The organism is Actinomyces sp. oral taxon 448 str. F0400, from assembly GCF_000220835.1.
GTDB lineage: Bacteria > Actinomycetota > Actinomycetes > Actinomycetales > Actinomycetaceae > Actinomyces.
Genome location: NZ_GL985606.1, coordinates 1501614 through 1558770, shown reverse-complemented (window position 1 = coordinate 1558770; position 57157 = coordinate 1501614). Strand labels below are relative to the sequence as shown.

Below are 57157 nucleotides of genomic sequence, written 5' to 3'. Positions count from 1 at the left end.
CTACCCGCATCGTAGGCGCATCACGGGCCGCGGCACGTCACCGACACCTTCCCGGCGCGCCCCGCAACGCCCGCTGCGGCCGGCCCGCCGGTTCACAAGCCGATCAGAAGCCGACGGCCTCGCCCATGCGCACGTCACGGGCGGCCGCGAGCTTGGCCTGCATGCCGTAGATCTCGATGAAGCCGCGCGAGGAGGATTGATCGAAGGTATCGCCCGTCTCGTAGGTCGCCAGATTGAAGTCGTACAGGCCCGACTCGGCGCGCCGACCGTTGACCATGACCCGTCCGCCGTGCAGGACCATGCGGATCTCGCCCGACACGTACGTCTGGGTGTCCTCGATGAAGGCGTCCATGGAGCGCTTGAGCGGTGAGTACCACTGAGCCTCGTAGACCAGCTCGCTCCAGGCCTGCTCCATCCGCCTCTTATAGCGGCGCTGAAGCCGCTCCAGGGTCACCGACTCCAGGGCCCGATGAGCCTCGATGAGGGCGATGGCGCCGGGCGCCTCGTAGATCTCACGGGACTTGATGCCCACCAGCCGGTCCTCGACCATGTCGATGCGCCCCACGCCCTGGGCGCCGGCACGACGGTTGAGCTCCTGGATGGCCTCCAAGGGGGTGACCCTCTTCCCGTCGATCGCAACCGGGACGCCGTGCTCGAAAGCGATGACGACCTCATCGGGCAACGGCGGGTAAGTCGGGTCATCGGTGTAAACGTAGACGTCCTTGGTGGGGGCGTTCCACAGGTCCTCCAGGAATCCGGTCTCGATAGCGCGGCCCCACACGTTCTGGTCGATGGAGAAGGGGTTGTGCTTCGTGGTCTCGATGGGCAGGTTGTGCTGCTCGGCGTAGTCGATGGCGACGTCACGGGTCAGGGCCAGGTCGCGTACCGGGGAGATGCAGTCCATGTCGGGGGCCATGGAGGTGATGGCGACCTCGAAGCGGACCTGATCGTTGCCCTTGCCGGTGCATCCGTGGGCGACGGTCGTGGCGCCGAACTCGCGGGCGGCCCTGACCAGGTGTCTGGCGATGACGGGGCGGGACAGGGCCGACACGAGCGGGTACTCGCCCTCGTACAGAGCATTGGCCTTGAGAGCCGGCATGCAGTAGTTCTCGGCGAATTCATCACGCGCATCGGCCACATAGGCCTCCACGGCACCGCAGTCCAGGGCGCGCTGGCGGATGACCTCGAGGTCCTCCCCGCCCTGGCCGACGTCGACGGCGACTGTGACGACCTCCCGGCCGGTCTGCTCGCCGATCCACCCGATGGCCACGGATGTGTCAAGACCTCCGGAGTAGGCGAGGACGACACGGTCCTTGTGCTCGCTCATATGCTCTCTTTCTTCTGGGTGGTACCGCCGGGGCGGCGTCGGGGATGTCGAGGATGAGGAAACCGGGCCACGCGGGTGGCACCGGGCGGGGACGGATCCGGCGCGGGCTCAACGCGGGTCCGATGATGCCGGCTCACGGCCGGGCGCCGGGGTCGGCTAGGGACAGCAAGTGCGCAACCAGCCGGCTGGCGACGTCCTCGGACCGGGTGACGACCAGGACGGTGTCGTCGCCCGCGATGCAGCCCAGCACGCCGGGGAGCACGGCGTCGTCAACGACACTGGCCAGCAACTGGGCGGCGCCCGCCGGCGTGCGCAGAATCACCTGGTTGTCCGCCCATTCGGCGGTCACCAGCAAGTCGGTGCACCAACGAGTCAGGCGGGGGACTGCGTGCCCGGCCGGGGGCCCGCCCTCGGCGGTTTCCGCGTCCGGGGCCCCGGGGTGGAGCTGACCGGGGGCGCCGGCCTCCGGGACCACGTAGAGCTGGATCCCCCCGGGGCCGCGCACCTTCGTGGCCCGCAGCTCGACGAGGTCGCGCGAGAGCGTCGCCTGGGTCGTGGAGACCCCGCGATCGGCCAGGGCGCGGCGCAGCTCAGCCTGAGAGCGGATGCGCTCCCTACCCAGGATCTGGGCGATCAGGCCGTGACGGGCGGTCTTGGTCGCGGGCGCCGTACCCGCCGACCGGCTCGCAGCCTCCGGCGCGGAGGACCGAGGCCGAGTCATGACGCCCCCGTCCGGCCCCTGGTGGAGAGGAGGTCGGCCAGTGCCGCGGTGAAGGCGTCGGCGTCGGCGTCGGATAGGACGAAGGGCGGTGCCAGCCGCAGGGTGTCAGGTCGAGGGGCGTTGACGATGAACCCTCGCCGCCCCAGCTCGTCAGCCACCTCACCGGCCGGCCCGACGGCGTCGGCCAGGCCGACGCCGCGAAGCAGGCCGCGACCGCGCACCTGGGTCACGGCGTCCACAGCCTCCAGACGCTCGGCCCACCGCTCACCCAGCGACGTGACCCGCGCCAGAAGATCCTCACGACGAATGGTGTCGATCACGGCCAGGGCGGCGGCTGCGGCGACGGGATTGCCGCCGAAGGTGGTGCCGTGCTGGCCCGGCTCGAGAAGCTCGGCCGCCCGGCCGGTGGCGACCGTCGCCCCGATGGGCATGCCACCGCCGAGCCCCTTGGCCAAGGTGACGACGTCGGGGGTCACGCCCGGGGCGAGCAGGTGGTGCGCCATCCAGGCCCCGGTACGCCCCATGCCGGTCTGAACCTCGTCGACGACGAGCAGCGCGCCGACAGCCGACGTGAGCTCACGAGCGGTCTCCAGGTAGCCGGAGGGCAGTTCACGCACGCCCGCCTCGCCCTGGATCGGCTCGACGAACAGCGCCGCGACATCGGGCCCCAGAGCGGAACGCAATGCATCGACATCCCCGGCGGGAACGAACTCGACGCCTCCGGGCAGAGGCTCGAAGGGCCGGCGGTAGGCGGCCTTGTACGTCAACGCCAGGGCCCCCATCGTACGGCCGTGGAAGGCGTCGACCAGGGCCAGCACCCGCGGTCTGGCGGAACCGCCGTGGCGGCGGACGATCTTGAAGGCGGCCTCATTGGCCTCGGTACCGGAATTGGCGAGGAAGGCCTTGGACCGCCCCGGACGCGCCCCGGGGAAGACCAGCTCGACGACCTGCTCGGCCAGACGGACCTGAGCCGGCGAGGTGAAAACGTTCGAGACGTGGCCCAGTGTCGCGATCTGCTCGCTGACCGCCGCCACGATCGCGGGATGAGCGTGCCCCAGACAATTGACGGCGATTCCCGCGAGCAGGTCGATGTACTCGCGACCGTCGGCGTCCCATAGGTGAGCGCCCTCGCCGCGCACGAGGACGCGCGCCGGGGTGCCGAACGTGTTCATGACGGTATCTGCATAGCGCTCGCGCCACTGCTCGTTAGTGGCGGCGGCATCCCGGCTCCGGCCGGGACGACCGGAGTGATCGAACTGGTCGGTCATAGGGTCGGGCCTCCTTTCGTGCGCGACTGTCCGGTGTGCTCGGGATGGACGACGGTGCCCACGCCGTCATCGGTGACGATCTCCAGCAGTATCGAGTGGGGTCTGCAGCCGTCGACGATGTGCGCCTGCCCCACGCCCCCCCGCACCGCTCGAAGACAGGCCTCCATCTTGGGGATCATGCCGGAGTCGAGGTCGGGCAAGAGCGCCTCCAACGCGTCCACACCGATGCGCGAGACCAGCGAGCTCTTGTCGGGCCAGCTGGAGTAGAGGCCCTCGACGTCGGTGAGCATGATGAGCTTCTGGGCCCGCACGGCGACGGCGATGGCGGCGGCGGCCGTATCGGCATTGACGTTCAGGACGGTGGTCGCGTCCGACACGACGGGCGCGACCGACGAGATGACGGGAATGCGGCCCTGGTCGAGCAGTTCGACGATGCTACGCGGATCGACATCGACGACGTCGCCGACCAGCCCGACGTCGACTCTCTCCCCGTCGACGGTGGCCAGGCGCTGGCGGGCGCGCAGCATCCCCCCGTCCTCACCGGAGATCCCCACCGCCGCCGAGTCGGACTCGTTGAGGAGGGAGACGAGCTCGCGCTGGACCGAGCCGGTGAGCACCATGCGCACGACATCCATGACCTCCGGGGTGGTCACGCGCAACCCGCCCTTGAACTCCGAGGCGATACCCAGGCGCTCGAGCATCGAACTGATCTGAGGTCCGCCGCCGTGGAGGACGACCGGCCGCAGCCCCACCTGGTGGAGGAAGAGGATATCGGCCGCGAAGGCCCGCTTGAGGCTCTCGTCGACCATGGCGTTGCCGCCGTACTTGATGACGATGGTCGCGCCCTTGTAGGCGCGCAACCACGGCATCGCCTCCAGGAGGACGGATGCCTTCTGGTCGGGGGTCGGACCGGCGGGCGGAACCGCGCCGCCGGCGACGCCGTCCTGAGCGGATGCGGTGATGGAGGCAGTCATGTCGTGTAGTCCGCGTTGATGGTGACGTAGCCGTGGGTCAGGTCGTTGGTCCACACGGTGGCGCGAGCGCCGCCGGCGGACAGGTCGATGTCGATACGGGTCTCGCGGGGACTCATGTCCACCAGGGCCCGGTCCTCCCCGAGTTCGCCGTGGCGGAAGAGCGTGACGCCATTGATGGTCACATCGACCTCATCGGGGTCGAACGGGCACGCGTCCTCGCTCACGGTGCCCAGCTGCGACAGCACCCTGCCCCAGTTGGGGTCCCCGCCCGCGACGGCGCATTTGAGAAGGTTGGAGGCGGACACCGTGCGGGCGGCGGTCTCCGCGGCGGCCTCGGTGATGGCACCGGTCACTGTGATGGCGATGTCGTGGGTGGCGCCCTCCGCGTCGGCCACGAGACGGCGACCGAGCCGGGAGAGGATCTCGGCGACGGCCGCATCGAAGTCCCCGGGCGCCGGGGCGAGGCCCGAGGACCCCGAGGCCAGGAGCAGGACGGTGTCGTTGGTCGACATGCACCCGTCCGAGTTGATGCGGCCCACGGTGCGGGCCGCGGCCGCCGACAGGGCGCGGGCGGCGGCGTCCGCCTCGACGACGGCATCGGTGGTGATGACGCACAGCATGGTGGCCAGGCCGGGGGCGAGCATTCCGACGCCCTTGATCATCCCGCCGACCGTCCAGGAGTCGCCGGCGGTGGTAGTGACAGTGATCGCGTCCTCCTTGGGGACGGTGTCGGTGGTCATGATCGCCGTCGCAGCGTCGTGACCGGCCCGCCGACTCGCGCTCAGGATGCGCACCGCCGAGGCGACTCCCTCCTCGAGCGCCGGCATGTCGATCGGGACACCGATGACGCCCGTGGAGCACACCAGAACATCCCCGACCGAGACACCGCAATCAGCCAGAAGGCCGGCGACGCGCTCGGCGGTGGCGGCCGCGTCCGCGGCACCCCGGGGACCGGTGCAGGCGTTGGCCGACCCGGAATTGAGGACGACGGCGCGGGCGGAGCCGGACCCGCCCCGCTCCCCGGCGATGACGCCGCGCGACCAGATGACGGGTGCGGACACGATCCGGTTGGTGGTGAACACACCGGCGGCCACGTCCAAAGGGCCGTCGTTGACGACCAGCGCCAGGTCTGGCCTGCCGGAGGCCTTGAGCCCGGCCCGCACTCCGGCGGCGCGGAACCCCTCGGCCGCGGTGACGCTCATGGGGCGACCCCCTCGACGGCGACTCCCGTGGTCTCGGGCAGACCGAGAGAGAGATTGAGGGACTGAACGGCGGCAGACGCCGTTCCCTTGCCGAGGTTGTCGATGGCGCACACCATGGTGGCCACGCCGGCGTCTCGGTCGTAGGCGACCTGCACTGCGGCCAGACCGGAGCCGACGACGGTCCCGGTGACCGGCCAGCTCCCCTCCCCCAGGAGATTGACGAGCCGCTCCCCTTCGCCGAGGGTGCCGTAGGTCGAGCGCCAGGCGCTGCGCAGGACCTCGTCGGGGTGCTCGGAGTCCAGGACGACGTCGGTGACCGGAGCGGTGACGGTGGCCAGGATTCCCCGGCTCATGGGAACCAGCACCGGGGTGAAGGACAGGCGCACGCATCCGGCGTCGGCCCCCGCACGGCAGAAGTTCTGGATGATTTCAGGGATGTGGCGGTGCGTGCCGCCGACGGCGTAGGGCCGGGCGCTGCCGAGCGCCTCGGATGCGGTCAGGTGCGGCTTGAGGGCCTTGCCGGCGCCGGAGTATCCGACTGCGAGCACGGCGGTCACCTGAGAGGTCTCGATCAACCCGGCGGCGACCCCCGGCTGAGCCGCGAGCGTGACGGCAGTGACGTTGCAGCCGGGGACGGCGATGCGGCGGGTGGACCTCAGCTTCCGTCGCTGGGCGGCCGCGACCGTCTCGTCCGCGTGGAGGAGCTCGGGCATGCCGTAGGTCCAGGCCCCCGCATAAGGCGTGCCGTAGTACCGCGCCCAGGCGTCGGCGTCGGTCAGGCGGTGATCGGCGCCGCAATCGATGACGACGGGCGCCCGGCGGCCCCACTCGCCCGCCTTCACGACCTCATCGATCGCGGCGCACAGGCTTCCCGAGGCGCCGTGGGGCAGAGCGAGAACGACGATGTCATGGCCGGCGAGGCGGGCCGCATCGGTGGGCTCCACGAGTCTGTCGGCGAGCGGGACCAGATGGGGGTGGTGCTCACCGAGCTCGTCCCCGGCGGAGGAGTTCGCCGTGACGGTACCGATCGTGATCTCCGGGTGAGCCGCGAGAAGGCGGAGGACCTCGCCGCCGGCGTACCCGGTCGCGCCGGCGACTGCTGCTGTCCACGTCATGCGAAAACCATACGCATCAATGTATATAAATACAAAATAGAACGGTCTTCTCGTTCCATCGCCTTCCTCACACCTCGCGCTCAAGGATGCACGGCACGGCGACGGACCCGCTCATGCGGGAGAGGCGCGCGGGCGCACGGCCAAGGACGGCGTCTGCGCCGAGCGGATCAGACCGGAGGAGTCATCGGACCGGAAAGTCACAGACCGTTGCACAGCGTCGCCGCGATCGAAGCGCCCCATTCGCGCACGGCGTCGAGGTCGCGGAAATCCCCCTCGGTAGCACCGCCCACACGGGCGATGCTGCGCTCCCGCAGGCTGAGCCTATCCGGCTCGAAGCGACCGGGGAAGGTCAGGTGATCCTCCGGCTCGATGGGCAGGAGGACAGGACCGATGCGGTTGAGATCGGACAGCCCGCCCTTCGGCAGGACGGACAGGCCCACCGAGAAGGCCCACACGGGACGATCCCGAAGAGCATCGCGGAAACGACGGGTGAAATCCACGGCCTCGTCGGTCCACTGCGTCATGTAGACAGCGCTGCCCAGGACGAAGGCGTCGTAGCCCTCGATATCCGTAACATCCTCGGGACGGGCCCGGACCACGTCAATCCCGGCGGCGCGCAACTGCTCGGCGATGACATCGGCCACCTCGTCGGTCGTGCCGTGACGGGAGGAGACGGTCAGAAGGATCTTCATAGGGGTAGTATCACAGCACGATCGCATCGGCGTCAGCGACATGTCCTCACAACCGCAGCGACGGTGATGATCAGCACACGCTCGACCGGCGTCCTCGCCCGGTGTCACGGGCCCGCAGCCCGCGGTCAGGCGCGCAGCTCGGCGCCCAGGCTCTTGGCGGCGCATTCGACCACGCGCCTGCGCACATCCTCCAGCTCCTGGGCCGTCAGAGTCCGATCGGGCGCCCGCAGACGCAGGGAGAAGGCGAGCGACTTGCGGCCCTCGCCCAGCTGGGGCCCGCGGAAGACGTCGAACAGCCGCACCTCCTCGGCCAGATCGCCCGCAGCCCGCCGGATGACCTCCTCGACCTGGGCGGCCGTCACCGCCTCATCGACGACGAGAGCAATGTCCTCCTTGCCCATGGGGAAGGTCGAGATCGCGCGCACCTGGAGCGCCCCCGCGGCTCGGGCGGCCTCCAGCAGCGGTTCCAGGTCGACCTCGGCGGCGCAGGCGCGCTCCGGCAGGTCGAACGCGCGCACGACACGCGGATGCAGCTCCCCCGCGTAGCCGACCACGGGCCCCGGCAGGATGGTCCCGCCCCTGCGCTCTCCGGGCAGGCGCACCTCGGCGGTGCGGCCGGGATGCCAGGGCGCCATAGGATCGGCGGGGGCCGCCACCTCGATGCTCACGCCCAGGGTGCGGGCGATGGTCCGCACCACCTCGACGGCGTCAGCCCAGGTCCACGGCCGGCCCGCGCCCAGAACCCCGGTGTGCTCGCGTTCCCCGGCCAGGATCGCGCCCACGTGGGTCGGCTGAGCGGGGATGCCCGCCTCGACAGCGGCGATCTCCTCCTCGGAGGGACGCGACTGGACTCCGGGGACCGGCGCGGGGAGGGTGCCCGCCGGGTGCGTGACGGAACCGACCTCGTAGACGGCGACATCGTCCAGACCGCGCGAGACGTTGCGGCGAGCGACCTCGACCAGCGAATCGAGCACGCTGGTGCGCAGGTACGGTGCGTCCCGCGTCAAAGGATTAGCCAACCGCACCGCCCGCCTGCGCGGGTCGTCGGCGGGCAGGCCGAGCGCGTCGTGCACGTCGCCGACGAAGGGGTAGGACAGCACCTGGGTGAGACCGGCCCCCGCCAGAGCCCGCACCACGTTGCGGCGGGCGCGTTGACGCGGCGTCAGCCCCGTCCCCGCCGGGGCGAGGGGCACGGCCGCGGGGATGTTGTCGTAGCCGTCGAGACGGGCGACCTCCTCGGCGGCGTGCGCCGCGCCGACGAGATCGGGACGCCACGTGGGCGGGGTGACGGCGAGCAGCTCGTGGCCCTCGCCATCGGTGCCGGCGGGCTCGACGGCGCAGCCGATCGTCTCCAGCAGCTCGGTGACCCGCCCGGTACCGTAGGCGACGCCGGTCAGACGCTGCGCGGAGTCAGCCCGGATGATGAGGGTGGGCGGGGTGACGGTCCTGTCGATGTCGGTGGCGGACGGATCGGCGACGCCGCCGCCGTACTCGATAAGCAGGTCGACGGCCCGCTGGGCGGCGACGGGAGCGAGCGCGGTGTCCACCCCGCGCTCGTTGCGCTTGGAGGACTCGGTGGGCAACTTGTGGCGTCGTGCGGAACGAGCGACGGACACGGAGTCGAAGTGGGCGGCCTCGATGAGGATGTCAGTGGTGCGCTCGTCGACCTCGGTGTCGGCGCCGCCGAAGATCCCGGCGAGCACGAGGGCGCGCGAGCCCTCGGCGTCGGGCGAGTCAGAGATGACGAGATCCTCGGCATCCAGGGCGCGGGTGACGTCGTCGAGGAACGTGAGAGTCTCGTTCTCGCGAGCCCTGCGCACGACGATCGGCTCGTGCAGCTTGTCTAAGTCGAAGGCGTGCAGCGGCTGGCCCAGGTCGAGCATGACGTAGTTGGTCACGTCCACGGCCAGGCTGATCGGCCGCATCCCGGCGGCGGTCAGGCGGTTCCTCATCCAAGGGGGCGTGGGGGCCGCAGGATCCAGACCGCGCACGACGCGGGCCACGTAGCGGTCGCATCCGGGGCGTCCGCGGACGGGGCTCGGGTCCCGCGGCACGACGACGTCGAAGCCGCCATCGCCAACGGGTGCCAGACCGTGGGGGTACAGATTCTCGTCGGCGGCGTCGGCCGGGTCGGTGAAGCATGCCCCGGTGGAGTGGGAGTACTCGCGGGCGACTCCGCGCATGGAGAAGCAGTAACCGCGGTCCGGGGTCACGTTGATCTCCAGAACCTCTTCGCCCAGACCGAGCAGCGCTATCGCGTCCGTGCCGGGGGCGGGCGGCTTCTCACCATCGCGGCCGTTGGCGGCCAGCCAGCGGTCGAGGACGATGATGCCGGACTCGGCGTCGGGGCCCTCGCCGATGCCCAACTCGCTCTGCGAGCAGATCATGCCGTCCGAAACATGCCCATAGGTCTTGCGCGCCGAGATTCGGAAGTCCCCCGGCAGAACCGCTCCGGGCAGGCTGACGACGACGCTGTCCCCGACACCGAAGTTGCGGGCTCCGCACACGATGCCGCGGCTGGGCAGATCGGAGGGCTCCGCGCCGGTGCCGGGGGCGTCGTTGTGGGCGGAGCCGACGTCGACGCGGCAGTAGGCGATGACCTTGCCATTGGTCTGCTTCCGCGCCTGGCAGGTGAGGACCCTGCCGACGACCAGCGGACCGGTGACGGCGGGGGGCACGATCCGCTCCTCCTCCAGGCCCACCTTGACCAGGTCGGCGGCGAGCCGGGCCGCAGTGGTGCCGGCGGGGAGGTCGACGTGCTCGCGGAGCCACTCGACGGGGACGTAGGGCATGTCAGATTCCCTTTCCGGTGGTGCCGAACTGCTGGGAGAAGCGGACGTCGCCCTCGACGATGTCGTGCATGTCGGCGATGCCGTGGCGCAGCATGAGAGTGCGCTCCAATCCCATGCCGAAGGCGAAACCGGTGTAGACCTCGGGATCGATGCCGCAGGCGGTGAGCACGTTGGGGTTGACCATGCCGCAGCCGCCCCACTCGATCCATCCCGGCCCGCCCTTCTTCTGCGGGAACCACAGGTCCATCTCGGCGCTGGGCTCGGTGAAGGGGAAGAAGGAGGGGCGCAGCCGGGTGCGGGCCTCGGACCCGAACATGGCGCGAGCGAAGTGGTCGAGGACGCCCTTGAGGTGGGCCATGGACAGGTCCGTATCGATGGCCAGGCCCTCGACCTGGTGGAAAACGGGGGTGTGCGTAGCGTCCAGCTCGTCGGAGCGGAAGACCTTGCCGGGGCAGGCGACGTAGATCGGAGGCCGGTCGGCGAGCATGACGCGGGCCTGCACCGGTGAGGTATGAGTGCGCAGCACGAGATTGGCCGTAGCCCCCGGTTCGCCCCCCACAGAAGCGCCGTCGACGTAGAAGGTGTCCTGCATCTGGCGGGCGGGGTGGTCGGCGTCGAAGTTGAGGGCGTCGAAGTTGAACCATTCGTGCTCGAGCTCGGGGCCCTCGGCGATGGCCCAGCCCATGGAGGTGAAGAAGTCGGAGACCTCGTCGACCAGGACGTCGAGGGGGTGACGGGCGCCGGGGATCGTGCGCGCAGTGGGGATGGTGACATCGACAGCCTCGGTGGCGAGCATCTGCGCCTCGGCCCGGGCCTCGAGGACATCCTGGCGCTCGGCCAGGGCCGCGTTCAGCCGGCCGCGGGCGGCGCCGAGCAGCTTGCCGGCGGCGGGTCTGTCGGCCCTGTCGAGCGACCCGATGCCGCGGCCTGCCCGGGCCAGAGCGGAGGCGTCGCCGGTGTAGGCCAGACGCACCTCCTTAAGAGCGGGCAGGTCTCGCGCGGCGGCGACGGCGGCGAGGCCCTCCTCGACGAGGGCGCTCACGCCCGCCTCATCCAGCGGCGACAACACGTCGGTGGCGTCAGTCATCTGGGACCTTCCGGTGGTCTGGGCTGCGGTCCGGGCGATCCGGGCTCGCGCCAACAGTAGCCCGCGCCGGGTGGAGGCCCGAAATCGCAGGCCGGACGACGGCTCACGCTGCGGACCATCATCCTCCCCGGGAGGGGCGCCCGTCGGGCAGCGGGCCAACCGTCGCGGAGGCGGGCGGACGAGGCGCTTGACGGTGACGCTGCGTCACCTGCTGGGATGAGAGCATGCGCATCACCGAGATCGCCGACCTGGCCGGCACCACGCCCCGAGCCGTGCGCCACTACCACCGCCTCGGCCTGCTCGAGACGCCCCCGACGATGCGCGGCCGCAGGGAGTACGGCGTCGAGCACCTGGCGCGCCTGCTACGCATCCGATGGCTGGCCGACGGCGGCCTCACCCTGCGTCAGGTGGCCCAGGTGCTCGCCTCCGACCCGCCGTCCCCCGCCGACACGACCGGCGCGAGCCCTCGCCGCGAGGCCATCCTGCGCGACCTGCGGGCCACGCGCGGCGCCATCGAGGCGCAGAGGCGCAGCCTGGCCGAGCAGGCGGTGCGAATCGACGAACTCATCACTCGAGTCGAGGCCGGGGAGGCGCTCATGCCGGTTCCGGCCGCCCTCAACCGCTTCTACGAGGCGCTCGAGACCCGTGTGCGGGCTCTGGGAGGGGATCTGCGAGCACTGCGCACGGAACGGCAGATGATGCAGATCCTGGGATCCCTCGGCCTGGTCCCGGCCAGCACGATCCCCTTCATCGAGGCCTTCGACGAATCGGAGCTCGATGCGAGCGCGCAGCAGATCACCGCCTTCGCGCACCTGACGCTCACCCGCGACGAGGAGGGCGTCCGGGCGGCGCACGCGCTGGCCGCGCGCACCTACGAGCTGTCCACCCGCCACAAGGACCTCGCCCTCGCAGTCCTCGACGACCTCCCGGACGGGGCCATGGGCCGGGCCCTGTGGCGCCTGGCCCACGTGCTGTCGACCACCGGCTACCCCCATCCCGCTCAGCAGGCCTTCGCCGCCCGGCTGCTGGAGTTGCTGCTGGCCGACCCCGACTTCGCCACCACGATCCGCCGCTCAGCGGGATCGGCGGGAGAGGACCCGGTGCTATGAGCACACGTGAAACAACTGAGACCACTGAGATCACTAAGACCGCTAAGACCGTCGATGACGTGGAGGCGGGCGCCGACGACGACGTGGGCATCGTCGGCGCCCGGACGCCCGGCGTGCCCCGCCCCGACGACGCTCCGATCCGCGTGCGCGGCCTGGTCAAGCGCTTCGGTCCCTCGGCGGCCCTGGACGGTCTGGACCTGGAGGTCGCCCCCGGGTGCGTCCACGGCTTCCTCGGTCCCAACGGAGCGGGCAAGTCGACGACGATCCGCATCCTGCTGGGCCTGTACCGCCCCGATGACGGGCACGTGCGCGTGCTGGGCCGGGACCCGGCCCGCGAGGCGCCGGCCATCAACCGTGAGATCTCCTACGTGCCCGGCGACGTGGCGCTGTGGCCGAACCTGACCGGCGGTCAGACGCTCGACGCCCTGGCGGGCCTGCGCGGGGTGCGCGAGAAGGCCCGCGAGGATGAGCTGATCGAGCGCTTCGACCTCGACACGTCCAAGAGGATCCGCACCTACTCCAAGGGGAATCGGCAGAAGGTGGCGCTCGTGGCGGCCCTGGCCGCCCCGACCCGCCTGCTCATCCTCGATGAGCCGACCAGCGGTCTCGACCCGCTCATGGAGCGCGTCTTCTCCGAGGAGGTCGCCCGGGCGGCGGACGCCGGGCGCACCATTCTGCTCTCCAGCCACATCCTGGCCGAGGTGCAGCGAGTGTGCAGCGCCGTGACGATCATCAAGAACGGGCGAGTCGTGGAGAACGGAGATCTGGAGACTCTGCGGCGCCTGTCCCGCACCCGTATCGAGGTGCGCGCGCACGCCGATCAGCTGGACGCCCTCGTGCGGGCTCTGACGGACGCGGGCGTCGGGGCGCGGCGGAACCGGGGCCGCCTGGAGGTGCAGGTGGCGGCCGACCGCGTGCCCCGAGTGCTGGCGGCGGTGGCCGAGCAGCGAGTGACGGACGTGACCTGCGAGGCAGCTAGTCTGGAGGATCTGTTCCTGCGTCACTACGAGGACGTCCGGTGAGCGCCGCGACGCGCGTCCACCGCCGTCCGACCTCGGCGGGCGCGGCCAAAGGATCCGGTTCGCGCGGCGGGGCGAGCGGGCTGGTCCCGGCGCTGCGCCTGACGGTCAGACGCTGCCGGTTCCAGGTGCTCGCCTGGGTCCTGCCGCTGTGGGGCCTGGTCATGGCGGTGCCGAGCTACGTCAGTGTCTACCCGACTATTCAGCTGCGCGGCGCGCTCGTCGAGGGAATGCGGAACAACCCTGGCACGCGGCTGCTCTACGGGAGGCTCCCCCTGCCCGGCACGATTGGTCAACTCGCACAGTGGGAGATCGGCTCCTACCTGCTCGTGTGCACGGGCCTGATGACCGTCCTCCTGACCTGCCGGCTTCTGCGCGCCGACGAGGACGACGGGCTCGTCGAAGCGGTGCGCGCCGCAGGGGTCGGACGGCGGGTACCCTTCGCGGCGCCGGTCGCCGTCGTGCTGACCGTGGTGACGCTGCTGGCCGCGGGGGTCGGCGGCATCCTCCACATACTGACCCTCACCGTCGCGGAGCTGACCGTCGGCGGGGCCTGGGCCGCGGCGGGGACCCTGGCCGCGACCGGCTGGGCCTTCACCGCCCTGACCGCGGCGGCCTGCCAGCTGGCCCGCGACGGCTCCGCGGCGCGCGCGCTGGCGCTGATGACGCTCGGGGTGTCCTTCGGCCTGCGGGTGGCGGCCGATGAGACGACGGCCTCATGGCTGCGGTGGCTCACCCCCCTGGGCTGGCGCGACATCATCCGGCCCTACAGCGAGAACCGCGCGTGGCCGCTGCTCGTGTGCACGGGCGTCTCGCTGGCGGTCCTGGCGGGCGCGACGGCCCTGGAGCGGCACCGGGAGTACCTGGGCGGATACCTGCCGGACCTCTCGGCCACTCGGCGGCGCTGGCGGGTGCGCTCTCACGCCGGCCTCCTGGCCCGACTGACCGTACGATCGACGGCGACCTGGACGGTGTCGATCGCGGCACTGTCGGCACTCTTCGGCACCATGTCGGGGACTATCACGGACCTGCTCGCTCCGGGGTCCCGGACGGCGGCCTACGTCGGCATGATGACCGCGGGCGACCCGGTGGTGCAGTTCATGTCCCTGCTGACGGTCTTCACCGTTCTCATGGTCTCAATCGCCGTGGTGCAGCGGGTGACCGGCCTGGTCGCCGACGAGCGCGCGGGTCTGACCGAGGTCGAGGCGGCCGCCGGAGTCTCCCGCACCCGTCTGCTCCTGACCCGGGCCTGCGCGGCGCTCATCGAGGGCGCGGGGCTGCTGGCGGTCTCCGGCGCGGTGCTGGCGGCGTTCACGGCCGCCCAGGTGACGCAGGATCGGGCTGTCGAACGCGCCCTCGTGTTCACCGTGACCCAACTGCCCGGGGTGGCCACCACCGTCGGGCTCGCCCTAGCGCTCGTGGGGGGTGCTCCGCGGCGGGTCCCCCTGGTGTGGGCGGTCGTGGCCTGGAGCGCATTCGCCCAGTTCCTCGGCGGGCTCGTCGAGCTGCCCGGCTGGGCGATCGACCTGAGCGTCATCGGGCACCACCTCGACGTGACCGGGCCGGCGAACTGGAAGCCGCTGGCCGTGCAGGCGGCGGTCGGGGCGGCGGGGGCGGTCATCGGCCTGGTCGCCCACCGGCGCCGCGACCTGGTGGCGTGGTGAGTCCCTGCCCGATGCGCGGGCCCGCACGCGTCGGGCCGCCGGCTCAGCGCAGGAGAGACGGCCCTCGCGTCCGGACCGACGGCCCTGAGGTCTTCCGCGTCTAGCGCGTGCGCGCCTCGATGCCGCGCGCCAGCGCCCCGAGCGCCCAGTTCATGACCGTGTACAAAAGCGCGATGATGACATAGGTCGGCAGGTAGACGTCCAGATGCACGGCCGCCCGCGCGTTGGCGATGAGGAGCTTGCCGGCGTACATGAGCTCGGCGTAGGACACGGCGTAGCCCAGGGAGGAGTCCTTGAGGATCGTCACCAGCTGCGTGATGAATGTGGGCAGCATAAGACGCAGCGCTTGCGGAGCGAGGACCAGACGCATGGTCTGACCGGGGCTCATGCCCAGGGCCATGGCGGCCTCCCCCTGCCCGCGGTCCAGGGCCAGGACACCGGAGCGGAAGACCTCCGCGGTGGTCGCCGACGTGCACATGACGATGGGGATGGCGAGCATCCAGAAGGACGGGAGCGTCGGCCCGAAGCGGGGGACGGCCAGGAGGAAGAAGTAGATGAGCAGAAGCATGGGCACAGCCCGCATCGCATCGACCCACGCACCGATCACGGCCCGCCCCAGCCGGCCGGCTTCCAGCCGCGCCCAGCCCAGGGCGACGCCCAGCGGGAAGGAGAGGGCCGCCGAAACCGCGGTGACGGCGAGGGTCTCGCCCAGGGCTCTCCCCAGGAAGCGGATGACCGACTGCCCCAGGAAGTAGCGCCACTTGGGATAGGCGAGTTGCCCCTCGTGGCCCAGCTTGAGCACCACCACGGCGAGCAGTGCGAGGACGGCGACGGTGGTGAGCCCTGAGATGAGGGCGATGCGTCGACGCCCTCTGGGCCCGGGGGTGTCGAAGAGGAGATCGGCATCGGTGGGCCCGCTCGCGCGGCGACGGCGGACCGGTGAGGAGGTGCTCATGGACGCGCCTCCGCTCCCCTGGTCAGGCGGCGCTCCAGGGCGCCGCCGATCCTGGTGGCCGCGAAGGCCAGAACGAGGTACGTCAGGCCCGACAGCAGGAAGGTGCCCACGGCCTCGGCGTACTGCAGGTTGAGCTGCTCGGTGACGTTAGTCAGCTCGGACACGCCGATGGCGGCGGCCAGAGCGGAGCCGATGAGACAGGAGATGAAGACATTGACCAGCGGCTGGATGGTGCGCGTCAACGCCTGGGGAAGCACGATCGCCCGGATGGTGAGTGCGAAGGGCATGCCCAGGGCGCGGGCCGCCTCGATCTGCCCCTCAGCGACCGAGTTGATGCCCGAGCGAACGATCTCGCACACGTAGCCGGAGCCTGCGAAGACGATCGCGCCCACGGCGGCCCAGAACAGGGAGATGGGCACGCCCGCCCGCGGTGCGACCAGACCCAGCAGGATCATCAGGCACAGGGTCGGGATGTTGCAGGCGAGCGTCACCCATACGGCGCCCAGCACCCGCAGGGGCGCAATGGGGCTGACCCGGCACACGGCGATGAGCGTGCCCACCGCCAGGGCCCCGACATAGGCGAGCAGGGCGATGACGAGTGTGGTCAGCAGACCGGACCCGATCATGCCGACGTTGTCGACGATGATCCACCAGGTCGTCTCGATGAGTCTCACGACCCCCTCCTCATGTCATGGGATGGATTGGGCGGGAACGGATGTGGCCGACGAATCGGCCCGACCGCCGCGCACTCCCGATCCGGCGCCCCGCCCCGATGCCAGGACCGGGCGGGGGTCAGTCGCTCGACGGCGCGGAGGCGCTCGGGGAGCCGGTCTCGGCCCCCGGCACGGAGCCGATCACGGGCGGCTGCGGACGCTCGCCCCCGATGGTGGTCCCGATCGTGGCGTCCCAGATCGCCGCCCACGTGCCATCGTCCTCAATGGTCTGGAGGAAGGTGTTGACGAAGGTCTGGGCGTCCGAGTCCTTGGGCAGGCCGATGCCGTACGACTCCTTCCCGAAGGAGTCGCCGACGACCTTGACGGCGTCATTGCCCTCGATCTCGCTGGTCAAAAGCGACTCGTCCACGACGTAGGCGTCGACCTGTCTGGTCTCCAGAGCGGACACGCACGTGCTGTGATCGGTCATCGGAACCTGCTCGGCCTCGGGGGCGGCGGTCTTCAAGGCGCTGATCGAGGTGGAATCGGACTGGACGGCGACCTTGACGCCCGCGAGGTCGCCTACGCCGGTGATCGTGTCATCGTCGGCGCGCACGAGGACGCCCTGCTCCGAGGAGTAGTAGGGTCCCGCGAAACCGATCTTCTCCGCGCGCTCGGGATTGATCGTGTAGGTGGCCACGACGGCCTGGACGCTTCCGTTCTCCAGCATGGTCTCGCGAGTGGCGGAGGAGACCTGGGTGATCTCCAGTAGGGAGCGGGCGTCGTCGCCGCCGATGATGTAGCGGGCGAGGGTCTGAGCGATCGCCGCGTCGAAGCCGGAGACCTGACCGGTGGCGGAGTCCTCCAGGGAGAAGACCTGGGAGGTCTTGGTCCCGCCGGTGGAGAGCACGCCGGCTTCCTTGACGGCGGACGCCCAGGCCGAAGCGGCCACGGCGTCCGCGGACGCCACCGGCCCGGAGTTGATGACCGTGGTGTAGTCGCTGCTGTGACCGCCGCCGTCGGTTCCCGAACCGCTCTGCGAGACGGACTGGCCGTCGGCGCCCGTATCGGAGCAGGCGGCGAGCACGGCCGACAGCGGGAGCGCGCTGGTCGCGCAGAGCAGGGTGCGGCGGGAGAGAGTCGCCATGATGGGGCTCCTTAGTCGTGTTTTAGTCGTGTTCTGTCGTGTTCCGTGATATTCGTGATGGCTGTCGGGCGGGCCCTGAGTCGGGTGAGGGGATTCGCGCGGGTGAGCGCGTGAGGCGCGGAGTGCGGGGTCTGAACGCCTCGGCCCGGCGGGTTCAGTGGCTGAGCACCTTGGCCAGGAAGTCACGGGCGCGCTCGGTGGCGGGGGCGGAGAAGAAGTCGGCCGGAGCGCCCGACTCCACGATCCGACCGGCGTCCATGAAGACGACCCGATCGGCCACAGAGCGGGCGAAACCCATCTCATGGGTGACGACCAGCATGGTCATGCCGTCCGCAGCTAGGCCCTTGACGACGTCGAGGACCTCATTGATCATCTCCGGGTCCAGGGCGGACGTGGGCTCGTCGAAAAGCATGACCTTGGGGTCCATGGCCAGAGCGCGGGCGATGGCGACGCGCTGGGCCTGGCCGCCGGAGAGCTGGGCCGGGCGCTTGGCGGCCTGGTCGTCCAACCCCACCCGCTCCAGCAGACGGTGGGCGGTCGCCTCCGCCTCGGCCCGATCGATGCCGCGGACCCTGATGGGGGCCAGCGTGATGTTGTCGAGCACCGTGCGGTGCGGGAAGAGGTTGAAGGACTGGAAGACCATGCCGACGTCAGCGCGCAGACGGGCCAGCTCTCTGCCCTCCTCGGGAAGGCGCTCGCCATCGATCTCGATGGTGCCCGACTGAATGGTCTCCAAACGGTTGACTGTGCGGCACAGGGTTGACTTGCCCGAACCGGAAGCCCCCACGACGGCGACGACCTCACCACGGCGGATATCCATCGAGACGTCGTCGAGGGCTCTGAAGGCGCCGTAGTACTTGCTCACATGGCTCAGTCGCACCAGAGGGACGACGGCCCCGGGCGGGGTCGGGTCGGCGGGTGCGGAATCGGGATCGGACACGAGTACCTCGTCTCGGTCGAAGGAGCGGATGGGTCGAGGGGCGTCTCAGCGACACCGACAGCAACACATCCGCATGCGCACTGCATTTCCTCCCGCATCATCCAACCGCGGACCCAGGGGCGGCCCCGCGACCTACGGACCATAGCATCGCCGTCGCCCGCCGGGCCAAGGCCCGCCCGGTGATTGAGACGCGCCGTCAGGAGCGGGAGGGTCGGGCGGGCGGACGACGCCGGCCGAGCCCTCCCGCCGCCCACGGCCTCCGACGAAGACTGCGCGGCTCCTGCCCGTCGCCGGTGCGCGGACCCGACCCGCCCGCGCACCGGCTCGAACGGGCTCCGCCGGCACGCGAGCATCGGCCTTGAGGAGCAGCAGTCCCGAAGACGCGGGGCGGGCACCAGTCCTAGCCTTCGACTCCTCCGAAGAGGACAAGCAGTCCCGAAGACGCGGGGCGGGCACCGCCCCGCTCAGCGCTGAGCACGGGCCGAGGCGTACAGGCACAGCGCCGCGGCCGAGGCGACGTTGAGGGACTCGGCCCGTCCATACAGGGGAATCGAGACGACGGTATCGGCCCGGCTCACAACCCCGGGCGCGAGCCCGCGGGCCTCGTTGCCCAGCATCCAAGCGGTCGGCGCCGCCAGCAGCCCGTCGGCGTCGAACAGATCGGTCCGGCCGCGACCATCGGCCGCAAGCAGCTGGAGCCCCGCTGAGCGCAGCGCCTCGACAACCGCCTCCAGCCCCTCCCCCGCCAGCACCGGCAGGTGGAACAGGCTACCCGCTGTGGCGCGCACGACCTTGGGACCTGTGGGGTCCACGCCGCCGCGCACGAGCACCACCGCGTCGGCCCCGGCGGCGTCAGCGGTGCGGATGATCGTGCCCGCGTTGCCCGGGTCCTGCGTCTGAGTGAGCACCGCCACCAGATGGGCACCGGTCAGGACATCCGCGAGTCCCGCGCCACCGGCCAACGCCCCGGTGCCGACCACCGCGATCACTCCCTGCGCATCCGTGCTCATAGCCCCCACCACCTCGGGAGCGGCCATGTGCGTGTGCAGGCCGGCGGCCTCGGCCTCCGCGAGGATCTCGCCATGCCGTTCAGCTGTCTCCGGGGTGAGGTAGACGTCGTGAACGTGCTCGGCCGCGCACCGTACCGCCTCGCGCACCCCCTGCGGCCCTTCGACGAGGAAGCGCCGATGTTTGACCCGCGCCTGCCGGCGGGCCAGGCCCGCCACCCGGCGCACCCGGACGGCGCGGGGACTGCTCATCAGCGAATCCGGGTCGAGGAGCGCGGGTGCCACGGACCGCAGCCTACGGCAGGTTCACAGGCCCTCGCGCGCCCCGCGAGGAACCGGCGGCGCCGCCTCCTCGTGTGGGAGGCGGCGCCGCCGCGCTGTGATCGAACCCGACCCTCAGGGCGGGCCCGGGGCGTCAGGCTCGGGGGGCGTTGACATCCTCCGGCAGAGCCTTACGAGCGGTCTCGACGAGCGCCTTGAAGGCGGCCGGCTCATTGACGGCCAGCTCGGCCAGCATGCGGCGGTCGACCTCCACGCCGGCCAGGCCCAGGCCCTGGATGAACCGGTTATAGGTCAGCCCTTCGGCGCGGGCGGCGGCGTTGATGCGCTGGATCCACAGGCGACGGAAATCGCCCTTGCGGGCGCGGCGGTCGCGGAAGGCGTACACGCCGGAATGGGTGACCTGCTCCTTGGCCTTGCGGTAGAGGCGAGAGCGCTGGCCGCGATAGCCCGAGGCCTTCTCAAGAACGGTACGACGCTTCTTCTGGGCGTTAACAGCCCGCTTCACACGTGCCATGATGACTCCTTCTGACGTGTTGTACGCGATGGGACGGTCAGCGACCGAGCAGCTTCCTGACCTCCCGGCCGTCAGCCTTGGCGACCGGCTGATCCATCGAGATCCTGCGCTTGCGGCGGGACGACTTGGCCTCGAGCAGGTGGCGCTTGTTGGCCTGCTCGCGCATGAGCCTGCCGCTGCCGGTGACCCGGAAGCGCTTCTTGGCACCGGAGTGCGTCTTGTTCTTCGGCATGGTGAATTCCCTCTTCTCGGCTCGGGCCGCGGCCCGAGCTGCGGGCCCCTGACGATCTGCCGCAGGGGCGGATGGTGGACTGTGGTGCGTCAGGCCCCGCTGCGGTGGCCGCGCCGGTTAGAGCCGGCGGCGGGGGCCCTCCGGGCCCTGCCCGCATGCTTCTCGGCACGACGGTTGGCGCGAGCCTCCTCGCGGCGCCGGCGCTGGTCGGACTTGACCTCGGCCTTCCTGCGCGTGGGGGCCAGGACCATGACCATATTGCGGCCGTCCTGACGCGGGTGGGACTCGACGTTTCCCAGTTCGCTGACCTCCTCCGCCACACGCCGAAGCAGACGGATGCCGAGCTCGGGACGGGACTGCTCGCGACCGCGGAAGCGGACGATGCACTTGACCTTGTCCCCGCCTTTGAGGAACCGCTCGACGTGCCCCATCTTGGTGGCGTAGTCGTGCTGGTCGATCTTCGGGCGGAACTGGATCTCCTTGAGCTGAGTGTTCGCCTGGTTGCGACGGGCGTCGCGCGCCTTCATGGCCGACTCGTACTTGAACTTGCCGTAGTCCATGAGCTTGCACACCGGGGGGCGCGCGTCGGGGGCCACCTCGACGAGATCGAGGCCGGCCTCCTCGGCCAGGCGTAGGGCGTCCTCCACGCGAACGACGCCGACCTGCTCACCACTGGGGCCGACGAGACGCACCTCGGGGACGCGGATCCGTTCATTGATACGGGGCTCGCTGATAACTATTCCTCACTCTCGGTGACAATGACCGTCGCAGCAGAAAGGCCCTCGCCGCGAATGCGTGCGAAGGCCTCACATGTGCTCGTCGAGCACGGTCATCGGTGCCTGAGCACCGAACCGCCGAGGATCTCTCCTCGTCATGACCCGGTTCCATCGAGGAACCCAGGTGGGATTTCTCCGCTTGCGTGCCGGAGCTGGAGCTCCAGCCGGTCGCTTGGCACTCTACCAGGTCATCAAACGTCGCCCCAGAGGGCGGACACCGCCTGCGGGCGTGAACCCGCACACCCCGGTGGACCGACCGGTATGGTCGTACCGATTCCCATTCGCTCGAGCAGGCTCAGGCCGGTAGGGGGCACAGCTCGACGGTATCGATGAAATCGCCCCACGCCGGATCGACCATGATGTGTTGGCACGCCTCCAGCGCCGCGGCCACGGCCGGCATGCCCCCGCCGGAGGCGATGCGCACGAACACCCGCAGCTCCGCCTCCTCACCGGGGGCGAAGGCCACCCCCGTCACCCCCGGCACCTCGCCGAGCTGGGCGGCCACCTCGGCCTGAACGGGACCGTTGCGCCATGACGGCACCCAGGACTCGCCCTCCGCCAGGGCGAGGACGGCCGGACGAGGCAGGCGCAGATCGTGCGTGCCCGGGTCCAGGACCCACAGCTGGTCGGTGGCCGCGCAGGCGACCCGCGCGGCGCGCACCGGCTCGACCGGCACGGGCCGCACATCGGAGCGCCAGGCCGCCATCGCGGCAGCGCTGGTGAACACCGGCAGTCCGACGTGCCCGTCCGGCAGGGAGAGGGCCGGGGCGGTCGCGTCCCGGGCGGCATCGTCAGGGCGGACCTCACGGCCCCGAGCCCGCGGCATCGAGGGCACGGCATCGGAAGCCCCCAGGCGCACGGCGTGCGCGCCGGGCGGGGCGTGGGCGATCACGGGCACAATGACGCGTGAGGCCGTCACCGCCCTCCACACCGCGTCGAGGTACTCGTGGCGCGGTCGATCGGTGGACTCCAGGACGGCGGTCACGGCCGGGTCGGCCTCACCGGTGTCGGCGCGGAAAGGGGTGGGCGCCGCCAGCAACCGCTCCAGCCTGGCGCGGGCCGCCAGCGCGGCGTCGACCTGCCCCGCACCCGCACCGGGGCCCTCGTCCCCCGCATTCCGCTCCGAGGCCGGACTCACCGCAGGTCCTGCGCCTGCGCGCCAGCCTGACCGGCGCCCTCAACGCCGCGCGCGACGGCCAGCGCGTCGGAGAGGGTGAAACTGCCGTGATACAGGGCCCTGCCCACGATGGCGCCCTCAACGCCGTCGGGCACGAGGCGGGCGAGCGCCCGCAGATCATCGAGCCGGGCGATGCCGCCCGAGGCGACCACAGGGGCGCTCGTGCGCGCGGCCACCTGGCGCAGGAGATCGGTGTTGGGACCGGTCAGAGTGCCGTCCCTGGTGACGTCGGTGACGACGTAGCGGGCGCAGCCGGCGGCGTCCAGACGCGCCAGGGTCTCCCACAGGTCGCCGCCCTCCCTGGTCCAGCCGCGGGCCGCAAGCCTCGTCCCGCGCACGTCCAGGCCGACGGCGATCCTCTCACCGTGCTCGGCGATGACCCGCTCGGTCCACTCGGGGTTCTCCAGGGCAGCGGTGCCGAGGTTGACCCGGGCCGCTCCGGCGTCCAGGGCGCGGAGCAGGGAGAGATCGTCGCGGATGCCGCCGCTCAGCTCGACGTTGATACCGACCTCGCCGACGATGCGGGCCAGCAGCGGTGCATTGGAGCCGCGGCCGAATGCGGCGTCGAGATCGACCAGGTGGATCCACTGCGCACCGGCGTCGACCCAGTCGCGGGCGGCGTCGACGGGGTTCCCGTAGTCGGTCTCGGACCCGGCCTCTCCTTTGAGCAGGCGGACGGCCTTGCCGTCGGCGACGTCGACGGCGGGCAGAAGGGTGAGCATGACAGGTTCTTTCAAGGTCTTCACAGGGTGGTCAGCGGATTCACGGCAGGAGGATCACAGGGTGGTCAGCCAGTTGCGGAGCAGCTGGGAGCCGGCGTCACCGGACTTCTCGGGATGGAACTGGGTGGCGGACAGGGCCCCGTTCTCGACGGCGGCCACGAAGTCCTCTCCGTGGGTGGCCCAGGTGGTTCTCGGCAGCCGCGCGGGACCGGACTCCAGAGGATCCAGGAGCGCGGCCGGGTCGGTCGTGGCGGCGTAGGAGTGGACGAAGTAGAAGCGCTCGCCGGCCACGCCGTCGAAGAGCACGGTGTCCCGGGGCGCACGAACCTCGCTCCAGCCCATGTGGGGGACGACTCCGGCTCGCAGCCGCGAGACGGTCCCGGGCCATTGACCGAGTCCCCCCGCCCTGCGCGTCCCGTCCCGCGCATCCCGCCCCTCGCGGTGCTCGCCGAGAGGCTCGAAGCGCTCGGTGGAGGAGTCGAACATGACCTGCATGCCCACGCAAATACCGAGCACGGGCCGTCCCCCGGCGAGTCGCCGGTCGATCAGGCGCGGGGCGTGCGCACTCCTCAACTGGTCCATGACGGCTCCGAAGGCGCCCACGCCGGGCACGACCAGGCCGTCAGCGGCCCCGACGGCGTCCGGGTCCGCAGTCAGCTCAACGTCTGCGCCAACCCTTTCCAGGGCGCGCACGGCGGAGCGGACGTTGCCGCTGCCGTAGGACAGGACGACGACGCTGGGGTGGCTCATGCGACCCACCCTACCGGGGTGCGGGAGACGCGCCTGTCCCGTCTCGGAGGACGGCCCGCCAGCACTCCCGCGGCCTGCGGCGGCCCGCCGCATTCACCGGTGCGGGCCGGGGCGGGCGGACGTCAGTCCTCGTCGCCGCGGGGCCGGCGCAGACCGCGGCCGAGCCACCGCATGGTCCGGCCGGGCTTGATCTCGCTGGTGCGCAGGGCGCCTCTGACGTCCTGCGCACGAGTGATGCCCAGCAGAACGTCCTCGGCCTCCTGGTCCACCGAGGCCAGCAGCAGCCCCGCCGAGGCCTCCTCACCGGCCTCGCCGTCCGCATAACGGCGAGCCGTGATAGTACCCGACAGCCCCGATTCGATGCCGACGTCGGTGGCCAGGTCGGCCGTGAGCAGGACGACTCCCGCGCGGCTGAGCCGGGAGAGGGCGGAGGCGAGCTCGGCGGCCTCAGCGGGCTCGGTGTCCGCTCCCCCGAGCAGCTCGCTCACGTCCCACTCGGCGTGGGCCGACACGAGCTCCTTGACGGCGAATGCGCCCGAACGCGCGGGCACGACGACGCAGTCCAGATCACTCATCGCGCACAGGGTCGCCAGGGCCTCGGCGCTCGCCAAGGGAGTGAGGACCACGGCGACCTTGACGGCCCGGGGAGGGTCGGGGGTCTGCGCGTCCAGCGCGGCGGCGAGCGCGTCGATGTCGGCGGCCTGCTCCGGAGTCAGGGCGTCCGAGCCCTCATCGTCCGCCCCGCCGCCCGCGCCGTTGCCGGCGCCATCGTCCGCCCCCTCCTCCGCCTCGTCGATCTGCGCGCGGTGATCGTCGGTCGGCCGTGCCCCCGGCGCCGTATAGGTGTTGTGGGGTACGTCCGCCACGGAGACGAGGGCGGGTCCGGTGTCCTCCTCACCTGTATCGTCGTCCTCATTCTTCTCGTTCTTCTCATCGAGGGACTCCAGGTCGGCCTGCATCTCATCGGGCAGGCTCAAACCCTCCATCATGGCGGCGAATTCGGCGTCGATGTTGTCGGATTCGCCGACGTTCCCTCCGCCGGCGGGGCCAGACGCTCGGTCGGAGCCGTCGGACTTACCGCGCTCATCGGCCCGGTCCACCCGGTCGGGCTCGTCGGGATCATGGCGAGGTGCAGAGTCGGAGTCGTGCATCACAGTGCTCCCTTCGTCGAGGGGATGTCGTCGACACGCGGGTCGGGTTCGATGGCGGAGCGCAGGGCGCGGGCGAGAGCCTTGAACTCGGCCTCGGCCACGTGGTGGGGATCGCGGCCGGAGAGGACCCGCACGTGCAGGCAGACGCCGGCGTGGTAGGCGATGGCCTCCAGGACGTGCCGGACCATCGAGCCGGTGAAGTGCCCGCCGATGAGATGGTGAACGAAGGCCTCGGACTCCCCGTCGTGGACCAGGTAGGGCCGCCCCGACACGTCGACGACGGCCTGGGCCAGAGCCTCGTCCAAGGGCACGAGGGCATCGCCGAAGCGCCGGATTCCGCGCTTATCGCCTAGAGCGGCGTGCAGCGCCTCACCGATGCAGATGGCTGTGTCCTCCACGGTGTGGTGGACGTCGACGTCGGTGTCGCCGGTGGCGCGCACGGTCATATCGATCAGGGAGTGCCGACCCAGGGCCGTGAGCATGTGGTCGTAGAAGGGCACGGACGTGGTCACGTCCGTCCTCCCGGCGCCGTCCAGCTCAAGCTCGACGACGACGGTCGATTCGCTCGTCGTGCGCTCGATGCGTGCGGTGCGGCTCATGTGCTCTCCTCCTTCTCCTCGCCGTCCGGGCGATCGGGGCGGGATGCCAGCACATCCACGAGGGCGGCGCGGAAGGCGTCCATCTCGTCGGGCGTGCCGACGCACACCCGAAGGTACCCTGCCGGGCCGACCACTCGGATGAGGACGCCGCGCTCGAGCAGCGCCTCGAAGATCGCCCTCCGATCCTGGAAGGGCCCGAAGAGCACGAAGTTGGAGTCGGAGTCGTAGGCGGTCAGCCCCCGCTCGCGCAACCAGGCGACCAGAGCGTCGCGCTCCGAGCGCAGGGAGGCGACCTGGCTCATGAGCTCCTCACGGTGACCGAGGGCGGCCAGCGCCGCCGCCTGCGTGGTGGCGGACAGGTGATAGGGCAGGCGCACGACGCGAAGGAGGCCGACGAGCTCGCGGGAGGCGGCGAGGTATCCCAGACGCAGGCCGGCCATGCCGAAGGCCTTCGACATGGTGCGGCTGACCACCAAGTGCGGATAGCGTCCGCCGTCGTCCTCGATCAGCAGTTCCAAAGCGCTGGGCACGCCGGGACGACGGAACTCGCCGTAGGCCTCGTCGACGACGACGACCGCGTCCGACGGTCCGGCGGAGCCTCCGTTGCGGATGAGCGGCCCGCCGCCGCGGGCGATCTCCAGGACGGCGCGCACGTCCTCCAACGGGAGGGCGGTGCCGGTGGGGTTGTTGGGGCTGGCGAGGATGAGGACTGCGGGTCGGACGTCCTCGAGCGCCTCGCGCACGGCGGCGATATCGAGCGTGAAGTCCTCGGCGCGCGCTCGCGTCACGTAGCGCGTGAGCGTGTCGCGAGCGTACTCAGGGTACATGGAGTACGTGGGGGTGAAGGACAGGCACGCCCGGCCCGGTCCCCCGAACGCCTGAAGCACCTGGAGCATGACCTCGTTGGAGCCGTTGGCCGCCCACACGCGCTCCGGGGACAGCCTGACCCCCGACTCGACGGCGAGGTAGTCGGCCAGGGCCCGCCGCAGGGCCGGGAAGTCGCGCTCCGGGTAGCGGTTGAGGCGGCCCGCGGCCCCGGCGACGGCCCGGGCGATGGAGTCGACGACCGCCGGCGAGGGCGCATAGGGGTTCTCGTTGACGTTGAGCCGCACCGGCACATCGAGCTCGGGGGCCCCGTAGGGCGCTGCGCCCTCAAGACCGGGTCGCACGGGAAGGGTGCTCATGGGCGGGAGTCTACGAGTCCTCCCCCTTGACGTCCCGTCCGCTCCGCTGCGGCGGCCGGACCGGCCCCGGGAAGAGGACCCGCGGGTAGTCTGAGGTCATCAGCCGATTCAGGGAGCGCGATCCTCATGAGCCAGCCGCCGTACCGGTCCCAGCAGACGCGCCCGCCAGCGGTGGCGGGTCTGTTCTATCCCGCCGAGCCGGCACGTCTGCGGGCGGATGTGGAGTCCATGCTGACAGGGGCGCGGGCCGATGCTGACGCCGCCCCGACTCCCCCGGCGGCGCTGATCGTCCCCCACGCCGGCTACGTCTACTCGGGACCCACAGCCGCCCTGGCCTGGGCGCGGGCCGAATCCCTGCGAGGACGAGTCCGCCGGGTCGTGCTGCTGGGGCCCGCACACAGGATGGGCGTGCGCGCCCTCGCCCTACCCGGCCACCGCGCCATGGACACCCCGTTGGGTCCCGTGACGGTGGAGGTTCCCGCGCAGATCGAAGCACTGGCCTCCAGCTCTCTGGTGGTCGCCAGGCCCGACGTTCACGCGGCCGAGCACTCCCTGGAGGTCCAGCTCCCCTTCCTTCTCACCGTCCTGCCCGAGGCCAGCGTGGTGCCCCTGGCGGTGGGCCGGGTCGACGCCGACCGGGTCGCCGAGGCGATCCGCCCGTTCCTGGGCGGATCGGACACCCTGGTCGTGGTCAGCTCCGACCTGTCCCATTACCTGCCCCAAGCTGAGGCTCGCCGTGTGGACGACGCGACGATCGAGCGCATTCTGGCACTGCGCGCCGATATCAGCCCGGACGAGGCCTGCGGCGCCACCTGCATCAACGCCCTCCTGCTGGCCGCCGGCGAGCAGGGTCTGGGCCCGCGGCTGCTCGGCACGGCGACCTCGGCCGACACCATCGGCACCCCGGAGAGGGTGGTGGGCTACGGCGCCATCGCCTTCGACGCCCCAGCGGCCCCGTGAATGCGGAACCCACGCCCGCCCTCGCCGAACCCCCGTCGAGGGGTGGACGTGAGTGCGGTCGCGGCCGCACCATGGATGGAAGAACCTATCGAGGAGGCGCACCGTCATGACGTCCCCGCTGCCCGCCGACGCCGGCCTGCTCCTGCTGCCCCTCGCCCGTCGCGCCATCGCCCGGCATCTCGACGCGGTCCCCCTCCCGACACAGGAGAACGCCGCACTCCCCGGGACTTCTAAGGGCGCCGAGGACCCGAGCTGGCTCCGGGCGCCGGGAGCCAGCTTCGTGACCCTGACCTCGGGCAGAGCGCCCGGCGGCTCCCTGCGCGGATGCATCGGCAGCCTGGAGGCCCACGAGCCGCTGCACGCCGACGTCGAATCCAACGCCGTCGCAGCGGCCGTCGGCGACCCGCGCTTCCCGCCCCTGACCGCGGGCGAACTGGCGGACACCGTCATCGAGGTGTCCGTCCTGTCCGCGTCGGTCCCCCTGCCGGCCGTCGACGAATCCGATCTTGCGGCCCGGCTGCGCCCCGGTGTCGACGGCGTCATCCTGTCGTCCCCCCGCCACCGCGCCACCTTCCTGCCCCAGGTGTGGGGTCAACTCCCCGATCCGGTCGACTTCCTGATCCATCTGCGCCGCAAGGCGGGCCTGCCCGCCGACTACTGGGGGGAGGACGTGTCCGTACGGATCTACACGGTGACCGCCTGGCAGGAGACCGAAGCGGGCACCGCCAGCGGCCGGCCGCGGGAGACGGGCCGGCCGTGACCGGCCCGACCGGGCGGGCGATGCCGTCCGCCGATCCCCATCCGGCCCGGTGGTGGCGGACTCTGCCGGACGGGCGTCTGCGCTGCGAATTGTGCCCCCGCCGGTGCACGCTGCGCGAGGGCCAGCGCGGATTCTGCTTCGTGCGGGCACGGGTCGGGGACGCCATCGTGCTAACCACCTATGGACGCTCCTCCGGCTTCGTCCTGGACCCCATCGAGAAGAAGCCCCTGGCGCACGTGCTGCCGGGCTCCACCATCCTGTCCTTCGGGACGGCGGGCTGCAACCTGGCCTGCAAATACTGCCAGAACTGGGAGATCTCCACCTCCCGGGATATCGACACCCTCACCGCCCCCGCCACGCCCCAAGCCCTGGCCGCGGCCGCCTCCGACGCGGGCGCCGCGGGCGTGGCCTTCACCTACAACGACCCGGTGATCTTTGCCGAATACGCCATCGACACGGCGGCCGCCTGCCGCGAGGCGGGACTGGCGAGCGTAGCCGTCTCCGCAGGATGGATCAGTCCCGAGCCGTGCACTGAGCTGTTCGGAGCGGTCGACGCCGCCAACATCGACCTCAAGGGCTTCACCGACGACTTCTACCGCCGCGTGACCGGGGCCCGCCTGACCGACGTGCTCGACACTCTCACCCGGGTGCGAGCGCTGGGGACCTGGTTGGAGATCACCACACTGCTCATCCCGGGGCGCAACGACTCCGATGCCGAGATCGCCGCGGAGTGCGCCTGGATCGCCGCCGAGCTGGGGGCCGAGGTGCCCGTGCACTTCTCCGCCTTCCATCCGGCCCACCGAATGCGCGAGACGCCCCGCACACCGGCATCCACCTTGGAGCGCGCCCGCGCCATCGCCCGTGACGCCGGGCTGGCGCACGTGTACCTCGGGAATGTGCGCACCCGCGACGGCGCCTCGACCCGCTGCGCCGGCTGCGGAACACTCCTGGTGGACCGCGAGAGCTATCGGGTCACCGATTACCGGATCACCTCCGAGGGCGCCTGCCCGCAGTGTGGCCGGCGGGTCCCGGGCCTGTGGGATCCGGCCGGCCCGCCGCCGGCGGCGGGCCAGTGGCTCCCGCGTCGGGTCGCCGTCGGCGTGTGAACCCGGCGATCTCGTCGAGCCCGGCACCAACGGCGATCAGGGCCGCGCCCGGGCCGCGGGCGCGGCCGGCGGTGCGCCGGCGTCACTGGGGGCGGGCGGTCAGCATGACCTCCTCGTAGTCCAGGCGCTTGAGGGCATATTCGATGGAGCCCGCTGAGTACAGGCCGAGCTCTCCGGCGTCCAGAAGCGCCTCGCGCTGGGCTCGGATCATGTCCAGGGTCATCCGCCGAGTCGCGGCGGCGAACTCGCGGCGGGCCGCGGCGTCCCTCCCCGACTCCTCCGATCCTCCCGTCCGCGCCGGCTCCGCCCTCCTGCCCGCGGAGGCGTCCTCACCATCGCCCCTGCGCAGGATGTGGGCCGCCAGAGCCGATGTGCTCTGCGGGATGATGCCCGTCGCCGCACCGCCGCGCCGCGAACTGCTGAGCTCTAGAGCGGAGCCCGCGGCGGCCCGTTCGGGGGCGGCGGGGTCGTCGTGCTCAATGATCGCCGCGGAGCCGCCCGCTGCCCCGGGGAGGGCCCCGTCCCGCTCGTCGTCGCGCTCGGCGACGACCCCCTTGGCCGCGATGATGAGAAGGCGGAGGAGTTCGCTGCGCTCCTCCTCGTCGGCGGGCCCCTCCATGGAGGGCTTGACGACCTTGACGACCCACGGGAGTGTCAGGCCCTGAACGATGAGGGAGCCCGCGGCCACCAGGATGGCGATGAGGAGGAGGAAGGATCGGTTGGGGGCCGAAGCGGGTAGAGTCTGGGCGGCTGCGAGCGTGACGGCCCCGCGCATGCCGGCCCAGGCGATGACCGCCCCCTCCCTCAGACCGAGCGGTTCGTCGCGGTAGTACTCCACATCCGCGCTGCGACGGCGGAGCCGGTCGACGGCCTGCGAGGCGCGGCGCCTGCTCCGCTCGGGGCTGGTCGGCAGGCGGTGCAGTCTGAGCGCCCGATTGATCCGGCGTCTGAGCCCGCGCCGACTGCGGTCCCAGGGGATCTGCATGTCGTCGGGAATATCGCCGCGGGCGATGGCCGAGCAGCGTCCTTCGAAGGCCTGGACGGATTCGCTCATCTCCTCCCAGCGGGTGGCGTAGCGTTCGTCGCGGCGACGCAGCCACGCCAGCATGGGGGCCACGACGGCGGCCCGGACCAGCACCGTGAGTCCTCCGGCGAGGACGGCCAGCCAGACGGCCGTGGTGATGCTGGGGCCCTCGGCCAGGACCTCCTCGACGATGCCGAAGAATTGCAGGCCCATGATGAGGAAGATGAAACCCTCCAGGACGAGTTCAGCGGTGTGCCAGGTCTCCTGCCCGGCGATCCGGTGGTCGGGGGGCAGGACGCGCGGGCCTCGGTGGCCGGTGACGAGGCCGGCGATGACGGCGGCCACGAGCCCGCTGCCGCCCATGTGCTCAGCGGGGATGGCGGCGAGGAAGGGGATCGTGAAGGAAACGACCGTGTCCACGCTGGCGTCCGTGATACGGGCCCGCAGATGGAGGGTCAACTCGCCGACCGCCCAGCCCACGGCGAGGGCCACGAGGACGGAGGCGGCGAAGCCCTCCACGACTCCGCTCACAGTCACGGCGCCCGCCGTCGCGGCGGTGCTGGCCGAGGACAGGACCACGAGGGCGGTGGCGTCGTTGAGCAGGCCCTCGCCCTCCAGGACGGTGATGATGCGTTGCGAGACCCCCAGGCGTCTGGCGATGGAGATGGCCACGGCGTCGGTGGGGCTGAGGACCGCGCCCACAGCAATGGCCCATGCCGGGGAGAGGCCGGGGATGACGAGGGTGAGGACTCCGCCGATGACCGCGGCGGATACGATCACGAGGAGGATCGCCAGGACGACGACGGAGGCGAGCTCGCGACGGAAGTTGATGGTGGAGATGCCCACCGCGGTGGCGTACAGAAGGGGCGGGAGAATCCCCTCGAGGATGATCTCCGGCTCGACCTCGATGGCGGGCACGACCGGCAGGAAGCCCACGACGATGCCGCCCGCGAGCAGCAGAAGCGCCGGGGCCACTCGGACGCGGTCGCTGATCTGGGTGGCGCCGGCGATCGCCAGCAGGCCCACCACGGCGATGATGAGGAGATCCATGGGGGCAAGCCTACGGTTCGCGGACCCCGCCCCGGGAAGCCGGATCCCGCCACGTCGCGCACTGGGGCGGGGTCGGGACACGGAGTTGACGACTGTGTTGGCCTAGCGCCCCGTCGCGCGCACCGGGGCGGGGTGGCAGGATCGCCCCATGACCTTCCGAGCCCTGACCTGGCGCGACGGCCGTCCCATCGACGAGGCCCCCGCCGACCTGCACGACCTGAGCGGGGCCCTCGCCGATCCCGGGCTTCTCGTGTGGGCGGACCTGTCAGCGCCCTCGCACGAGGAGCTGAGCCTCCTGGCGGCCGAACTGGACCTCGACCCGCACGCGGTGGAGGACGCCATCGCTCCCAAGGAGCGACCCAAGGCGTCCCAGCACGACGGCTACATCTTCTTCGTCACCTACATGACGCTGCCCGGGTTCGCCTCCACCGAGGGCGATGAGACGGACCAGCTGAGCAAGGTGGCGGGCTTCTCCTTCCCCGGCGGACTCGTGACGCTCGGGGCCGCCGACGGCGTCGACGCCCGCACGCTGACGCAGCGCCTCAACGCCGACCGCGACTTCGTACGGCTGGGCCCCTGCGCCCTGGTGCACGCCCTGCTGGATATCATCGTCGACGGCTACTTCACGACCGTGCAGGACCTCGACGACGCCATCGAGGATCTGGAGAGCGACCTGTTCTCCCCGCACTCGCACTCCACGGAGTTCCAGCGCGCCGCCTACGACGTGCGGACCAAGCTGGTGACGCTCAGGCGCGTCGTGCTGCCGATGCGGGAGGTCGTCAACGTGGTGTGGCGTCACCACGGGAACGCGGTCCGCGACCTGGGTCCGTTCTACGCCGACCTGAGCGACCACATCCTGCGGGTCACGGAGTGGACGGAATCGCTGCGGGACATGGTCACGACCGTCTTCGAGACCCATCTGTCCCTGCAGGACCAACGGCTCAACAATGTGATGAAGAAGCTGGCCGGATGGGCCGCGGTCATCTCCGTGCCCACGCTGGTGACCGGCTGGTTCGGCATCAACGTGCCCTACCCGGGCGCCGAGCGGCCTTCGGGCCTGGTGGCCGCGACGGCCCTGGTGATCGTCCCGGCCGTCGTCGTCTACATGCTCATGCGCAGGAACGACTGGATCTGACTGGATCCGATCACCATCCTCCGCAGGCCCGTCCCGGCGCGGGGACGAGTCGGGCGCATCCTCAGCGTCCGGTGACGACCATGACGATGAAGCAGTAGAGGCAGTAGAGGTACATCGCGCTCCGCAGGAGGCGCTCGCGTACGCTGCCCGCGTCGCCCAGGAGGGCCGGCAGATTGGCCAGGCGAGCCCTGAACAGCGGGTAGAGGAGGCCGTGCACCGATTGGGTGGTCATGTCGTCCCCCACCCGATGCACCCACATGCCGGCGGCGACGAGAGCCGGCATGAACCATAGGGCGCTGCCGCCGAGCGCCCAGGCGCCGACGACGAAGCCGACGAGGAACAGGGCCCACAGCGCCCCCTCGCGGCTGCGGGGGACGCCGAGAGCCCGGGCGGCGACGGCCAGGAGCAGTCCCAGAAGGATACCGTTGCCGGGGCGGACGTCGATGCCGTTGACGGTGACGGTCCAGAAGGTGATGTCGTAAGTGAGGAAGGCCGCCAGGGCGAAGCCGACGAGGCTGTGGGTCCAGGTCCGGTGGCCGCCCCTGGCGATGACGCGACTGACGGGTCCGGTAATGCCGGGCAGCGCCGTGGACACCGAGGAGGACGGCGAATCGATGTCCGGCAGGAGCGCCGTGACGCCCATGACGAGCGAGGCGACGACGACGGCAGACAGGGGCAGGTGCCCCAGACCGGCGCCGAGGGGGATGGTGGTCGTCCGCCCGCCGGAGTCCGCAGGGGGAATGCTCAGGGTCGCGGTGCCGAACAGAGCCATTCCGGCGGCGACTCCGGAGACGGCGTGGGAATGCCCCATCATGGCAGCATGATGCCAAATCGCGCCGCGTCATGCCGATACGCCAGTGGGCGATGGGTCGACCGCGAGGAGGTGACGGCCTCTCGGTCGGAGCGGTGAGCCCGGTCCGGGCGATCCGGGGCGGAGCCGGCGGCCCCGCTGCGCGGCACCCGGGCGGCGTCGGGGCGCCAGATGCCCGGGGCCGCTCGGGACGGCGTTACCGGGCTGCGCGGCGGCGAAGCGGGTCCGCGCCTCCACGAGGCGGGCGCTCTCACTCGTTCCATCCCCGTCCACCGCGGAGACGACGTCCGGCGAACCGGCCCTCCCGAGCCATGGCCATCGGACTGCGGCGGGAGCGGAATCCGCGCTCGCCGTCTCCGAAAGCGCACTCGCCGAACGAGTCGGAACCCGGGCCTCGGCGCCGGCTCCCGCCACCGCGTCCGCGCTCGCGCCTGGAATGGCCGCCCCGGTCGCCGAAGGGACCGAGGCCGAAACCCTCCTGGCGCATGCGCATCATGACCTCGAAGCGCTCCTCGCCCATGCGCCGCCGGGCGTCGTCCATCCAGCGGGCGGGCTCGTCATCGGGGTCGACGCCGAGCCGGTCCTTCAGGGCGTCGATGAGCTTGTCGAGGAGGCCGGACAGGGTGTCGGTCTCCTCGTCCGTCAAGACATCGAGGTAGTCGTCGGTCGCGCCCCCGATCCTGGCGTTGCGGCCGGCGCCGGTCAGGGCGACCATCATGACGCGGCGGTCGGCCTCGGAGGGGGTGCGCTCGATGAGGCCGTCGCTCTGAAGCTTCTTGAGCAGCTCATTGAGGGACTGCTGGCGGATGTCGAGCAGGTAGGCGAGCTCGCGGGTGGGGATGGGGCTCTGCATCTTCAGGGCGGCGAGTACCCGGCCGCGCCCCCGAGTGGTGTCGGACAGAGGCCCGTCGTGCACGAGGGCCTCGTCATGGCAGCGGCGCATGAGCCGATGGAGCCGGCGGAGCCGCTCGTGGAGCCCCGCGCGCTCGTCCCGATCCGGGTGCTCCAGCTCTCGGGCATCACCGGTGTGCTCTATGTGTTCTGCATCCATGGGGTTTCTCCTCACTCAGTTCCGCACCAGTTTCAATCTGGTCCCTGTTGTTTTTGACGAGAACGAACCTACAGGTACCCTCTCCTCACAACAACAATATTTTCCAGGTACCTGTATGATATACGTCATATTATATGTGTGGGCGGGCGGACGTACCGAGCCCCCGTACCGAGCCCCGCGCCGGTCCGCGCTAGCGTGGAGGCATGACTGCCGGCCCCGATCCCGCGCCTGACACCTCCGCCGCCTCCTCCCCCTCGCCGGTCCGCGAGCGCGCCGAGTCGGTCCTGCGCGTGCTCGTCGGGCGCGCTGACGCGGCGCTGCGCGAGGACCAGTGGCGCGCCATCGAGGCGCTCGTCATCGGTCGCCGCCGAGCGCTGGTGGTCCAACGCACGGGCTGGGGCAAATCGGCCGTCTACTTCGTGGCCACCGTCCTGGTGCGCGAGGGCTGGGCGTCCTGGCGACCCGGCCGGCCGACGCCCGCGCCCGGATCGCGCTCCGGAGTCGGCCCCGGATCAGGTCCAACGGTCATCATCTCCCCGCTGCTGGCCCTCATGCGCGACCAGGTCGCGGCGGCCCGGCGGGCCGGTATCAGCGCCGTCACCATGAACTCGGCCAACGCCGCCCAGTGGCCGGCGATCGAGGAGCAGGTACGCACCGGCGACGTCGACGTGCTGCTCGTGTCCCCCGAGCGCCTCAACAACCCGACCTTCCGCGACGAGATCCTCCCCCGCCTCGCCGCGGGCGCCGGCCTGGTCGTCGTCGACGAGGCCCACTGCATCTCGGACTGGGGCCATGACTTCCGCCCCGACTACCGACGCATCCGCACCTTGCTGGCGGGGCTGCCCCCGCGCACACCCGTCCTGGCCACCACGGCCACGGCCAACGCCCGTGTAACCGCCGACGTCGCCGAGCAGCTCGGCGGCACCGCGCCGGGACTTCGGGGCGCCGAGGTTCTGGTCGTGCGGGGGACCCTGGAGCGCGACTCCCTCCATCTGGGCGTGCGCCGCCTGCCGGACGCCGCCGCGCGCCTGGCGTGGCTGACCGACTACGTGCGGCGCGCACCCGGCAGTGGGATCGTGTACTGTCTGACGGTCTCGGCCGCGCAGGAAATCGCCGAGCGCCTGCGGGAAGCAGGACTGGAGGTGGCCCCCTACACCGGCAGAACCGATGCGGCCGACCGCGAGCAGCTGGAGGAGGACCTCAAGACCAACCGGGTGCGGGCGCTCGTGGCCACTTCGGCCCTTGGCATGGGCTTCGACAAGCCGGATCTGGCCTTCGTCGTTCACATGGGGGCGCCGGACTCGCCGGTCTCCTACTACCAGCAGGTGGGACGCGCCGGCCGCGGAGTCGACCGGGCCGAGGTCGTGCTCCTGCCCGGGGCCGAGGACCGCTCCATCTGGGACTGGTTCGGCTCGCAGGGATTCCCGCCCGAGCCCGAGGTGCGCGCGGTGCTGACCGCCCTCGATGAGGCGACCCGGGAGGGCGGGGGACCGCTGAGCACGAACCTGTTGGAGACCGTCACGAGCCTGCGTCGCACTCGTCTGGAATCGATGCTCAAGGTTCTCGACGTCGACGGGGCGGTCCGGCGCGTGCAAGGCGGCTGGGAATCCACCGGCCGTCCCTGGGCCTACGACGCCGAGCGGTACGCGCGCGTCGAGGCCGCCCGGATCGCCGAGCAGGAGGCGATGGAGCGTTACGAGGCGCTGGAGGCGCCCGAGTGCCGGATGGCCTTCCTGCGTTCGGCCCTGGACGATCCGGTGATGCCCGCGCACTGGCGCTGCGGGAGCTGCGACCTGTGCGGCGGGCTGGTGCTGAAGAGGGCGGCGCGGGCCGACGATGTGGAGGCGGCCCGGGCCTCGCTCGCCCGTGTCGGGGTGGTTCTGACGCCGCGCAGGCAGTGGCCGGCGGGCATGGATCGGCTGGGGCTGCCCGCCTTGCGCGGGCGGATAGCCGCCTCGGAGCGGGCCGGGACGGGCATGGCCGTGGGCCGGATGGACGGCCTGGGCGTGGCCGCCGCCCTGCGCGGACTCATCGAGCAGGACGATGCCGCCGAGGTTCCCCTCGGGTTGCGCCCCTCGGTGCTCCAGGTCGCCGAACGCCTCACAGCTCTCATGGCGGAGGACGGGGACGATACTGGCGGGGACGCGGGATCCGACGACGGGCCCCCGCCTTCGGGGGTGGTCGTCATCGAGTCGCGGCGTCGGCCCCGTCTCGTACGGCAGGTGGGCCGAGCGCTGTCCCGCCACTTGTCCGCCGCACCCCTGGGGGTCGTGGGGGCCGCCGGAGAGCCGGGCCGGCACGACGTGGGCAGTGCCTTCCGTCTGGCGCAGGTGGCCCGCTCCCTGACCCTGGCCGACTGGTCGCACGAGGCCCTGACCGGCCTCCAGGGGGCGAGCGTCGTCCTGGTGGATGACTGGACCGACTCCGGCTGGACGCTGGCCGTCGCCGCCCGCCTCCTGCTGCGCGCCGGCGCGGCCCGCGTGCACCCCTTCGTGCTGGCCCAGCGCTGAGGCGCCCCGCCATCCATCCGCTCTACCGGCCCGCGTCCCGGGCGACGGAGGCGAGCACGCCGCTGACCGGTCCGCCCGGCGCGCCGGGCCGCTCGTCCTGGAGGTAGTACCACCAGAAGGGCGCGCCCCAGGAGCCCTCGCGGCCCAGAGCGGCGCTGGTCAGGTGGCGGGCGGTGGCGGCGCGGGCGGCCGCGGCGTCCTGAGCGGAGCCGAACCACCACGGTCCGGGATCGAGGTCGTCCCCGCCGTAGCCGAGCTCGGTCAGAGCCACTCGCTGGTCCGGAAAGGCCTCCGCGAGGGCGGAGATGACACGATCGGCCCCCGTTCCCAACGGATGCCACTGGGGGTAGACGGACAAACCCAGCACATCCGTCACGGCGAGGAGCTCAGGTGTCAGTCGACGGCGTGCCCAACTGAGCACGGAGGCCTCGGCCGACTCCTGGCCGAGCTGGTAATACAGGGTCACGACGGTGGCGGCTCCCGCCGTCGCCGGATCGGCGCGCACGGCCCGCGCCGCCCGTACGGTCTTATCGACGACGTCATCCCCGAGCCAGGAGCCGCCCAGCTCGTTGCCGACCTCCCAGGCGTCGGCCTCGGGCAGGCCGGCGATCAGGGCGGACACGCGCGCATCCCACTGGTGGGAATCAAGATCGGCCATCGCCCGGGAGTCGCAGACCTGCACCAGGACGAGGGCGTCAACGGTGTGCAGGGCGGCAATGGTACTGCGCCAGGAGTCCAGCTCGTCGGCGTCGTGGGCGTCGTCGACGACGATGCGCGCCGCCATCCGCCGCCGTCCCGCACCGACGCCGGTCGCCTCGATGACCTGATCAGGGTCGGGGGGCTCGGTGAAGGTCACGCCGATGACGGCATCGCCCGGAACCAGAGCCCGGCACGCCTCATCGAGTGCGAGCTGGGCGGTGGCGGCGGCCTCCAGGGCGCGGGTGCCGCGCACGGCGCGCTCGACGGGGTCAACGGCCTCGGCGCACTCCTCCAGGACGGTCGACGTCCTCTCCCGCATCGACTCCACATCCGCGCGCGTCCGACCGGCGGGCAGGGCGGTGAGGCGCGGGGGCTGACGCTCATGCAGAGCGCGGGCGGCGAGCTCGGCCAGGCAATGGCGCCCGGGCCCGGGAATGTCGGCCAGCAGGGCGGAGTATCCGTGGCTCGTGGGCCATGACAGCGTCAACGTCGCCGGACGCCCGTCCGGCAGGTCGACGGCGGCGCTGGCCTCCTCATCCTCGTACAGGGGCGAATGGGTGAGAACCTCGAGGGTGTCGGTCGTCAGAAGCTGGTCGTCCCAGCCGTCCCGCCCCGCACCGTTGGACTGGATCCGGCGCAGCCCCTCCAGGTCGAGCAGGTCGCCGGATCCGTCGACGACATCGAGGCGCGCAGCCCCACCCCCATCGGTCCGGTCGGTCTCCCCGGCCCGGGTGCGTCGGTGCGCGAGTACCACCGCCGCGACCGCCGTCAGCGTCCCGGCCGCCCAGGCCAGGAGACGACGACGAGCAAGTCGATCCCGTCGGCTCGGTCCGTGCTCGCTGCGTGCCCCCACGGCTCCTCCTGATGGTTCCTCCTGTCGGTGCGGGTCGACGGCCGACCGCGGCCGGACCCGCTCGGCTCGGGGCGGTCGCCCGGCACGCGGGTGCGCTCAGGCCCCTGATTCTGGTAGCACCATCCTTCGACGCGTCGATGTCATGGAAATGGCGGAAGAGGGGCGCGCCAGCTCGCGTGGGCGCTGCGTTCATCCGCGTTCACCCACGCCGGTCGACTCCACCGGAGACGGGCCGGACCCGCCGAGCCCGGACGGCCTCCGCATGCGCGGGAAGATCCTCGCAGACCGCCAGCGCCGTCAGCGGACCGGTCATCGACTCCAGGGCGGCGGCAGTGTACTCGATGAGCTGGACGGGTTTGAGGTAGGTCATGACGTTCAGTCCCGCGGCGAAGCGAGCCGTTCCTCCGGTGGGCAGGACATGATTGGAACCGGCGAGATAGTCGCCCAACGGGACGGGACTGCAGGGGCCGACGAAGATCGCGCCCGCATTGCTCACGCGGCGGGCCACGGCGGGGGCGTCGGCCGTGTGGATCTCCAGATGCTCGGGGGCGTAGGCATCGACGACGGCCAGCCCCTGCTCCGCATCACGCACAAGGACGATCCCGGATTGCTCGCCCTTCAAGGCGCGCGCGGCCCGCTCGGCATGTCTGGTGGCGGCAACCCTGCGAACCAGGGCCGTCTCGACGGCGTCGGCGAGGCCGGGGGCGTCGGTGATCAGGACGCTCCCGGCACCGGGGTCGTGCTCGGCCTGGGAAAGCAGGTCGGCGGCGACGTATTCGGCGTCGGCGTCCGCGTCGGCCAAGATGGCAATCTCAGTAGGACCGGCCTCCGCATCAATGCCCACGATGCCACGCACGGCGCGCTTGGCCGCGGCCACATAGATGTTCCCGGGGCCGGTGACGACGTCGACTCCCTCGCACAGCGTGCGGCCGCTGCCGCCCGCGGCCACCGCGTCGGCCCGGTCGATGTCGTCGTCCGCCGCAGCCCCGTAGGCGAGCATGGCGATGGCCTGAGCTCCGCCAACGGCGTAGATCTCCGTGATGCCCAGCAGAGCGCAAGCAGCCAGGATCGTGGGGTGCGGCAGCCCGCCGAAGGCGGCCTGCGGCGGGGAGGCCAGCGCGATCCGCTCGACGCCCGCGACCTGGGCGGCGACCGCGTTCATCACCACCGAGCTGGGGTAGACGGCGAGTCCTCCGGGCACGTACAGGCCCACGCGCCGCACCGGGATCCACCGCTGGATCACCCGCCCTCCGGGGACGATCTCCGTGACCCTCTCGGTGGGCATCTGAGCGGCGTGGCCGGCCCGGTTGTGAGCGATGGACAGCTCCAGACCCTCGCGCACCGCCGGGTCGAGGCCCGCCAGCCCCGCCGCGATCGCCTCAGCGGGCACGCGCAGGTGCTCGGGGCGCACGCGGTCGAAACGCTCGGAGGCGTCGCGCACGGCGGCAGCCCCGCGCACGCGCACATCCTCAATGGTGGGGATGACAGCCTCCAGAGCGGCGGCGGTGTCGAGGCGCGCGCGAGGCAGGGTCTCGGCGAGTTCGCGGGCGGACAGGTCCTGGTCGCGCAGATCGATTCGGGTGAGCATGCGGGCATGCTAGCCGGACCCTGCGCCCGAGGCATCGAGGACGGACGGGCGGACGAACCGGGCGCGCCGCCCATGCGGGGCCGGGCCGCTCGTACACACTTCCGGCATCCCCACGAGGCCGGAAGCGCACGGTGCCGCGAGGGGCTCGGGCGAGCGGAGCGCGCCCGCACCAGTGACGTCGGAGATGCGGATGCTCTCTGAGCACTTTTCGGCGCCCCGCCCGCGCAAGTCGGATCCGCTCGGCCGAATGAGCGCCGGCTAGGGTACCCGTATGAGTACCCGCGAGGTCCCGACACCGCCACCGTCCGCCTCCCAGATCGATCGTGCCGAAGGGGTTCTCCTGACGCAGGCCTGCGGCGACGCTCTCGGGGTGCCATGGGAGCTCGGTCACCGCCCCGCCGATGGCGGTTGCGGATCCCGCCCGGGCGAGGCCCACATGCAGGGCGGCGGCCTGGGTCCCTACTCGCCCGGCGAGTGGAGCGACGACACCCAGATGGCGGTCATCATCGCCCGGGTGGCCGCCACCGGAGCGGATCTAACGAGTCGCCCGGCCCTGGACGCCGTCGCGGACGGCTTCATCGACTGGTACGAATCCGCGGCTTCCGACATCGGCGCCCAGACGCGCGCGGTCCTGGGAGCCGTCGCCCATCACCGCGGCGAGCCGGATGTGTCCGCCAGGATGCGGCGGGCGGCGTGCGACTACCACAAGACCTCAGGTGGGCGCAGCGCCGGCAACGGAGCGCTCATGCGCAACGGCGTCATCGGCCTGACTCGGTTGCGCGATCCGCGCGCCACCGCCTTAGCGGCGCGCGCCGTGGCGGCTCTGACCCACGCCGACCCCCTGGCGGCGGATTCCTGCGTGATCCAGGCGGAGATGATCCGCGCCAACGTCGCCGGCCCCGCCTGGCAGGGGCTCCCACTCAACGGGGCCAACCCGTTGGCCGCTCTCGCCCTCGTGCCCGAGGAGCGGCGCGCCTACTGGCACGACCTGTTCGACGGGGGCGTCTACGACCCCATGAATTGGGACTGGCCCGGCCTGCCCGCTACCGACGGTTTCACCGTCGATGCGCTGGGCAAGGCCTACCTGTCATTCATCTCCGCCAACCGGGCGGCCGCGTCCATGCCGGCGACATTCCACGAGAACCGGGCCGAGGCGGGCAGCACGTGGTTGCGGCTCATCTTGACGCGAGCCGTGCACTCCAGCGACGACTCGGACACGGTGGCGGCGATCGCCGGTGCCGTGGCGGGCAGCTACCTAGGAGCCTGCGCGGTTCCATCCGAGTGGGCCGACAAGGTTCACGGCCTGCCCACCGGTGAGGACGGTGAGCCGCTGCACGCCGCCGACCTGAGAGAACTGGGCCGGGCGACGGCACTGGCCGGCCTGACCTAATGTCCGGCCCTACTTGCTCCCCCGGCATTCGGCCAGAGCCCATCGCCGCCTCGGCACCGCATGGCATCGCATCGGACGCCCGCGGCCCGTCGCCCCGGAACCTCATTCGGGAATGGACCACATGTCCCAGCAGGCCAGCCGTGCCGTCCGAGCCCATGTGTCATCGGCCGTGCCCACCTCGCCCGTAGTCGCGCTGACGACGAGGGAGGCCAACTCCGGCTCGTTCCGCATTCGGCAGTCGTGACCGAGCATGTGCAGCAACGGCCCCATGTGACGGGGCAAGACGAGAGCGTCGATGGCCTCACTCAATTCGCTGTAGGTGATGACTTCACGGTGGGTCGCGACGTCAAGCAGGACCGTCCGGGCGCGCGCAACGGCGTCGGCGAGCCGGGGGGTGAGGGTGAACATCCGATCCCCCACCGGATAACGCTCGCCGACGTCGAGCGCCATGTCCTCCCGGCTCCCCGCCTGCGCCGTCACGCGCGCCCCGGTCTCACAGCAGTCGGGTCCGAACGGCGTAAGCGACAGCACCCAGGAGCGTGAGGGTGCCCAGGCCGACTGCACCGTACCCGATGATTCTCTCCGGACCCGACGTCGTCTGCCCCCCGGTTCCGGACTGGCCCTCGGCGATCCGTCCGCCCGGAGCCGCGGCCCCGGTTCCATCCACCGACGAGCCGCCGGTGAGCACGCCTCGCGTCGACTCCTCGCCGGCCTGCGTCGCAGCCGAGCCGTCCGGTGTCGTCGTGGCGTCGTCACCGCTCGCAGGGGCGGCCTGTCCGGAGGCGTCGTCAGTGGCGGCGTGCTGGTCCTGGCCATCGGCACCGGTGGGAGTCTGGCCGCCGTCCTCCCAGGCGGCATTAACCAGCGCCCCGCGGTCGACGACCATGCTTTCGCTGATCCCGAGCGCGTCGGCGACGTCCTGCGTCAGCTGAGTGCCCGAGTCGGCGGCGGGCCCATCGGGCGCCACGTGCAGGTCGGAGGTCTTCCAGGCCGTGGGGTCGGAGGATTCGCTCACGAGAACGGGATTGGCGTCTCGCTCACCCTGCAGATCGAGACCATGGGCCTCTCTTCCCTCCACAGTCACATCGGGGCTGTTGGAGAAGTCGGCCAGGGACTCCGCATTGAGACTCTGAGTCTTGCGGTCCTCGCCATACTGCCACAGGATGGTGGTCGAGGGCTGACTCGTGGGCTGACGGTAGTAGACGTTGTAGTCGATGCCCGAGATCATGTCGTTGGCGTACACGGCGCCCGAGCCATCGGCATTCTTATCGCCGGTGACCTGCACCATGGCGGAGTAGCGCCACACGTCGCCGTCGGTCGCCGTCTGCTCGGAGGACATGATGTTGTTGTAAATGCCCGTGCCCACGGTGTCCCACGTCAGTCCGTGTTCCATGGACCAGCGCTCGGGCAGAGTGCACGAGCCGTCATCGCCGCGCGCATTGCAGCCGTCCGAGCGCGTGTCCTCATAAACCGAGATGCTCGTCAGCGCGTGGCTGATGGTGTTGTTCCACACCTGGTTGTTCTCCGAGCCGGCGACCTGGATGCCGATGCCGGCACCCTCGATCACGTTGGAGGCGATGATGTCGCCGCGCGAGACCTCGGTAAAGATCGCCATGGGCACATTGACGAAGTGGGAGGCCACGATCTGGGAGTCGATGACCCCCTCATCGAACCAGATGCCGGCCAGCCTGTTGCTCTCCCACGAGGAGGCGTCGGAATGGTCGGTGTCCGACTGGGAGTAATCGACGGTGTTGTAGGCGTAGCGCACCTTCTCCGCGTGCGTCACCTTCATGTCCGCCAGGGTGCAGTAGCCCCCGCAGCCCGTGGTGATGAAGCCCGCACTGTTATTGCCGGACCAGGTGTTGTTCTCCACGTCGATATTGGAGCCCTGGTTGATACCCATCCCGACACCGGCGTTGTCGGTGATGGTGTTGTTCGACACCGTCGCGTCGCGCGCACTGGTGAGGCCCAGCGCCGTGCCCCCGCCGGAGTACTTGAAGGTGTTACCGCTCACCTTCAGCCCCGCGCCGGAGGCGAAAACCATGACGCCGCCGGTGTCGCCGCCGATATCGGGATCTTCATAACTCCACTCCTGGACGGGGGAGTACTTCTCCACGTCCAGGCCCTCCAAAGTGCTGTGGTCCCCCAGCAGCGTCAGCGCCCGGGAGTGCTGAGAGACCTCGACCGTGTGCTGGCTGGGATCGACGCCGATGACGTAGCTGGCGCCGCGATGCTCCGCGGTGTTGAAGCCGGCCCGGTTGTTCCCGGGCTGCTTGAGGGTGACCGGGTGATCATCGTCGACGTAGAAGGTCGACTCGGTGACCTCCTCGCGCGAGGCGACCTGGGTCAGCGGCTCGCCGTCGACGAAGACCTGCTCGGGGTGGGCCGCCATGCCCTCGGCGGAGGGGTCGGGGTTGGTCGTGCACACCGTGCAGAACCGGACCATGTCCGCCGGCGTCGACCAGGTGCCGTCGGAGGCTGTCCAGGAGGCGGGGACCTCCGCGCCCGACAGGACCGGCGCCGCACCCTCCGCGGCGCGGATGGTCACGCTCTTGTCGGCCTTGATCTCGCCCTCCCGGTAGGTTCCGTCACCCACTTCGATGGTGGATCCGTCCGGAGCCGCCTCGACGGCCTCCGAAATGGTGGCGTACGGGCTGTCGGCTGAACCGTCGCCACCCGGGGAGGCCGAGGCGGACACGTGGATGACGTCGTCGTTGGCAGCCCGAGCCGGTGCGACCTGGGTCGTCAGAACCGTCAGCGGGAGCGCGACGAGAGCAAGTATGGAAGTGGCGATAGCAGTGATGCGACGCACACTGAATCTCCTCCTTGAGGCTGTAAGGGATGTCGTCACCATACCGTTATCAGCGCGCCAGCGCGACCAGGTGTGCTCGACCGTGCACTTGACGGCGTGCTCGACAGCGCGTTCACGTGCGTGTTCACCCGCCCCGCCCGCAGCGCGTGCCGCGGGCGGGGCGGGCGGTGTCCGCCCGGCGACCTGCGAGAATGGGGGCATGGTGTCCCGAAGGTCCGCCCCGCCCGCGCCGCCCGTGCCCGTGCGCGGCCGAATCAAGCTCGGACAGTTCCTCAAGCTGGCCGGCCTCGTCGAGGACGGCGGTCAGGCCCGTGTAGCGGTCCAATGCGGCGACGTGAGAGTCAACGGCCGGGTCGACACCCGCCGAGGGCGTATGCTCGCCGACGGCGACGTCGTCACGGTGGATCTGCCGATCGGTGCCGCGGGCGCCACCGTCGAACACGTCGGACGGGACTGACCGGGCCCGCCCCAGGCGCCGCGGCCGCGCCTCAGCACCGTCCTCCCAACGCCTTCAGCGCCGCAGGCAGCCGGGGCCGAGCAGCGCCTTGATATCGGAGTAGAAGGCCGCACTGGCCTCTACCCGCAGGGAGGAGTCCAACTGCGTGCGCACCTGCCTGCCCGGACTGGTCAGGGTCAGGCGCACCGTCGACATCCCTGGATGGTTCTCGAGGACCGCCTTGAACCGCTCGACCAGCGGAGCGGTGCAGCGGTTCGTCGGCAGCGAGATGATGACCGCCTCGTGGGTCGCGCTGGAGACGTCCGGGATGGTCATCTCCTGAACGTACAGGGCCACCTGACCGTCGCGACGGTTGAGCCGTCCGCGTACGGTCACCACCGTGTCCGGCGAGAGCATCGTCGAGACGGTCTGATAGGTCGAGGGGAAGAAGAGCGCCTCGATACTCCCGCCCAGGTCCTCGATCTGGGCGATGGCCCACAGATTGCCCTGCTTGGTCGTCTTGCGCGTCAGAGCCGTGACGAGTCCGGCGATCGTCACCGTGGCGCCGTCGGGACGCTCGTCGTCCTCGACCAGGTCGGCGATCTGGGTGTCGGCGAGTTTGCCCAGGATCCCCTCCAGACCCAGCAGCGGGTGATCGGAGACGTACAACCCGAGCATGTCGCGCTCATAGGCGAGTTTGTCCTTCTTATCCCACTCGGGCAGGTCAGGAACCTCGGAGGAGAAGACCGGGCCGGACCCGAAGGGGTCGTCGCCCCCCCCTGCACCGGAGCCATCGCCCATCATGGAGGCGAACAGGTCGAACTGACCTGCGGCCTCATTGCGCTTGACGCCGATGATCTCATCAACGAGGTCCTCGTGGCAGGCCTGCAGAGCCCGCCGGGTGCGGCCCAGGGTGTCGAAGGCGCCGGCCTTGATGAGGGAGTCGATGGTGCGCTTGTTGCACACCACGGCGGGGACCTTGTCGAGGAAGTCCTCGAAACTGGTGAACTCGCCCTTGTTCTCGCGGGCTGTCACGATGGCGTCGACGACATTGAGGCCGACGTTGCGGACGGCGGCCAGTCCGAAGCGGATATCCTCCCCGTCGGCGGAGAACTGGGCGCGCGAGGCGTTGACATCGGGGGGCAGAACCGTGATGCCCATATGGCGGCACTCGCCGAGGTAGATGGCCAGCTTGTCCTTATTGTCCTTCTGACTGGTCAGCAGCGCCGCCATGTACTCGGTCGGGTAGTGCGTCTTGAGGTAGGCGGTCCAGTAGGACACGACGCCGTAGGCCGCCGAGTGGGCCTTGTTGAACGCGTACTTGGCGAAGGGGACGACGACGTCCCACAGGGTCTTCACCGACTCCTTGGAGAAGCCCCCCTCCACCATGCCGGCCTCGAAGTCGACGAACATCTTGGCCAGGATGTCCATCTTCTTCTTACCCATGGCCTTGCGAAGGGCATCGGCCTTGCCCATCGAGAAACCCGCCAGGTCGGTGGCGATCCTCATCACCTGCTCCTGGTAGACGATGAGGCCGTAGGTGTCGCCGAGGATCGGCTCGAGGGCCTCCTTGAGCTCGGGGTGGATCGGAACGATCTCCTGAAGCCCGTTCTTGCGCAGAGCGTAGTTCGTGTGGGACTCCGCACCCATGGGGCCGGGCCGGTACAGGGCGCCGACGGCGGAGATGTCCTCGAAGTTGTCGGGCTTCATCAGACGCAGCAGGGTGCGCATGCCGCCGCCGTCGAGCTGGAAGACACCGAGAGTCTCACCGCGTGAGAGCAGCTCGTAGGTGGCGGGGTCGTTGAGCTCGATGTGGTCGATGTCGAGCGGTTCCTTGCCATTGGCGACGATCCCCTCCAGGGCATCGGAGATGACCGTCAGATTGCGCAGGCCCAGGAAATCCATCTTGAGCAGGCCCAGGTGCTCGCAGGTGGGGTAGTCGAACTGCGTGATGTAGGCGCCGTCCTGAAGGCGCTGCATCATGGGGATGATGTCGGTCAGAGCCGCACTGGACATGATGACGGCGCAGGCGTGCACGCCCCACTGGCGCGTCATGCCCTCTAAGCCCTTGGCGAGCTCGACGATCTTCTGGGCGTCGGGGTCCTCGCCGTGCAGCTCGCGGAACTGCTGGGCCTCGCCGTAGCGCTCGTCGTTCGGATCGAACATCCCCTTGATGGAGATGTCCTTGCCCATGATGGTCGGCGGCATCGCCTTGGTCAGGCGATCGCCCACCGCGTAGGGGTAGCCCATGACGCGGCTGGAATCCTTCAGGGACTGCTTGGCCTTGATGACGCCGTAGGTGACGACCTGGCTGATCTTGTCCGAACCGTACCTGCTTTTGACGTACTCGATGACCTCATCGCGCCGCCGCTCATCGAAGTCGACGTCGATGTCGGGCATGGAGATGCGCTCGGGGTTGAGGAAGCGCTCGAAGATGAGACCGTGCTTGAGGGGGTTGAGCTCGGTGATGCCCATGGCGTAGGCGACCATGCTCCCCGCTCCGGAGCCACGTCCCGGGCCCACGCGAATGCCATGGCTCTTGGCCCAGTTGATGTAGTCGGCCACGACCAGGAAGTACCCGGGGAAGCCCATCTGAACGATGACGCCGATCTCGTACTCGGCCTGCTTGCGGCACTCGGCGGGGATGTCGCCGTGGAAACGGCGGTCCATGCCCCTCCAGCACTCGCCGATAAACCAAGATTCCATGGTCTCGCCCTCGGGCACGGGGAAGGCCGGCATGAAGGAGGCGCCCTCATCGACGGTGGCGAAATGAACATCGCACTGCTCGGCCACGAGCAGGGTGTTGTCGCAGGCGCCCGGCATCTCCTGGAAGAGCTCGCGCATCTCGCGGCCGGGCCGCAAGTAGTAGGTGTCCCCGTCGAACTTGAAGCGGTCGGGATCAGTGAGCACGGAACCGGAGTTGATGCACAGCATCGCGTCCTGAATGGTGCGGTCCCCGGGGCGCACGTAGTGGGAGTCGTTGGTGGCCAGCAGCGGAGCGCCGATCTTCTCGGCCAGGCGCAGCAGGTCCTTGGTGACGCGCCGCTCGATCTCCAGGCCGTGGTCCATGAGCTCGACGTAGAAGAAGTCCTTACCGAAGATGTCCTGGAGCTCGCCGGCGGCGCGCAGGGCCTGGTCCCACTGACCCAGACGCAGCCTGGTCTGGACCTCGGACGAGGGGCAGCCGGTGGAGCCGATAAGACCGGCGGAGTAGCGCGACAGCAGCTCGCGGTCGATGCGGGGGGCCTTGCCCATCTGCCCCTCCAGGGAGGCGTAGGAGTCCATCCGCATGAGGTTGTGCAGGCCTTCGTTGGTGCGCGACAGGAGGGTCATATGGGTGTAAGACCCGCGCGCCGAGACATCGTCGGACCGCTGCGACTCCTCCCCCCAGAAGACGCGGGTCCGATCGAAGCGGGAGGTACCCGGGGTCATATAGGCCTCCACGCCGATGACCGGCTTGATTCCGGCTCTGGTGGCCGCCTCGTAGAACTCGTAGGCGCCGAACATGTAACCGTGGTCGGTGATGGCCAGGGCCGGCTGGCCCAGGCGCTTGGCCTCGGCGACGTAGTCCTTGATCTTCCCCGCCCCGTCGAGCATGGAGTAATCGGTGTGGACGTGAAGATGGACGAAGTCGTCCGCGGGCGTGTTCGGAGTGTCCTCGTTGCTCGTCTGCGCCATGGGCCCCATCCTAGGGCCGGTCAGGGGTGCGGACGCGACCTCACGGGCGGGTCGTCGCCGTTCCCGCCCGCGCCCTGGCGGCGGCCTCGCGCGGGCCCAGGACGGCGGCGACGAGGTCGAGCACCGGGGTCGGCACGTCCGCCCCGTCCCCGGCTCGCACGACGGCGCCCACCTGTGCATCCAGCTCGCTGGGCGCCCCCGCCGCCAGGTCGCGCTGCATGGAGGCGGTCGCGTCGGGCGGCTGGGCGTCGGCCATGGCCAGCACGGCGGCGACAGGATCGGGCGCCTTCGGGGTCGCGAGCCGGTGCCCCAAGGCCTGCCCAACCGAGACCACCTCCTCCACCGCCGCCGTGTAGGCATCGCGCAGCTGAGTGCGCAGCCGGCCCACGGGAGCGTCGGTGAGCGCGCCGAGTCCTCCCTGAGGAACGACGAAGGCGGCTTTGCGCCACAGTTCGGCCCAGATCGAGTCGGGGACCCACCCGCGGATGCCGGCGGCGTTCAGGGCGTCGACGAGTGCGCGCACCCGGACCGAGCCGGTGCCGCCCCACTCGCCCACCGCCAGGGAACCGGAGGTCCCCAGGACGGCGATCGTGCCGCGGCGCACCACGGAGGCGTAGACTCGTGCAACCCCGGGAAGCACGTGCTCGGCCCCCACGGCATCGGCCAGAAGCCCAGGGGCCGTCAGCCCGTTCTGGGTGGAGACGACGCCGGTGCTCGCGCCGGTGAGAGCCCGCAGCGGGTCGGCCAGAGCGGCGACGGCGTCGACCTTGGTCGCCACCAGGACGATGTCGGGCGTCCCGCCCAACACGTCCAGGAGCCGGGCCGGATCCGCATCGACCACGGGCGCCTCGATGCGGGAGGCGACTTTCCCCGGGGGCCCGCCGGTGCGCTCGAGCAGGGTCAGGCCGCCGGCACGCAGCGCCTCCAGAGTGGCCCCGTGGACCAGGAAGGCGACTCGCTGTCCGCCGGCCGCCAGCCGGGCTCCGAGCCAACCGCCGATCCCCCCAGCGCCGACGATAACGATCTTCATCGCGGGTCTCCCTCGGCGGCGGGCGCCACGAGGACGCGCGACATGCGCCGATGCCAGATGCCGACATCCAGGCAGCGCTCGCCCGGCACCGTGCGATAGCCGCAGCGCTCGTAGAACCCCTTGGCCCGCTCCTGGGCGGACAGGACCACGGCGAGCCCGGACGACGCGGGCATCGTGTCCGCCGCGGCGCGGTCGGCCCTGTCCCCGCGAACGGTCGAGAAGGCGACCGGCTCGACGACCGTATCTACCGGCACGACGGTCAGGGCGGAGAAGCCCGGGCGGGGGACGGACGGCCGTCTTATCGATTCATTCGGACTCATGCTGATTCGTGGCCTCCTCGGAAGCGGTCCGGGCGGGCACCGGCGTCGGTTCTCCTGCCCCCACCGTCTCACGCCCAGGGGACGCGGCGCAGGACGTCCAGGGCGTGCACGAGGTCGTCGGGGTAGGGAGATCGGAAGGTCATCCTCTCCCCGGTGATCGGGTGGGCCAGAGCGAGCTCGCGGGCGTGCAGCCACTGACGCGCCAGCCCCGTACGCCCGCTCAGGCGGGGATCCGCGCCGTAGGCGGCGTCGCCCACGCAGGGGTGACCGACCGCCGCCATGTGCACCCGGATCTGGTGGGTCCGCCCGGTCTGGGGGCGCACCTGCGCCAGGCAGGCCGCGGGCATCAGTTCGACGACGTCGTAGTGGGTGACCGACTCGCGACCGCCGTCGACGATCGCCATCCGCCACTGGCGGCCCGGATGACGCCCGATGGGCGCGTCGATGGTTCCCGAGGAGGGGTCGAGGTGCCCCTGAACGAGCGCATGGTAGACCTTGTCGACGTCGTGCTCGCGGAAGGCGCGTTTAAGAACCGAGTAGGCCTGTTCCCCCTTGGCCACGATCATGACGCCGGAGGTGCCCACATCCAGACGGGAGACGATGCCCTGGCGCTCGGCGGCCCCGGAGGTCGCCACCCGCACCCGCATCGCCTTGAGGGCCCCCAGCACGTCGGGGCCGTCCCACCCCATCGAGGGGTGGGCGGCCACTCCCGCGGGCTTGTCGACGACGACGATGTCCTCGTCCTCGTAGAGCAGGCCCAGGCCCTCGACCGGGGTCGCCGCGGGTTCGGGGGCCCGGGGCGCGGGCAGATCCGCTTCGACCATGGCGCCCGCCCCCACCCTCTCGGACTTGCCGACCCGGGCGCCATCCAGACGCACCGATCCGAGCGCGCACAACTCGCCGACCCTGGAACGCGACAGTCCCGTCATCCTGGAGAGGGCCACGTCGATCCTCTCGCCGGCCAGCCCGTCGGGCACCGGCAGCATCCGCAGGCTCATGGCCGCGCGACCCCCGCGTCCCGATGGCCCTCGCCTCGCACCGGGTCATCGACGGCCGGGGGGTCGCCCTCAGACTCGTGGACCGCCCTGAGAACCGGCATCCGCTCCACGGGTTGCCTCAACGATTCCGCGGGCTCGACCGGTCCAGGGGCGGTGCCGGCGGCATCGCCCCCACCGCCGGCGCCGGACTCGCGCCCCGACGAAGCCGTATCGGGGCGCCCATCCTCATGGCGGTCGCCCGTCCGCCGACCGTCGAGCTCGACGCCGACCAGGGACAGGGCCATGATCGCCAGAGCCGCGCCGACGATGGCGACATCAGCGATGTTACCGACGAAGAAGCCCCCGTAGTCGATGAAATCGACGACATACCCGCGGAAGACTCCCGGATTGCGCATGAGCCTGTCGATGAGGTTGCCGACCGACCCTCCCAGGACGAGGCCGAGGGTGGTGGCCCACCACATGGATCCCAGCCGTCGGGAGACCCGGAGCACGACGACGGTGACGACTACGGCCACTGCGGTGAACACCCAGGTCCATCCCGTGGCGAAGGAAAAGGCCGCTCCCGGGTTGCGGACGAGCACGAAGCCCAGCCAGTGCCCGAGCAGACTGATGCGGCGGGAGTCGGCCAGAGCGCCCATCGCCCAGGCCTTCGTCAGCTGATCGACGACGACAACGATGAGTGCGAGCGACCACAGGACGGCGACGTACCGACCGGAGGTCTTGCTCATAGGTCCGTTACTCGGCGAGCTGCACGGATAATACGAGTGGGGACGGCGGCCCTTCCCGGGCTACTGGGACCACAACCCCTGATCACTGACGGACGCGTCGGCGGATGCGTGGCGCAGCGCATCCGACACGGTTGGTTCGGCCGACTCACAGGCTCACGACATCCGACTCCTCGCCGTCCTCGACGTTGGTCAGGAGCCCCTGCAGGTAACTCTTGAGACGGGTGCGGTAGTCGGACTCGAACCGGCGCAGCTCGTCGATCTTGTGCTCGAGGCCGGAGCGCTCCTTCTCCAGCTGCGCCAGGGTGCGGTTGCGCTGGTCCTCGGCCTCACGGACGATCTGCTCACCGGTGGCGCGGGCCTCGCCGATGATGCGCTCGCCCTCGGCACGGCCGTTGGCGACGTGCTCGTCATGCAGGCGCTGAGCCAGCTCGAGCATGCCGGACGCGGCTGCGGGCTCCTCGCCGTTGGCGCCCGGGAACATGGGCGCGGCGGCGACCGGAGCCGCCGGCACCGGTGCCTCGCGAACGGCCGGCTCGACGATGCTCGTCTCCGTCACGGAGCGCGACGCACCGTCGCCGAGCTCGGCGACGCGCTTGTTGGCCGCGTCGAGCTTGGCCTTGAGATCGGCGTTTTCGGCCTCCAGCTGTCGCATGGCCTCAACGACCTCGTCGAGGAACTCGTCGACCTCGTCCTGCTCGTAGCCCTCGCGGAACTTGGTCGCCTGGAACTTCTTGTTGAGGACGTCGTCTGCCGTCAGCAGCGTCATGGTCGTCACCTCGGTGTCGTTACGGAAGATGCCACGGTCACCGGATCAACCGGTCACTCATGCGGCTAGAGTACCTGAACTCGTGGTTGAGGCCAGTTTGGTTGTACTGGCTCATGTCACGGTGTGATATCGAAAGTCCAGGCAAAGCGCCCGAATCATGCGGTTCGCAACCCTATGATCCGCTGTCGGAAAAGCCGGACGAGGAGCGTGTCACGGCTGGTCCGAAGAGGGCGCTCCGGCGTCTGCGCCGAGGCGACGGCAGATCAGTGCAGGAGCGCCAGCACGCCCTGAAGGAGCATGATGCCGAAGACCAGGACGAGGAAACTCAGGTCCAGGCCCACGCCTCCTAGCCGTAGCACCGGCACCACCCGGCGCAACCATCGCAGCGGCGGGTCCGTCATCCCGTAGACCAGATTCGCCAGCACCAGCAGGACACCGGTCGGGCGCCAGCTGCGGGCGAACACCTGCACCCAGTCGATCACGATGCGCACGAGCAGGACCAGGATGTAGAGGCTGAGCAGGCTCGAGACGATCGAGGCGGAGGCGGCGATCACCGGCGAGGACCTCTCAGCTCTGGTTGAAGAAGCGGCCGTGGGCGTCGGCGGCGACAGCGCCGCCATCGATGTCGACCGAGACCGGCGTCAGCAGGAAGACGCGCGGGGTGACCCGCTCGATGGCGCCGTGAAGACCGAAGACCAGGCCCGCCGAGAAGTCGACCATGCGGCGGGCGTCGGATTCGCTCATGTTGGTCAAGTTGACGATCACCGGCACGCCGTCGCGGAAGGACTCGCCAATGATCCGTGCCTCGTTGTACGTGGAGGGGTGGACGGTGACGATGCGTCGCAGATCGGGGGCCGCCGCCGGCTCGGAGGCGTCTGTCTCTTCGACGAAGCCGTGGTCATAAGGCTCCTCGTAGGCCTCCTCGACGGGCGCGTACTCCTCCTCCTCGTAGCCCGCCTCCGCCTGGTGGTAGTCGCCCTCGTAGGCGTCCTCCGCGGGCTCGGAGTACCCGAGAAAGTTCGTCATCTTGCGCAGCGCGCTCATGGTTGCTCCTTCTCCGTCCGGTCCCTGAGCGATCCGGACATGCTGACGGTATCGGCGTTTCGGAGAGGGGCCGCTGATTCGTCGCGGCGTGTCCCGGCGCTCCAAAGCCGGGCGGGTCACGCTTCGATGACGCTGCGGGCGGGCCCGGCCAGGACGAGACCCGCGATACGCCCGGTGGTGCCATCGCGCCGATAGGAGTAGAAGCGACGGTCCTCCAGCGTGCACCACGGTGAGCGGGCGATATGAACGACGCCCGCCCGTCTCAGCTGAGCGCGCACCCCGGCGGCGACGTCGAGTCCGGGCGTGCCCCGCCGCGTCGTCACGGCGCTCTCGGGCTCCACGTCCGCGGCAGCGGCGCGCATCTCCTCGGGCACCTCGTAGCAGGCGCCGCACACCGACGGACCGATCGCGGCCCACACATCGGCGGCCCGCGCTCCGCGGGCAGCGAACGCGTCCAGCGTCCGGAGCACGACGCCGTCGAGCATGCCGCGTCTGCCGGCGTGGACAGCGGCCATGAGGGCGCCATCGCCGGTGGCAAGCAGGAGCGGAACGCAATCGGCGACCAGGACCCCTGCGGCGCACGGAGCACGCGGATCATCACGGCGGAGCACAAGGGCGTCGGCTGTGGGCGTCTCGCCACGCCGCGCTGGCGCCACAACGGCGGAATGAACCTGGTTCATCCAGGCGACGCCGTGATCGGGCAGCCCCAGCGCCACGGTCAGAAGACGGCGGTTGCGCGCCACCCGCTCGGGGTCGTCACCGACATGAGCGGCGAGGTTGAGCCCGGCGTAGGGGTCGGACCGCGTAACGCTCGCGGCCCGCGCACCGCGGGTGGTGAAGCAGCCGCGGACGCGGGGGCCCACAGGAACCTCCAGGAGGTCGATGGAGACCACGACCGGCTCCCCTGTTCTCCAGCGATCAGCGCAGGAAGTCGGGCAGGTCGATCTCGTCGTCCTCAGCGTCCACGCCGATGACGCGCGGGACCTCGAAGTCGGGGCCAGCCTCCGGCACGGAGTCGTCGACGTAGGCGGGCACATCATCGGTCGTCGGGGGCAGCGGGGCGGGCGCCGGCATGGGGGCGGCCGGAACCGCGGGGCGCACCACGGGCCGCACCACGGGCTTCTCGGCGGCATGAGCCCCGCCCGCCCGTGAGACGAAGACGGGAGCAGGGCTGGGCGAGGCGGCGGTGGCTGGCGTCGGCGGAGTAACCGAGGCCGCGGCCTTGGCCAGGTTCGAAACCGTCTCGGCACGACCGCCGCCGGGAACGGGCTCCTCATCGAAACCGGCGGCGATGACGGTCACGCGCACCTCATCGCCCAGGGCACCGTCGACGACGTTGCCGAAGATGATGTTGGCCTCGGGGTGGACCGCCTCGCGCACGAGATTGGCGGCCTCGGAGATCTCGAACAGACCGAGGTCGGACCCGCCCTGGAAGAAGAGCAGAACGCCATGGGCGCCCTCGATGGAGGACTCCAGCAGCGGGGAGGCGATGGCCTGCTCGGTGGCGGACAGGGCGCGCCCCTCCCCCGTGGCCGAGCCGATGCCCATCAGAGCGCTGCCCGCGTCCTGCATGACGGACTTGACGTCATTGAAGTCGACGTTGATCAGTCCCGGGGTGGTGATGAGCTCGGTGATGCCCTGGACGCCCTGGAGGAGGACTTGATCGGCCTGGCGGAAGGCGTCGACGACACTGATATTCCGGTCGGCGATCTGGAGGAGGCGATCATTGGGGATGACGATGAGGGTGTCGACCTCGGCACGCAGATTGGTGACACCGTCCTCGGCCTGGGCCGCGCGGCGACGACCCTCGAAGATGAAGGGGCGAGTGACCACGCCGATGGTCAGAGCCCCCAGGTCGCGGGCGACCCTGGCGACGACGGGTGCGGCGCCGGTCCCGGTACCGCCCCCCTCGCCGGCGGTCACGAAGACCATATCGGCGCCCTCGAGAGCCTCGCGGATGTCGTCCTCATGGTCTTCAGCGGCCTTGCGGCCGATGGAGGGATCGGCCCCCGCGCCCAGCCCACGGGTCAGATCCCGACCGATGTCGAGCTTGGTGTCGGCATCGGACATGAGCAGGGCCTGGGCATCGGTGTTGACGGCGATGAACTCGACACCGCGCAGTCCGGCCTCGATCATGCGGTTGACGGCGTTGACGCCGCCGCCACCGACGCCCACCACCTTGATGACTGCCTGGTAGTGCTGGGATTCCGCCACTGTCTGCCTCCGCGAGTTCGTGCCGAGCCCCGTGGGACTCACCTCAACCCTCAACCTCAAGTTAAGGTTTATGCTTATGTCATTCCGAGGATGACGAGGACAACGCTATGGGGGGCCCGGGCACCGCCGTCGCATTTGGGCCCGGCGTGTTCCTGCGCAGGCACAGTACCCCGAACGACGCCCTTCGCCGGGTCCGACGCGCCTGCTCGCCATCGCCTCACGACCCGTTCGCGACGTCCTGCGGACCCCCATGATCCTCATGACGTCGTCGGGCTACGCGGGCTGGAGACGTCGTAGGTCGAGGCCGTCTGCCCCAGCAGCACAGCGAGAACCTCCGCCTTGAGCGCGGGATCGGTCCGGTCGCCCCAGACGACGCGCGACCCCGAGGTCAGCACGAGCGAGACCTGGCCGGTCGCCGTCGCGCTGCCCGAGGCCACCTGCGCGCGGGTCGTCTCATCCAGGCTCCCCACGGCCTCGGCGACGGCGCCGACCTGCTCCTGCGTCAGCGCCGCTCCGTCATCAGAGGTAATCTCGGCCAGTCCCGGCTCAGGCCCGTCGGCGGTCTCCAGGACTACGGCCTCGCCGTCGAGCACTTCGTAGCCGGTATCGGTGCGGTGCTGCGCCACCGGCACCCGCATGGTCAGCGCGACGGTCAGCCCGTGGGGCCACGAGCGGGTGACGGCGGCCGATTTCACCCGGGGCAGGTCGTCCGCCACCTCATCACCCAGCGCGGCCACGTCCAGACGCACCAGAGAGGTGCCCTCATGCTCGGCCGCAACGTCCCGCACGGCGGCGGCGTCCGGGTCGGAATCGGAGCCGACCACGGCGACGTCGCGGGTGCGCAGGGCGAGCAGGGGCGAGAACGCGACGACCCACACCAGCAGCGCCACACCGATACCGACGGACAGCAGGCCCGTCGCACGACGCAGGAGCAGGGATCGGTTGGCACGACGCCGCTCGGCAAGCCGATCGGTCAGTCCGGTGGAGACCACCTGATCGCGCCGATCAGTACGCACCGGTTCGGAGGAGCGCCTGCCGAAGACGGCGAGTCCGCCCTCGCCCCGCTCCCCCGTCGCGGGTCGGGGCACGAGTTCCCGGCCGGCGCGCGCGCTGCCGACCCGGGAACCGCGGCGAG

General features: G+C 70.8%; 51 protein-coding genes. 10 read left to right on the top strand and 41 right to left on the bottom strand.

What is annotated here, in order from left to right; all coding sequences use genetic code 11:
- Window positions 1-103 precede the first annotated feature (103 nt).
- The 9 genes from HMPREF9062_RS06660 to pheS all read right to left on the bottom strand — a co-directional run bounded on the left by HMPREF9062_RS06660 (window position 104) and on the right by pheS (window position 11178).
- Entirely contained in the window at window positions 104-1327 is a 1224-nt protein-coding gene (locus HMPREF9062_RS06660; protein ID WP_009749317.1) for an argininosuccinate synthase, read from the bottom strand.
- A 133-nt stretch (window positions 1328-1460) separates the two neighbouring features.
- A complete protein-coding gene (locus HMPREF9062_RS06655) occupies window positions 1461-2048 on the bottom strand; it encodes an arginine repressor (RefSeq protein WP_009749316.1) in 588 nt (195 codons plus the stop codon).
- Window positions 2045-3316, bottom strand: coding sequence for an acetylornithine transaminase (locus tag HMPREF9062_RS06650; protein WP_009749315.1), 1272 nt, complete (start codon window positions 3314-3316; stop codon window positions 2045-2047). Before HMPREF9062_RS06650 ends, HMPREF9062_RS06655 begins: the two co-directional genes overlap by 4 nt.
- On the bottom strand, window positions 3313-4185 hold the full coding sequence (argB, locus tag HMPREF9062_RS06645; protein WP_253270755.1) for an acetylglutamate kinase: 873 nt from the start codon (window positions 4183-4185) through the stop codon (window positions 3313-3315). Before argB ends, HMPREF9062_RS06650 begins: the two co-directional genes overlap by 4 nt.
- Before the next feature lie 101 nt (window positions 4186-4286).
- Window positions 4287-5492 (bottom strand): bifunctional glutamate N-acetyltransferase/amino-acid acetyltransferase ArgJ, encoded by a 1206-nt coding sequence (gene argJ, locus HMPREF9062_RS06640; protein ID WP_009749313.1) that lies wholly within the window; start codon window positions 5490-5492, stop codon window positions 4287-4289.
- Entirely contained in the window at window positions 5489-6607 is a 1119-nt protein-coding gene (gene argC / locus HMPREF9062_RS06635; RefSeq protein ID WP_009749312.1) for an N-acetyl-gamma-glutamyl-phosphate reductase, read from the bottom strand. The genes argJ and argC overlap by 4 nt, the downstream gene beginning before the upstream one ends.
- A gap of 197 nt (window positions 6608-6804) precedes the next feature.
- Window positions 6805-7299 carry a flavodoxin domain-containing protein gene (locus HMPREF9062_RS06630; RefSeq protein WP_009749311.1) on the bottom strand — a complete coding sequence of 165 codons (495 nt, stop codon included), beginning with the start codon at window positions 7297-7299 and terminating at the stop codon, window positions 6805-6807.
- 125 nt (window positions 7300-7424) lie between these two features.
- Complete coding sequence (gene pheT, locus HMPREF9062_RS06625; RefSeq protein WP_009749310.1) at window positions 7425-10091, bottom strand: phenylalanine--tRNA ligase subunit beta; 2667 nt, start codon at window positions 10089-10091, stop codon at window positions 7425-7427.
- A gap of 1 nt (window position 10092) precedes the next feature.
- Window positions 10093-11178 (bottom strand): phenylalanine--tRNA ligase subunit alpha, encoded by a 1086-nt coding sequence (gene pheS / locus HMPREF9062_RS06620; protein WP_009749309.1) that lies wholly within the window; start codon window positions 11176-11178, stop codon window positions 10093-10095.
- A 224-nt stretch (window positions 11179-11402) separates the two neighbouring features.
- On the opposite strand from pheS, the gene HMPREF9062_RS06615 reads away from it, so the two are divergent.
- From HMPREF9062_RS06615 to HMPREF9062_RS06605, 3 genes are read left to right on the top strand one after another with little or no spacing between them, the layout of a single operon-like run.
- Window positions 11403-12287, top strand: a complete 885-nt coding sequence (locus HMPREF9062_RS06615) for a MerR family transcriptional regulator (RefSeq protein WP_009749308.1) — start codon at window positions 11403-11405, stop codon at window positions 12285-12287.
- Window positions 12284-13309 (top strand): ABC transporter ATP-binding protein, encoded by a 1026-nt coding sequence (locus tag HMPREF9062_RS06610; RefSeq protein WP_009749307.1) that lies wholly within the window; start codon window positions 12284-12286, stop codon window positions 13307-13309. Before HMPREF9062_RS06615 ends, HMPREF9062_RS06610 begins: the two co-directional genes overlap by 4 nt.
- Window positions 13306-14970 (top strand): ABC transporter permease, encoded by a 1665-nt coding sequence (locus HMPREF9062_RS06605; protein WP_009749306.1) that lies wholly within the window; start codon window positions 13306-13308, stop codon window positions 14968-14970. The genes HMPREF9062_RS06610 and HMPREF9062_RS06605 overlap by 4 nt, the downstream gene beginning before the upstream one ends.
- A gap of 100 nt (window positions 14971-15070) precedes the next feature.
- Here HMPREF9062_RS06605 and HMPREF9062_RS06600 read toward each other — a convergent pair whose 3' ends face one another.
- The 14 genes from HMPREF9062_RS06600 to HMPREF9062_RS06535 all read right to left on the bottom strand — a co-directional run bounded on the left by HMPREF9062_RS06600 (window position 15071) and on the right by HMPREF9062_RS06535 (window position 27059).
- Entirely contained in the window at window positions 15071-15925 is an 855-nt protein-coding gene (locus tag HMPREF9062_RS06600; RefSeq protein WP_009749305.1) for an amino acid ABC transporter permease, read from the bottom strand.
- Complete coding sequence (locus HMPREF9062_RS06595; RefSeq protein ID WP_034254809.1) at window positions 15922-16551, bottom strand: amino acid ABC transporter permease; 630 nt, start codon at window positions 16549-16551, stop codon at window positions 15922-15924. The genes HMPREF9062_RS06600 and HMPREF9062_RS06595 overlap by 4 nt, the downstream gene beginning before the upstream one ends.
- A 166-nt stretch (window positions 16552-16717) precedes the next feature.
- Entirely contained in the window at window positions 16718-17725 is a 1008-nt protein-coding gene (locus tag HMPREF9062_RS06590) for a glutamate ABC transporter substrate-binding protein (RefSeq protein ID WP_009749303.1), read from the bottom strand.
- A 154-nt stretch (window positions 17726-17879) separates the two neighbouring features.
- Complete coding sequence (locus tag HMPREF9062_RS06585) at window positions 17880-18665, bottom strand: amino acid ABC transporter ATP-binding protein (protein WP_009749302.1); 786 nt, start codon at window positions 18663-18665, stop codon at window positions 17880-17882.
- A 464-nt stretch (window positions 18666-19129) separates the two neighbouring features.
- Window positions 19130-19924, bottom strand: coding sequence for a TrmH family RNA methyltransferase (locus tag HMPREF9062_RS06580; RefSeq protein WP_050795261.1), 795 nt, complete (start codon window positions 19922-19924; stop codon window positions 19130-19132).
- A 163-nt stretch (window positions 19925-20087) separates the two neighbouring features.
- On the bottom strand, window positions 20088-20468 hold the full coding sequence (gene rplT, locus HMPREF9062_RS06575) for a 50S ribosomal protein L20 (protein WP_009749300.1): 381 nt from the start codon (window positions 20466-20468) through the stop codon (window positions 20088-20090).
- Between the two features lie 37 nt (window positions 20469-20505).
- The gene (gene rpmI / locus HMPREF9062_RS06570) at window positions 20506-20700 is read right to left on the bottom strand and encodes a 50S ribosomal protein L35 (RefSeq protein ID WP_009749299.1); all 195 of its coding nucleotides are present in this window, start codon (window positions 20698-20700) and stop codon (window positions 20506-20508) included.
- Between the two features lie 89 nt (window positions 20701-20789).
- Window positions 20790-21419, bottom strand: a complete 630-nt coding sequence (gene infC, locus HMPREF9062_RS06565; RefSeq protein WP_301280157.1) for a translation initiation factor IF-3 — start codon at window positions 21417-21419, stop codon at window positions 20790-20792.
- Between the two features lie 352 nt (window positions 21420-21771).
- Window positions 21772-22614: an SseB family protein gene (locus HMPREF9062_RS06560; RefSeq protein ID WP_009749297.1), complete on the bottom strand. Its 843-nt coding sequence runs from the start codon at window positions 22612-22614 to the stop codon at window positions 21772-21774.
- Window positions 22611-23375, bottom strand: a complete 765-nt coding sequence (gene priA, locus HMPREF9062_RS06555) for a bifunctional 1-(5-phosphoribosyl)-5-((5-phosphoribosylamino)methylideneamino)imidazole-4-carboxamide isomerase/phosphoribosylanthranilate isomerase PriA (RefSeq protein WP_034253896.1) — start codon at window positions 23373-23375, stop codon at window positions 22611-22613. The genes HMPREF9062_RS06560 and priA overlap by 4 nt, the downstream gene beginning before the upstream one ends.
- A 54-nt stretch (window positions 23376-23429) precedes the next feature.
- A complete protein-coding gene (gene hisH, locus HMPREF9062_RS06550; protein ID WP_009749295.1) occupies window positions 23430-24125 on the bottom strand; it encodes an imidazole glycerol phosphate synthase subunit HisH in 696 nt (231 codons plus the stop codon).
- A gap of 122 nt (window positions 24126-24247) precedes the next feature.
- Entirely contained in the window at window positions 24248-25276 is a 1029-nt protein-coding gene (locus tag HMPREF9062_RS06545) for a hypothetical protein (RefSeq protein ID WP_009749294.1), read from the bottom strand.
- Window positions 25276-25875, bottom strand: a complete 600-nt coding sequence (gene hisB / locus HMPREF9062_RS06540) for an imidazoleglycerol-phosphate dehydratase HisB (RefSeq protein WP_009749293.1) — start codon at window positions 25873-25875, stop codon at window positions 25276-25278. The genes HMPREF9062_RS06545 and hisB overlap by 1 nt, the downstream gene beginning before the upstream one ends.
- Complete coding sequence (locus HMPREF9062_RS06535) at window positions 25872-27059, bottom strand: histidinol-phosphate transaminase (RefSeq protein WP_009749292.1); 1188 nt, start codon at window positions 27057-27059, stop codon at window positions 25872-25874. Before HMPREF9062_RS06535 ends, hisB begins: the two co-directional genes overlap by 4 nt.
- 126 nt (window positions 27060-27185) lie before the next feature.
- On the opposite strand from HMPREF9062_RS06535, the gene amrB reads away from it, so the two are divergent.
- The 3 genes from amrB to amrS all read left to right on the top strand — a co-directional run bounded on the left by amrB (window position 27186) and on the right by amrS (window position 29885).
- Window positions 27186-28019 (top strand): AmmeMemoRadiSam system protein B, encoded by an 834-nt coding sequence (amrB, locus tag HMPREF9062_RS06530; RefSeq protein WP_009749291.1) that lies wholly within the window; start codon window positions 27186-27188, stop codon window positions 28017-28019.
- A 106-nt stretch (window positions 28020-28125) separates the two neighbouring features.
- The gene (gene amrA, locus HMPREF9062_RS06525) at window positions 28126-28779 is read left to right on the top strand and encodes an AmmeMemoRadiSam system protein A (RefSeq protein WP_009749290.1); all 654 of its coding nucleotides are present in this window, start codon (window positions 28126-28128) and stop codon (window positions 28777-28779) included.
- On the top strand, window positions 28776-29885 hold the full coding sequence (gene amrS, locus HMPREF9062_RS06520) for an AmmeMemoRadiSam system radical SAM enzyme (protein ID WP_009749289.1): 1110 nt from the start codon (window positions 28776-28778) through the stop codon (window positions 29883-29885). Before amrA ends, amrS begins: the two co-directional genes overlap by 4 nt.
- A gap of 82 nt (window positions 29886-29967) precedes the next feature.
- Here amrS and HMPREF9062_RS06515 read toward each other — a convergent pair whose 3' ends face one another.
- Window positions 29968-31959, bottom strand: a complete 1992-nt coding sequence (locus HMPREF9062_RS06515) for a cation:proton antiporter (protein ID WP_009749288.1) — start codon at window positions 31957-31959, stop codon at window positions 29968-29970.
- Window positions 31960-32107: 148 nt separating this feature from the next.
- On the opposite strand from HMPREF9062_RS06515, the gene HMPREF9062_RS06510 reads away from it, so the two are divergent.
- Window positions 32108-33094, top strand: coding sequence for a magnesium transporter CorA family protein (locus HMPREF9062_RS06510; protein WP_009749287.1), 987 nt, complete (start codon window positions 32108-32110; stop codon window positions 33092-33094).
- 61 nt (window positions 33095-33155) lie between these two features.
- Here the strand turns inward: HMPREF9062_RS06510 and HMPREF9062_RS06505 are convergent, their stop codons facing one another.
- Together HMPREF9062_RS06505 and HMPREF9062_RS06500 are read right to left on the bottom strand one after the other, a co-directional pair.
- Window positions 33156-33908 (bottom strand): metal-dependent hydrolase, encoded by a 753-nt coding sequence (locus HMPREF9062_RS06505; protein WP_009749286.1) that lies wholly within the window; start codon window positions 33906-33908, stop codon window positions 33156-33158.
- A 247-nt stretch (window positions 33909-34155) separates the two neighbouring features.
- On the bottom strand, window positions 34156-34956 hold the full coding sequence (locus tag HMPREF9062_RS06500; RefSeq protein WP_009749285.1) for a MarR family winged helix-turn-helix transcriptional regulator: 801 nt from the start codon (window positions 34954-34956) through the stop codon (window positions 34156-34158).
- A 203-nt stretch (window positions 34957-35159) separates the two neighbouring features.
- Between HMPREF9062_RS06500 and HMPREF9062_RS06495 the strand changes: the two genes are divergently transcribed.
- Window positions 35160-37466, top strand: coding sequence for a RecQ family ATP-dependent DNA helicase (locus HMPREF9062_RS06495; RefSeq protein ID WP_009749284.1), 2307 nt, complete (start codon window positions 35160-35162; stop codon window positions 37464-37466).
- 22 nt (window positions 37467-37488) lie between these two features.
- Here HMPREF9062_RS06495 and HMPREF9062_RS06490 read toward each other — a convergent pair whose 3' ends face one another.
- Window positions 37489-38919 (bottom strand): hypothetical protein, encoded by a 1431-nt coding sequence (locus HMPREF9062_RS06490; RefSeq protein WP_009749283.1) that lies wholly within the window; start codon window positions 38917-38919, stop codon window positions 37489-37491.
- 298 nt (window positions 38920-39217) lie between these two features.
- Window positions 39218-40606, bottom strand: coding sequence for a histidinol dehydrogenase (gene hisD / locus HMPREF9062_RS06485; protein WP_009749281.1), 1389 nt, complete (start codon window positions 40604-40606; stop codon window positions 39218-39220).
- 271 nt (window positions 40607-40877) lie between these two features.
- Here hisD and HMPREF9062_RS06480 point away from each other — a divergent pair, with 271 nt between their 5' ends.
- Window positions 40878-41996: an ADP-ribosylglycohydrolase family protein gene (locus HMPREF9062_RS06480; RefSeq protein WP_009749279.1), complete on the top strand. Its 1119-nt coding sequence runs from the start codon at window positions 40878-40880 to the stop codon at window positions 41994-41996.
- A gap of 102 nt (window positions 41997-42098) precedes the next feature.
- Here HMPREF9062_RS06480 and HMPREF9062_RS06475 read toward each other — a convergent pair whose 3' ends face one another.
- Window positions 42099-42446 carry a hypothetical protein gene (locus HMPREF9062_RS06475; RefSeq protein WP_034254804.1) on the bottom strand — a complete coding sequence of 116 codons (348 nt, stop codon included), beginning with the start codon at window positions 42444-42446 and terminating at the stop codon, window positions 42099-42101.
- A gap of 43 nt (window positions 42447-42489) precedes the next feature.
- Window positions 42490-44808 (bottom strand): right-handed parallel beta-helix repeat-containing protein, encoded by a 2319-nt coding sequence (locus tag HMPREF9062_RS06470; RefSeq protein ID WP_034253893.1) that lies wholly within the window; start codon window positions 44806-44808, stop codon window positions 42490-42492.
- A 199-nt stretch (window positions 44809-45007) separates the two neighbouring features.
- On the opposite strand from HMPREF9062_RS06470, the gene HMPREF9062_RS06465 reads away from it, so the two are divergent.
- Window positions 45008-45265 carry an RNA-binding S4 domain-containing protein gene (locus HMPREF9062_RS06465; protein ID WP_009749276.1) on the top strand — a complete coding sequence of 86 codons (258 nt, stop codon included), beginning with the start codon at window positions 45008-45010 and terminating at the stop codon, window positions 45263-45265.
- Window positions 45266-45319: 54 nt separating this feature from the next.
- Here the strand turns inward: HMPREF9062_RS06465 and dnaE are convergent, their stop codons facing one another.
- From dnaE to HMPREF9062_RS06410, 11 genes are all read right to left on the bottom strand, one after another.
- Window positions 45320-48922 (bottom strand): DNA polymerase III subunit alpha, encoded by a 3603-nt coding sequence (gene dnaE / locus HMPREF9062_RS06460; RefSeq protein ID WP_034253890.1) that lies wholly within the window; start codon window positions 48920-48922, stop codon window positions 45320-45322.
- Window positions 48923-48962: 40 nt separating this feature from the next.
- The gene (locus HMPREF9062_RS06455; RefSeq protein WP_009749274.1) at window positions 48963-49952 is read right to left on the bottom strand and encodes a ketopantoate reductase family protein; all 990 of its coding nucleotides are present in this window, start codon (window positions 49950-49952) and stop codon (window positions 48963-48965) included.
- The gene (locus HMPREF9062_RS06450) at window positions 49949-50272 is read right to left on the bottom strand and encodes a GNAT family N-acetyltransferase (RefSeq protein WP_034253887.1); all 324 of its coding nucleotides are present in this window, start codon (window positions 50270-50272) and stop codon (window positions 49949-49951) included. The genes HMPREF9062_RS06455 and HMPREF9062_RS06450 overlap by 4 nt, the downstream gene beginning before the upstream one ends.
- A 68-nt stretch (window positions 50273-50340) precedes the next feature.
- Window positions 50341-51270, bottom strand: a complete 930-nt coding sequence (locus HMPREF9062_RS06445; protein WP_009749272.1) for an RluA family pseudouridine synthase — start codon at window positions 51268-51270, stop codon at window positions 50341-50343.
- Window positions 51267-51998 carry a signal peptidase II gene (gene lspA / locus HMPREF9062_RS06440; RefSeq protein ID WP_009749271.1) on the bottom strand — a complete coding sequence of 244 codons (732 nt, stop codon included), beginning with the start codon at window positions 51996-51998 and terminating at the stop codon, window positions 51267-51269. The genes HMPREF9062_RS06445 and lspA overlap by 4 nt, the downstream gene beginning before the upstream one ends.
- Window positions 51999-52143: 145 nt before the next feature.
- The gene (locus HMPREF9062_RS06435) at window positions 52144-52764 is read right to left on the bottom strand and encodes a DivIVA domain-containing protein (protein WP_009749270.1); all 621 of its coding nucleotides are present in this window, start codon (window positions 52762-52764) and stop codon (window positions 52144-52146) included.
- Window positions 52765-53027: 263 nt separating this feature from the next.
- The gene (locus tag HMPREF9062_RS06430; protein ID WP_009749269.1) at window positions 53028-53318 is read right to left on the bottom strand and encodes a YggT family protein; all 291 of its coding nucleotides are present in this window, start codon (window positions 53316-53318) and stop codon (window positions 53028-53030) included.
- A gap of 13 nt (window positions 53319-53331) precedes the next feature.
- Window positions 53332-53808, bottom strand: coding sequence for a cell division protein SepF (locus HMPREF9062_RS06425; RefSeq protein ID WP_009749268.1), 477 nt, complete (start codon window positions 53806-53808; stop codon window positions 53332-53334).
- Between the two features lie 116 nt (window positions 53809-53924).
- Window positions 53925-54701, bottom strand: a complete 777-nt coding sequence (gene pgeF / locus HMPREF9062_RS06420) for a peptidoglycan editing factor PgeF (RefSeq protein ID WP_009749267.1) — start codon at window positions 54699-54701, stop codon at window positions 53925-53927.
- Between the two features lie 25 nt (window positions 54702-54726).
- Entirely contained in the window at window positions 54727-56022 is a 1296-nt protein-coding gene (gene ftsZ / locus HMPREF9062_RS06415) for a cell division protein FtsZ (RefSeq protein WP_034253881.1), read from the bottom strand.
- 257 nt (window positions 56023-56279) lie between these two features.
- The coding region (locus tag HMPREF9062_RS06410) for a cell division protein FtsQ/DivIB (protein ID WP_009749265.1) at window positions 56280-57157 on the bottom strand (878 nt) is incomplete at its 5' end.

Bases quoted from the DNA above. Each gene is read 5' to 3' on its own strand.
- HMPREF9062_RS06480 (WP_009749279.1), top strand. From the start codon at position 40,878: ATGAGTACCCGCGAGGTCCCGACACCGCCACCGTCCGCCTCCCAGATC.
- HMPREF9062_RS06450 (WP_034253887.1), bottom strand. From the start codon at position 50,272: ATGAGTCCGAATGAATCGATAAGACGGCCGTCCGTCCCCCGCCCGGGC.
- pheT (WP_009749310.1), bottom strand. From the start codon at position 10,091: ATGCCCTACGTCCCCGTCGAGTGGCTCCGCGAGCACGTCGACCTCCCC.
- lspA (WP_009749271.1), bottom strand. From the start codon at position 51,998: ATGAGCAAGACCTCCGGTCGGTACGTCGCCGTCCTGTGGTCGCTCGCA.
- HMPREF9062_RS06535 (WP_009749292.1), bottom strand. From the start codon at position 27,059: ATGAGCACCCTTCCCGTGCGACCCGGTCTTGAGGGCGCAGCGCCCTAC.
- HMPREF9062_RS06615 (WP_009749308.1), top strand. From the start codon at position 11,403: ATGCGCATCACCGAGATCGCCGACCTGGCCGGCACCACGCCCCGAGCC.
- HMPREF9062_RS06590 (WP_009749303.1), bottom strand. From the start codon at position 17,725: ATGGCGACTCTCTCCCGCCGCACCCTGCTCTGCGCGACCAGCGCGCTC.
- HMPREF9062_RS06425 (WP_009749268.1), bottom strand. From the start codon at position 53,808: ATGAGCGCGCTGCGCAAGATGACGAACTTTCTCGGGTACTCCGAGCCC.
- argJ (WP_009749313.1), bottom strand. From the start codon at position 5,492: ATGAGCGTCACCGCGGCCGAGGGGTTCCGCGCCGCCGGAGTGCGGGCC.
- HMPREF9062_RS06600 (WP_009749305.1), bottom strand. From the start codon at position 15,925: ATGAGCACCTCCTCACCGGTCCGCCGTCGCCGCGCGAGCGGGCCCACC.
- priA (WP_034253896.1), bottom strand. From the start codon at position 23,375: ATGCTCACCCTTCTGCCCGCCGTCGACGTCGCCGACGGCAAGGCCGTC.
- HMPREF9062_RS06510 (WP_009749287.1), top strand. From the start codon at position 32,108: ATGACCTTCCGAGCCCTGACCTGGCGCGACGGCCGTCCCATCGACGAG.
- dnaE (WP_034253890.1), bottom strand. From the start codon at position 48,922: ATGGCGCAGACGAGCAACGAGGACACTCCGAACACGCCCGCGGACGAC.
- argC (WP_009749312.1), bottom strand. From the start codon at position 6,607: ATGACGTGGACAGCAGCAGTCGCCGGCGCGACCGGGTACGCCGGCGGC.
- argB (WP_253270755.1), bottom strand. From the start codon at position 4,185: ATGCCGTGGTTGCGCGCCTACAAGGGCGCGACCATCGTCATCAAGTAC.
- HMPREF9062_RS06650 (WP_009749315.1), bottom strand. From the start codon at position 3,316: ATGACCGACCAGTTCGATCACTCCGGTCGTCCCGGCCGGAGCCGGGAT.
- amrA (WP_009749290.1), top strand. From the start codon at position 28,126: ATGACGTCCCCGCTGCCCGCCGACGCCGGCCTGCTCCTGCTGCCCCTC.
- hisH (WP_009749295.1), bottom strand. From the start codon at position 24,125: ATGAGCCACCCCAGCGTCGTCGTCCTGTCCTACGGCAGCGGCAACGTC.
- HMPREF9062_RS06545 (WP_009749294.1), bottom strand. From the start codon at position 25,276: ATGCACGACTCCGACTCTGCACCTCGCCATGATCCCGACGAGCCCGAC.
- HMPREF9062_RS06505 (WP_009749286.1), bottom strand. From the start codon at position 33,908: ATGATGGGGCATTCCCACGCCGTCTCCGGAGTCGCCGCCGGAATGGCT.
- HMPREF9062_RS06580 (WP_050795261.1), bottom strand. From the start codon at position 19,924: ATGAGCAGTCCCCGCGCCGTCCGGGTGCGCCGGGTGGCGGGCCTGGCC.
- HMPREF9062_RS06465 (WP_009749276.1), top strand. From the start codon at position 45,008: ATGGTGTCCCGAAGGTCCGCCCCGCCCGCGCCGCCCGTGCCCGTGCGC.
- HMPREF9062_RS06630 (WP_009749311.1), bottom strand. From the start codon at position 7,299: ATGAAGATCCTTCTGACCGTCTCCTCCCGTCACGGCACGACCGACGAG.
- HMPREF9062_RS06500 (WP_009749285.1), bottom strand. From the start codon at position 34,956: ATGGATGCAGAACACATAGAGCACACCGGTGATGCCCGAGAGCTGGAG.
- HMPREF9062_RS06495 (WP_009749284.1), top strand. From the start codon at position 35,160: ATGACTGCCGGCCCCGATCCCGCGCCTGACACCTCCGCCGCCTCCTCC.
- pheS (WP_009749309.1), bottom strand. From the start codon at position 11,178: ATGACTGACGCCACCGACGTGTTGTCGCCGCTGGATGAGGCGGGCGTG.
- HMPREF9062_RS06655 (WP_009749316.1), bottom strand. From the start codon at position 2,048: ATGACTCGGCCTCGGTCCTCCGCGCCGGAGGCTGCGAGCCGGTCGGCG.
- hisD (WP_009749281.1), bottom strand. From the start codon at position 40,606: ATGCTCACCCGAATCGATCTGCGCGACCAGGACCTGTCCGCCCGCGAA.
- amrB (WP_009749291.1), top strand. From the start codon at position 27,186: ATGAGCCAGCCGCCGTACCGGTCCCAGCAGACGCGCCCGCCAGCGGTG.
- HMPREF9062_RS06445 (WP_009749272.1), bottom strand. From the start codon at position 51,270: ATGAGCCTGCGGATGCTGCCGGTGCCCGACGGGCTGGCCGGCGAGAGG.
- HMPREF9062_RS06595 (WP_034254809.1), bottom strand. From the start codon at position 16,551: ATGATCGGGTCCGGTCTGCTGACCACACTCGTCATCGCCCTGCTCGCC.
- hisB (WP_009749293.1), bottom strand. From the start codon at position 25,875: ATGAGCCGCACCGCACGCATCGAGCGCACGACGAGCGAATCGACCGTC.
- HMPREF9062_RS06610 (WP_009749307.1), top strand. From the start codon at position 12,284: ATGAGCACACGTGAAACAACTGAGACCACTGAGATCACTAAGACCGCT.
- HMPREF9062_RS06435 (WP_009749270.1), bottom strand. From the start codon at position 52,764: ATGACGCTGCTGACGGCAGACGACGTCCTCAACAAGAAGTTCCAGGCG.
- HMPREF9062_RS06515 (WP_009749288.1), bottom strand. From the start codon at position 31,959: ATGGATCTCCTCATCATCGCCGTGGTGGGCCTGCTGGCGATCGCCGGC.
- HMPREF9062_RS06475 (WP_034254804.1), bottom strand. From the start codon at position 42,446: ATGGCGCTCGACGTCGGCGAGCGTTATCCGGTGGGGGATCGGATGTTC.
- HMPREF9062_RS06455 (WP_009749274.1), bottom strand. From the start codon at position 49,952: ATGAAGATCGTTATCGTCGGCGCTGGGGGGATCGGCGGTTGGCTCGGA.
- rplT (WP_009749300.1), bottom strand. From the start codon at position 20,468: ATGGCACGTGTGAAGCGGGCTGTTAACGCCCAGAAGAAGCGTCGTACC.
- rpmI (WP_009749299.1), bottom strand. From the start codon at position 20,700: ATGCCGAAGAACAAGACGCACTCCGGTGCCAAGAAGCGCTTCCGGGTC.
- HMPREF9062_RS06660 (WP_009749317.1), bottom strand. From the start codon at position 1,327: ATGAGCGAGCACAAGGACCGTGTCGTCCTCGCCTACTCCGGAGGTCTT.